Here is a 56,369-nt window from a genome sequence, read left to right on the forward strand (position 1 = left end):
ACATTCCGTCCGCGACCGTCGGCACGCTCCTCCTTGGCCCCGGTACCCGTATCACCCACCAGGCGATGAGCCTCCTCGGTGAGACGGGGGCGGCCGTCCTCTGGGTCGGTGAGCACGGTGTGCGCTACTACGCCGGCGGCCGTGCCCTGAGCCGCTCCGCCGCGCTCGCCGAGGCTCAGGCCGCCAAGTGGGCCAATCCCCGTACGCGACTTGCCGTCGCGCGCGCCATGTACCGGTTGCGCTTCCCTGATGAAGATCCGAGCGGACTCACCCGCCAGGAACTCCTCGGTCGCGAGGGCCGTCGGGTGAAGGACTGCTACCGCGAGCACGCCGCCCGCACCGGTGTCACCTGGCGTGGACGCCGTTACACCCCCGGCGACTTCACCGACGGGGATGCTGTCAACCAGGCGGTCACCGCGGCCGCACAGTGCATGTACGGCATCGCCCATGCTGTCGTGGCTTCGCTCGCCTGCATCCCGGCGTTGGGCTTCGTCCACTCCGGGCACGAGCTGTCCTTCGTTCTCGACATCGCCGACCTGTACAAGACCGAGATCGGCATTCCCATAGCCTTCGACGTCGCTGCCGAGGACGACCAGGACGTCGGCACTCGTACCCGCCGAGCTCTCCGGGACCGGATCAACCAGACGTCGTTGCTGGACCGTTGTGTCGGCGACATCAAGGCTTTGCTGCTCCCGGAATCCGCGGCTGCGAGTACGGTCGCGGATCCGGATACGGACCGGGTTGTTCTCCAGAGCGATGGTGGACGCCAGGTCCCGGCCGGCCGCAACTACGCCGAAGGTGACGCCCCGGACATCGACGAGGTGATCTGGTGACCGTCATCGTGCTGACCAACTGCCCGCCCGGTCTGCGAGGCTTCCTCACCCGCTGGCTCCTGGAGATCTCCGCCGGCGTCTTCATCGGCAACCCCTCGGCCCGTATCCGTGACGTCCTGTGGGACGAGGTGCGCCAGTACGCAGGCCAAGGTCGCTGCCTGCTCGCGCACACCACCAACAACGAGCAGGGCTTCACCTTCCGCACTCATGACCATGCCTGGCACCCCGTCGACCATGAGGGTCTGACCCTCATCCGACGTCCTCACCCCGAGTCACAGCCGGCCACCGCTGCTCCGAAGCCGGGCTGGAGCAAGGCGTCCAAGCGCCGCCGCTTCGGTAAGCGTGCCCAATAATGGGCGAGGTGGCGGAAATGTCGGATCCGGTGAAAGTTCGCGAAACGAGCTCCCCTCGAAGCTAAAGCCCCAGGTCGCACAGTCTGCTCCCCGCACCCGCGGGGATGGTCCCTGCCGCAGCCGGACCTCCAGCGCCACCGCGGCCTGCTCCCCGCACCCGCGGGGATGGTCCCGAGGCCCCACCACGCACCACAGGCAGGGCACTCTGCTCCCCGCACCCGCGGGGATGGTCCCATCGCGCCCGACTCGTTGAGTTGATCGCGCCCCTGCTCCCCGCACCCGCGGGGATGCTCCCCCATGGGATAGCCAAGAACCTTCCCAAGACAGCTACTCCCCGCACCCGCGGGGATGCTCCCAGCCGCCCCTGACTCCGGGCCGGAGGTGAGGCCTGCTCCCCGCACCCGCGGGGATGCTCCCAGGCCGCGTACGAGGCGGACATGGCGGCCGAGCTGCTCCCCGCACCCGCGGGGATGCTCCCTTGGGCCGGTGGGGCGAGAACGCCGCCGCCGACTGCTCCCCGCACCCGCGGGGATGCTCCCACCGATCACGCGGGCGATCCCGAGTAGTACGTCTGCTCCCCGCACCCGCGGGGATGCTCCCTGGCCGATGGGTGCGCCGCACGCCCGGCAGAACTGCTCCCCGCATCCGCGGGGATGCTCCCGTCAACTGGGAGGTCGCGTTCATCCCCATCGGCTGCTCCCCGCACCCGCGGGGATGCTCCCTCGTCGAGATCCTTCTCCGTACGGTCCGACCGCTGCTCCCCGCACCCGCGGGGATGGTCCCCCCTGCACGTCGTCCTCCACCAGCTCCTGGAGCTGCTCCCCGCACCCGCGGGGATGGTCCCACGGCTCGGGTGTCGCCGACCTTGCACGGGCCCTGCTCCCCGCACCCGCGGGGATGGTCCCGTCGGCCCGGACTTCGCGGTCTTCGCCGCGGTCTGCTCCCCGCACCCGCGGGGATGGTCCCCGGCTCGGCTGCACGCCGGTCGTGTACGCGAGCTGCTCCCCGCACCCGCGGGGATGGTCCGGTGGCCTGAGAACCTGTGGGGAATGGCGGGTGCTGCTCCCCCGCACCCGCGGGGATGGTCCCAGCGCCGTCCAGAAACTCCGCAGCGCCCAGTTCTGCTCCCCGCACCCGCGGGGATGGTCCCCGGTCGCTGAACAAGGAGTGGGTGGACGTCAGCTGCTCCCCGCACCCGCGGGGATGGTCCCTGCACCAGCGACCCCATCGAGCTCGATGCTGACTGCTCCCTGCACCCGCGGGGATAGTCCCGCCCACACCACGGCGCGCAGGGCGGTGGGTTCCCCCTCCCCGCACCAGCGGGGATGGTCCCGACATGGGGACGCTCCTGGTTACCGACCGGAAACTGCTCAATGCCTTGCGCTTGAAGGCCGCCTTAGTGACAAGGTGCCGTGACGTGTAACCGCCCCGATGCCTGGGAGGGAATGGAGCTTGGACGCAAGGGGTGGGGGCAGAATGAATCCGCCGGTGCTGGCTTTCAACTTCCTGCCGGTCCGCTTTTTGGCGGACGAGTTCAAGGGTGGGCTGATCAAATTCGAGTCTCCCGAGCAACTCGGTGCCCTCCGAGCCAAGCTTGGCGACAGCCACGTGGTCGCCAAGACACGAACAAGCATCGCCTGCATTCCCGTGCAGGCCGACACCAACGTCTACGGCACGCCTACAACGTTCCGGACACGCGATTACCGATCCCTCACCATGCGGCTCGTCCAGGAGGCGTTGCTCCGGTCGGTACTGGGATGGGGGTACAAGGTGCGTCGGCTTAGCCCACCGGTGTTCGTCTCTCGTTCTGGCGGGCAGGGATCTGCTTGAGCCATCGGTCCGCGGCCGACGTAAGGAGGCCCTCGGAAGGCTCCACGTCTATCCGGAATACCGGCTGGACAGCAGGACCATCGGTCCCGCGAACCACCCTGGTGTGATCGTCGGGGTGAAGGGCCCGCTACGAGATCGACATGACGGTGGACGAGTTGATCCGCCAGGGCCTCGACGTGCGCGGGCGCTACGTGCTGAGCGAGGACGCGGCGCGAGCACTCGACCCGCACATGGATAACATGCCGCCCGGCAGGCGGTCGGTGCTGTCGACCACGTCGACAGCACCGATCTGGTACTGCGTGATGCCCCGAGGTGACCCGAATCTCTGCCAGCGAGGCGTGACTAGAGAGCCGACGGGAGACCTTCGACGATGTGGTCCGTGTCCTTGCCAGAGCCGACAGTTCAGGATTCTCAAGGAACTGGACCAGACGACATTCGATCTGCTCGGGGCCTTTGGCCGCTACGAGGGTGCGGCCAGCATTGCCGGCCGCTTGGATCGACTCGGCCACCTGCAGTTGGCCGGCGACCTGTCCGTGGTCATCGGGACGCCAGTCGGTTCGAGCAGCGGTAGAAAAGTGAGCGGGACTTACTACCAGTCCCCGACATTCCAGTTCGGCCAGGCCGGAGACAAGACAAGCAGGCCCCCCGGGCGCGGCCTGGACGAATACGACCCGTTCGAGCACTGCTTCGCCCACTCTCACGGCCTGGCCGTCCTCGGCTACGGCCTCGCCGGATTCTCCTCAACAGCCGCCTCCCAGTCCGCCGCCGGAAACACCTGCCCGCCAGCCTGCCTGCCCTCATGCGGAAGAACCCGTTCCAGGACGACGGGATCACCTTCGTCAACGACCGCGGACAGATCATCGGACTCGCGCTCGCCGTCAACACAATGCAGGATGACATTCCGCAAGCCCGCACATGGCTGGCCGAGGCCCTCCAAGACCCGGAGCTGCGCCCTGCCAACATCCTCCTGAGCCTTTTCCAGGAACACGCCCGGCGCATCCTCGGCACCACAACCGTCGTTGCGGTGGACGCCCGCAGCATCCGCGATCCGGTAGGAGCCGCCTGTATTCACTGGCTGACCGTCTCAGCCAAAGACGTACCGCTCGCAGGCCAGGACGAGCTGCGGCGACTGCAGTCCCCGCTGATCAGCTACATCCTCCTGACCAATACAGGGCAGCCAACCGCGCCTCGGGCAGCGCCACTCCTTGAGGCCACCGCCCAGATAGTCACCGCCAGCATCGACGAGACTCTGCTAAGCCGCACCCATGCAGGCGTTCTCCTGAACCGTTTCGAGGCTGCGATGCGGCAATGGCGCTACGACGGTGACCACCTCGACAACCCCATCAAGTGGCCCATCACCTCGGAACGCGAGATCCAAAACATCCTCTGGCTCATGCTCCGGCCTGTATTCGACGACCTCGTCGAGGAAGAAACCCTCCAGAGGCTCGGCCACAGCATCTACCGCGCCGATTTCGGCATCCCTTCGCTCGCTCTGCTCATCGAGGTCAAATACGCGCGCAAGGCCACCGATTTCAAGACCTTCGAGAAAGAGATCTACGATGACTACATCGGCTACCTTTCCGGAAACTCGCTCTACCGGAGATGACCGTCTCCATATACGACGAGTCCTCCTCCGTCCAGGAATAAGAAACCACCCGCAACGCTCTCCTGAAACTTCCCAACATCACCGATGTGATCATCGTCTCCCGTCCCAGTCACATCCCGAAACCCAAACGAACGCCGCGACGGCGACGCAACAGCAATCAACAGGCCGACGACGCTCTCGATACCTGACCCAGGCGTACGAAAGGGCACGTCCAGCCTCGCCTTCGTACTACCCCATCGCCATACCTCCTGCCCTTCACACCGGGCCTGTTCCCGGGACTGGCCCCGACCGAGGATCTTGAGGGCGGGATCGCACTGTGCCGCGAAGAGCGATGACGGTCAGGACATGCCCCCGGCTGCCCGGCCGGACGAGGCAGGTCACAGCGACGCAGCTGTTGGCTACTTCAGGACCGACGGCTGATCGTATGAGCTCAACAGCCCTTCGACGCGCTGGTTGTTGATGGACTACCAGTCGTACAGGCACTTCGCGCACCGGCTCAGCAGGATCTCGACCGCCAGCATGTACCCACGCTCGGGCCGCCGCAGATGACGGCCAGTCGCGCCTGGGGGCGTTACGCGCCGAGGACTGGGGGTATTGGGGCCTGCACGGCCCCGCTCTCGATGCAGGCTGTCTCTCCGGTCGCCAGGGCCTGCAGGCTGATGAGGAGACGTGCCCTGCCGGTCGGCCACCGGTCGAGCAACTGGAGGGTTGGTATGACGCGTACGGTGGCCCGCGGGTCCCGGTACACCAGTCCTACCGCCGCGCCGTGGGTGATGGGCGTTGTGGCCATGACGTGGGTGATCACCTTGCGGCGCCGCGTCTGCACCCGGTCGATGGCGACGCGTCGCAGGATCCGCAGCCTGCCGGAGGGGTCGGTGAGTACCCGGTGGCCGGCTTCTTCCGATGTCTGCCCGTCGTGCATGCTGCCTACGGGCAGCATCAGCATGCCGTGGAGGTCGATGACGGTGATGTGGTCGGCTCCGACCGGGACGAGCAGCGAGACGCCGGTCACCGGTGGCCGCCAGTCCTCGTAGGGGGCGTGATGGCGCGGCGCGGGCGTGGTGGCTGTTGCGGTGGGCATCAGGTCGGGCCGTTCTGCACGGCGGACACGATCTCGTCGAGGTGCCGGGGCTGGCTGGTGCTGGGGATGGGGGCGATGTGAGGGCCCTGGGAGAGGAGCCAGTGCAGCGGGGTGGCGGGCCCGTGGGCGTGGGCCAGGACGCCGGCGTCCAGCGGCCGGTAGGCCACGTACGGGATGCCCAGGTCGCGGCACATCTCCACGGCCGGGTCGTCGCGGTCGGTGGTGTTCAGCACGTTCTGCACTGCGGCGACGGGCCGGTGCTTGAGCACGTACCGGATGTCCTCGGGCGTGACCTTCGACAGGCCGATGTGCCCGATTTTGCCCTCGTCCTGCAGGGTGTGCAGCACGGCGATCTGGTCGTCGCGCGAGACCTCGGGGTCGATGCGGTGCAGGTAGCACAGCTCCAGCCGCTCCACCTTCAGACGGCGCAGGCTCGCTTCGACGCAGGCCCGTAGGTAGAAGGGGTTGCCGAGCGGCGTCCACTGGCCGGGGGCGGGGCGGACCATGCCGACCTTCGTGGCGATCAGCACATGGTCGGGGTAGGGGTGGAGCGCTTCGCGGATGAGGTGTTCGACGGTGTGGGGGCCGTAGGCGTCGGCGGTGTCGAGGTGGCCGATGCCGTGGGTGTGCACGGCCTGGCGCAGCACACTGAGCGCGGTGTCGCGGTCGTCCGGGTCACCCCACGTGCCGGGGCCGGTCAGACGCATGGTGCCGAACCCGAGCCGGGAAACGGTCTTCCCCGCGATGGTGATGTGGCCGGCGGGCGGAGAGGGAATCATACGAGTTCCCCCCGCAGGCAGCGCTGGACGGCGACGTCTACGGCATGCGTGTGGCTGTCGGGGTCGCTGGTCACCCGCTGGTGGGGGACGACGTCGTTGGCCAGGAGACGGTGCACGCGCTCATCGACGAGGCGCCGGAAAGCGGCGTCGTAGTCGTGGCTGGTGTCGACGGGCACGCTCTCGTCGAGGACCGTCGCGAACAGCAGGTCGTACTTGGGGAGTTGCGTGGAGGCAAGGGCCAGCAGGCGTTCGCGTTCGAGCCGGGGCGGGGTCTCGGCGCGGAACGCCATCGCGGCCTCGAAGTAGGCGACGGCGTCGTGAGCGGCGCGGTCGATGAGGACGACTTCGGCGCCCTGAGCGGCGGCGTTGGTCTCGTCGAGGATGCCCTGCGCGATGATCCACTCGGTGGACTGGGCGGTGTGGTGCTGCATCTTGGGCAGGCCGGCCGCCGCGGCGCGCTTACCGAGCCGGCCGGTGCGCGCCACAGTGACGCCGTGGGCGCGCAGTTCCATCTCTATGCGCTTCAGGAGCGTCGTCTTACCCGTTGAGTGGGTGCCGAGGACGGCGACCCGGAGGGGCTGGGAGGAGGAAGTCACCACAGGGTGGGGTCCTTTTCTGGTTCGGGGGCGCCGGGCAGGCCGGGCGGCACGGCCGCGGCGACCAACTGGTCCCAGGTGTCGTAGCGGGAAGCCATGGCGATCAGGAGCTGCGCCGTGGCGAAAGCGTCGAAGGTGGCCCGGTGCCGACCGCCGGGCGCTCCGCGCAGGTCGGGTTGGACGTGCTTGATCAGGGCGTCGAGGCTGTAGCCGTCCAGGCCCGGGAAGGCGTCCTTGGCCAGCCGGAGCGTGTCCAGGACGCCGGCGGGTTCCCAGCCGGGCAGGTGCGCGCTGAGTACGCGGTAGTCGGTGTGCGCGTGGTGCGCGCAGATCCAGGTGTCGCCGAGGAAGGCGTGCACGTTGTCCGCGACTTCGGCCCATGCCGGCTTGTCGGCCAAGGCGTCGTTGGTCAGCCCGTGCACCCGGGTGGCGAAGGGGGTGACGGAGCGGTTCGGGCGGGTCAGCCACCAGCCCGCGGTGCTCTTGTCGGGGCGTCCGTCCCGGATGGGCAGCGCGGCGACTTCGACGAGGTCGGGCGGGTTGGTGCCGTTGCCTTCGACGTCGACGACGAGCAGCGCGGGCCAGGTGGCGAAGTTCATGGCGTGTCGGGTCCGTTCTCCGCCTCCCAGCCGATGGGGGCCCGGCCGTGCCGGCGGTAGTGGTGGGGCTTGCTCCGGTCGTGGCACTGGTAGCCGAAGCCGTGCTGCAGGTAGTAGCGGGGCGGCTCGTCCAGTCCCTCCACGACGATGGCACGGTCGTTGACCTCGACGTCGCCCACCGCTCCCAGGGCGTGGGCTTCGCGCACGACGGCGTCCATCGGCGGCCTGACCCAGGACTTCTTGCACAGCGCGATCTGTTCGGACGGGCAGATGTCGCACAGTTCCCGAACGCCGTAGTGGCCGTTGTAGTCGGCCTCGCCCCAGGCGTAGGCGACTGCGCAGCTCGTCTTGCGGAACAGCGTCCCCCACGCGGCGCCACCGGCCGTCGTGGGCAGGGCGAAGGCGTCCAGGATGCGCTGCTCCGCCTGCTCCGGCATGATCTTCCGCCGGGCCGTGTCCTCGTACGGCACTGGCATGCCGTGGTCCTCGTAGTACGCCTTGATCTCGTCGCGGAAGAACAGGCCCGTGAAGACGGTGGCGTGCGCGTGCAGGGACAGTTCGCGGGCCTGCTCGATGTGCTCGTCGGAGTCGTTGAGGCCGGGCACGATGGGCCGCCAGTACAGGACGGTGCGGTAGTTCTCGGCGTGCTCGTACAGCATGCGCAGGCTGTCGGCGGCGTACGTGGAGTTGACGGGTTCGATCTCCGGGTGGTCGATGCCGGAGTGGGTGACGAGGACCGTCAGGCGCAGGTTCTTGAAGGAGTTGAGGGTGGCGCAGTCCTTCGCGCTCACCCGCCACCGGGTGATGACGAGGACGTGGTTGGTCAGGCACTGCTCGTCGAGCAATCGCAGGACCTCGAACGTGTGGGGCTTGACCACCGGCAGCATCGGGTCGGTGGCTCGGTTGAAGATCTGGACGGGTGTCTTGTGCGGCCTGAAGTACGGGTGGCCGACCAGCAGGGCGACGGCGGCTTCGTCGCTCATCAGCGTCCGCGGCGTCTTCATTTCGAAGTTGCCGAACAGGTGCCGGACGCAGTAGCCGCAGTCCAGCGGGCAGCCGACGACGTGATTCAGCGACAGCCCCGACTTGCGGTACTCGATCACGTCGGCGAGGCCGGGACTGAGCGCGCTGATCTGCTCGGGGCTCAGGAGGGGCAGCATGCGGCGGCGCGGTATGGAAGGGGCAGTCACAGGGGGCCTCCGGACTGGGGACGGTCAGCGGGGGTGCGCGTGGTCTGGAGGGGCACGTCAACCGACGGGGCGGTGAGCAGCACGCGGTGGCGGGCGCCGTACCAGGTGCCGAAGTCGCGGCGGGCCGCGTCCGCGTCGTCGGAGGTGTGCACCAGGTTGTGTACGAGGCGCTTCTGTTCGAGAGCGGCGTCGAGGCTGTCGTTGCCGAGGTCGCCGCGGATGGTGCCGGCAGCGGCGCGGGTGGGGTCGAAGTGCCCGATGAGCTGACGCAGCCGGCCGTGGATGCCCGGCTCGCCGTACGCGAGGGCGACGGTGACCTGCTTGCCCGCGTACGTGTCGTCCAGGCACGCGGGGATGTCCCGGTCGGGGAAGTGGTCGGCGTCGACCAGGAGGTCCCAGTAGTGCACGTGAACTTGCCACGGCTGCACGGTGACGTCGATCCGGTTGGCGACCTGGACGCCGGCGGCGGCTATCCGGTCGAGCACGGCGCCGGCCAGGCCCCGCGCGACGGCGTCCGGCTTGCACAGGACGACCGAGCAGCGGTCGAAGTCGGTCACCGTCAGGCGGCGGCCCGGCCCGTACCACGTGCCGTACTCGCGGCGGGCCCCGGCGGGGTCGTCGGAGGTGTGCACCAGGTTGTGCACGAGGCGGTTCTCCGCCCGCGCGACAGTGAGGCTGTCGTCGCCCAGGTCGCCGCGGATCGTCCCGGCCACCGCGCGGGCCGGATCGGTGTGGCCGATGAGCTGCCGCAGCCGGGCGTGGATACCCGGCTCGCCGTGCGCCAGGGCCAGCGTGACGGGCTGCCCCACGTAGGCGGCGTCGATGGACGCGGGCAGGTCGCGCAGGTCGCGGCGGCCGGTGTCGGCGAGCATGTCCCGGTAGACGACGTGCGCCTGCCACGGCTGGACGATGGCGTCCATGCGGTCGGTGACGGTGAAGCCCGCGGACGCGACCATCTCCAGGATGCGCGAGGTCAGCCCGCGCGCCACGGCGTCGGGCTTGCACAGGATGACAGCCCACCGGTCAAAGTCGACGCCGTCCACCACGGCACCGCCCATCGGCTTGCCCGCGCTCACTGCACACCCCCGTCGACCGCCGCGGCGCAGGCCGGCCACTTGCGGACCATCAGCCAGCGCAGGCCCGCGTCAAGGGCGTGCAGGAGCGCCGGATCGACGACGGCAACCTGGTCGTGCTGGATCTGCCGGTACAGCTCGAACAGCATCACGACCTGCTGCCAGTACGGATGCAGGTCGAGACGACTCTGGATGTGCAGTGCGGTGTAGCGCAGCTCGTTGGTGCGCAGCGCCTCTTCGTGGACCAGCAGGCGCTCGATGGTCGCCGCGGCAGTGTCCTCGGGCATCGGTGGGAAAGCGAAGTGCACTGCCGGGCCGCCGGCTGCCTCGCCCAGCACACGACGGACCCGGTCGGCATTGTGGTCATTGACGTGCGCGGAGCCGATCGTGTGCGTGTACGTGCCCAGGCGCAGCCCGAGTTGGATGGCCGCGTACTCCTGGACCATCGTGAAGGAGAACACGTCGGACAGCAGGCCGCAGTCGAGATCGTTCGCCCGCATGGTGCACACCATGTGCAGGCATCCATCTCGGGGCAGCAGGTGCAGACCGGCCAGGCAGGCGACGTCCGGGTTGGAGCGGTCGGCGAGTTCGGCGGCCGAGAACACGGGCAGGTAGCCGCGCTTGCTGTCGGGCTCGTTCCGCAGCAGCTCCACGACCAGGTCGAAGGGGGATGGCCCACCGTCGGCCGGGTGGAAGAGGGCGTAACCGTACGCAGATCCACCGAGGTGGACGCCGTCCGCGCTGCTGGAACGCATGGACGGCGCGTAGTAGCCGATCATCTCCAGGTCGCGGCGGCCGGCGAGGTACCAGAGCGCTTCGGCGAACTGGAACACCGGATTGGCCCTGCGTTCGACCAGGTAGGGCAGCCGCTGACGCGGGTCAGGCAGACGGAAACTGACGCCGATCACCTCACGGGCCGCGTTGCCGCGAGCGTCGATCCGGTGCTCGGGTTCCTCCGTCGCGAGCTGCAACAAGGCCACGTATGCGTCTCTGATGCTGGGAAAAGTAGGTGCTGCGAGCAAGATACTCTCCTGAGAACGGGGGTTTACCTGGAAGGCACGAAGGCCCTTCGGGCCAATGGCTGTGAAATATCAGTAAATGAACTTACGTCGCTCGCTCTCCAAAACGTTCCTCCGCCATTTTCCGCATCAGCTCCGCCGAGTCCCTGATGGATAGTGCGGCGGCCCGGAGGTGGTCGTACCGGAGGGAACAGGTTTCAACTGTTTTCGCATCTGCCGCCGGGTACCCACCTGCGTACCCCTCGGCATAGACGACGGCGGGGTCGGCCGCGAATTGGAAGACGGTGAATGATCCTGTAAATCCCGGGTGTGCTCCGGCCGAGAACGGCAGGACTTGGACGTTGATCCTTGTATTGCGCTCGAAGGAGGCCAGGTGGGTGAGTTGTCCACGCATGGTCTCCCGGTCGCCGACCTCTTGGTACAGTGCGGCCTCGCTGAGAACCATCCATAAGATCGGCGGTTTCTCTTTTTCGAGAATGCGCTGCCGGGTCAGCCGCACAGCGGTCCAGTCCTCAGGTTTGGTTTCTTCGAACGCGCGGAGCACCGCATGGATGTAGGCCCGGGTCTGCAAGAGCTCATGGACCATGCCCATCTGGAAGATACAGATCTCGGTCGCCCGCGCTTCCAGTTGCGCGACCTCCCGAAACCAGCTCGGAAGCTGACTCCTCAGGACCAGTTCCAGGAGCCGGGACAGCGCCCCGCCCGTTTTCAGGGCAGCGTCGGCCCGTGCGCTGAAATCCGCCGTGGGGAGCTTCCTGGCGGTTTCGATTTGACCGATAAGTGACCCCGTGCAGTGGATTATTTCACCAAGCTGACTCTGTAACAGGCCCGCCTTCTCCCGGAACCGGCGAAGTTCGGAACCGTAGTAGTCGAGTGGCGAGGCCCCCGGGTCGAGCACGTTGATGTTGGCCACGGAATAGCTCTTCTTCACTGTCAGTGCGGCCGCGGGTTTCACGGCGTGGCCGGTGGCAGGGGGCAGGGCCTCGTTCCCGGACCGTTGTCCGGTCCGGGGCCAAGGCACCTGGTGGCAGGGAGTCTCAGCGCATTCCGCGGCGGCGTTCCAGGTCGGTGACATATCTGCGGTGCCAGGAGAGTTCGGCGTGGGCCGCAGCGGCGTAGTGCCGTACGACGTCCTTGCCGAGCAGGCTTTCGGCGAGGATGCCGTGCGCGAAGTGCTGGAGTGCTTCGTCCAGGTCGGAGTAGAAGGGCATCGCGTACCGGTCCTGGTAGGCGTCGCCGTCGCAGGCCGGCCGCACGGGCAGGTCGACCTCGATGCCATAGCCGATGGCGGCGAGGTAGGCGGTGAGCGCGAGGTAGGCGTTGGCGTCGGCGCCCGCGAGACGGGCTTCGAGTCTGGCGCTGTCGCCGTGGCCGGTGACCCGGACCGCACAGCCGCGGTGATCGATGCCCCAGTTGTAGCGAACAGGGGCGAACGAGCGCGGCTGGTAGCGCTTGTACGAGTTGACCACGGGTGCGTACAGCGGGGCCAGGTGTGGCAGGGCCGAGAGCAGTCCCGCGATGGCGCGTTCCATCAGCGGCGGGAGGGTCTGCCCCTGGTCGTGGGCGAATTCCGGGTCCTCGTTCTCGGACCACAGGGACAGGTGCAGGTGCAGGCCGCTGCCGACTCCGGTCTCCGGGGCCGCCATGAAAGCGGGGAGCATGCCGTGTCGTGCGGCGATGTCGTGGACGAGGTGCCGGAAGGTGGCGTAGTCGTCGCAGGCGCCAAGCGCGTCCCGGTAGGCGAACGTCACCTCGGCCTGCCCCGCCGCACCTTCCGTCTTGATCGCCTCGTGGACGATGCCGGCGTCGCTCAGCGCGTCGCTCAGATGGCGGAAGAAGTCAGTGACGAGGGGTGCGTGCTGGAGGCCGTAGTCGAGGTTTTCGCCCCACGCGGGGATGCGCCCGGACGGTGTGTCGGTGTAGAGCACGAACTCGGCTTCGACGCCGACCTTCACGAGGTGTCCCAGTTCGCGCAGGCGATCGAGTTGCGTCTGGAGCATGTGCCGGGGAGCCACGGGGACCGGTGTGCCGTCCTGGAGGGGAGTGCCGATCACGAGGGCGGTACCGGGCCGGTGCGGCAGCATGCGGGCGGTGTCCAGGTCGGGCCGGACGACGAAGTCGCCGTAGCCCTGCTTCCAGCTGGTGAGGTCGAAGCCGTCGAGGGGGGTCATGTCGATGTCGGTGGCCAGGACGTACGAGCACATTTCCGCGCCGTCCGTCATCCGGTCGAGGAAGACCCGGGCGTTGAAGATTTTGCCCTGGAGCCGTCCCTGCATGTCCGGCACGGCCAGCATGATCTCCGTGAGGGTCCCCTCCTTCAGGAGGCCGTTCAGCACCCCGCGCGAGACCGGTCCGGACGGCCAGGGGGCTTCGGTGCGGATCGGCGGTTGTGTGGTCATCAGAAGCCGCCTTCGCCGAGCAGGGCTTCACCGGGCTGCGCGGCGGTGAGCTGGTAGTCCCTCTTGCCGCGGGTCAGCCAGGTGCCCCAGGCCAGCAGTAGCGCCACGAGCAGTGTGATGCCGGCGTAGTTGAAGGAGTCGGCGGTGATCGGTGTGGACTGCGGCAGACAGAACACGGCGGTGATGACGACGACGTAGGCGACAGCGATCATCCCGATGGGCCGGCGCCAGCGGCCCAGGCTCCACGGACCGGGCCTGTAGTCCCGGCCCTTGCGCAGGGCGAGGTAGACGGGGATGCCGTAGGCGGGCGTCATCCCGACCGCGTTGATCGCGGTGATCGCACCGTAGGCGGCGGGCGACCACAGCGCCGGCAGGGCGAGGAGGAACGGAATGACGACGGCGACCCACACGGCGCGGGTCGGGGTCTTCGTCTGTGCGCTCACGCGTCGCCAGCTCTGGGAGCCGGGCAGGGCCTGGCTGCGGGAGAAGGCGTAGATCATGCGGGAGGCGGCGGCGACCTCGGCGTTGCCGCAGAACAGCATGGCGACGATGACGACCGCCAGCAACGCCTTCGCCCCGCCGGCTCCGAGGACGTCGAGGAAGATCTGAGCCGGCGGCACACCGGTGGCCGTGTTCTGCGTGGCCGTGTAGTCCTGGACGGCGAACAGCAGCCCGGCCAGCAGGACGAAGCCGGCTGCCCAGGACACCCAGATGGAGCGGACGATGCCCTTCGGCGCGGACACCTGGGCGTCGGTGGTCTCCTCGGCGACGTGGGCGGAGGCGTCGTAGCCGCAGAACGTGTAGCCCGCCAGCAGGGAGCCGACGAGAGCGACGTAGAAGGGGCTGGTGAACCCGGTGTCGTTGTGGAAGTGGGTGAAGACGAAGCTCACCGACTGGTGGTCGGCCGGCGCCAGGGTGAGCGTGCCGACGATGACGGCGACACCGCCGAGCTGCCACCACACCGAGATCTTGTTCAGGACGTCCACCAGGCGTATGCCGCGCGAGTTGATCAGCCCGTGCAGGAGCAGGATGCCGCCGAAGACCGCCATGGTCGTGGTGTCGGTGGGGGTGATGCCCCACTGGAGTTGGGCGAAGGCGCCGACGAATGCCGCGGCGCCGTAGTCGATGCCGGCTATGGCGCCGAGCAGGCCCAATAAGTTCAGCCAGCCGGTCACCCACCCCCAGCGCGCGCCGCCCAGCTTCTCGGCCATGAAGTAGGGGCCGCCGCTGGTGGGGTAGGCGGAGACGACGTCGGCGAGCGACAGCCCGACCAGTAACGTCATGAAACCGATCACGATCCAACTGCCGAGCATGACCACGGGCCCGCCATGGCCCATGCCGAACCCGAACAGGGACATGCCGCCGGCCAGGATGCAGATCACGCTGAACGAGATCGCAAAATTACCGAATGAGCCCATCTTGCGGGAGAGCTCGGATTTGATCCCGAGGGCGGCCAGGACGTCGTCGTCACTGTCCGGGGCTATGGTGCTGGAACGTCTTCTGGGAGACACCAGAGATCCACTTTCAGACGGGGAAGAGGTACGGGGACAGATCTGGGAGGGATGGCCAAGGGGGACGGAGGTGCCCGGCTGTTCATCACGACGGGACTCACCGCAGGGCGGACGTCCGGACGCGGAGGAATTCGGTCGTCCAGTCGTAGCTGCGGCCGAGACTGGTGTTGATGTCCTGCCATGGTTCCGGGGTGGCGTAGGGGCCCATCGCCAGGAACACGGCCCGCGCGTCCTCACCGCACGCCACGAGGGCGTGCGCCAGGTGGTTGAGGTCCGGCAGGGACAGCCACGCGTGCTGAACGGGCGGAATCTTGGCGAACCAGCCGTCCCGGGCCCGCCGTGCGTGGCTCGCAGGCCCGTCGTCCTGCCAGAACCGGAGCGCCGCACCATGACCGCCACCGTGCCTCTGCCGGTAGATGTCCATGAGCGCGTAGATCGGGAGCATCAGCAGTTCGGGGTTGGTCTGCGGGCCCGCAGCCTCCCAGCACGAGTAGTTCATGGCGGCGCCGGGTTTGCCCCGGTGCCACAGGGCCTCCCGCATCCGGTGATGCCCCTCCCGGTTACCGGGATGGCGCCAGTTGATCTCGGCCAGGAGCGGCCACGGCCCCTCATGGATCATCGTGGGATCGTCCAGCCGGTTCCACGGCTCACGGTGGGAGCGCACGTGCGGGTCGAAGTAGCGTGCATCGAAAGGCAGTTGGGTCAGATGAAGGAGACAGACCCACGGCACCGGACACTCCGGCAGCAGCGACGCAGCCTTCCAGCAGGCGTCCCGCGCCATCACCACGGCGCGCGCCACCAGACCCTCGCCCCTACCACCACGATGGGCAGTCAGCGCCGCCCGCGTGAGCACCCGCCCCCACATCATCCACGCGTCCGCGCTGGTCGGCTCCTCGTCCACCCAGGTCTTGAAGACGCCGCCCTCCCCCGCGCCGACGGCCAGGAGCCGGCTGCGGCTCGTACGCAGCGCCCAGTTCCCGCCCGTTCTGGACAACAGGTCACGGGTAGCGTGATAGCGCCCGATCCTCAGGTCCTCCAGCGCGGCCCGCAGATCGGTGTCGGCGCCGACCGGGCTGACGATCAGGGGCAGGTCGCTGGAGGACATGACTCGGTCTCCGCTACGGCTGGAGGTGACACCAGCCGCTGACGCGTAGGACATTGGAGGGCCTCGGATCAGATGGTTTGGGGGGATTCGCTAGCCATTACTGCACGGTCTCGGTGGAGGGATCTTGAGGACTCGTCGACGAGGAATCCGGGTCGGCGATGAAGACCCAGATGTCCTTTCCTGCGTCCCACATCGACACTGACGACTCGTCCACCAATGCGCGGACGAGCATGAGACCGCGGCCGCTCTCGTCAAGAGGAGCCGCGGTCTTTCGCACCAACGGCCGAACGTCATGGTCGGTGACGACTGCGGTGACACCGCCGGGAACGTACTGCACGAGGAGGCTCGCCATGCGGTGCCCGCCTGCGTCCGGCTCGGTGTGCTCCACCACGTTCGTCAACAACTCGTTGATGGCGAAGAGAAGGCGATCGGATACCTCCTCGCTGACGTCCCACCAACGAAGGTGTTCACGCACAATGCGCCGGACGCCGGCAAGGAGCCTGGCCTCTACGTCGAACGTCACGTCGTACTGACTGCGCCCACTTCTGGACGTTGCTCGCACAGAAGTGCCCGCTGCGTCAGCGTCGAGAAGCGCGCTCACAGATGCTCCGTCCGTTGTACCGAAACCCCCTTCGACAGGGGGCGGTTGCGGTGTGTACTGGAACCGAACCGATCAGCAACCATTCAGGCAGAGCGCGCCGAGCGTGTGCAGAACCTGATGCCGAGACACCAAGAGTTCGGCATCACAGTGACGGGGACGGGAGATGCCACAGCCAGAAAAGCAACTCGATCCAGGAGCATCGCCACAAGAGTGGTTCGGCTACGAGCTGCGCCAGCGCCGCAAGGCGGAAGCGCTATCGGCGAAGGCCCTGGGGCGGTTAACCCAGGTCAGCGACGACATGATCCTCATGGTCGAGAAGGGCAACTATCCCTCGCTCCAACGAGAAGTGGCCCAACGGCTTGACGACGCGCTCGACACCGGTGGCGTGTTCGGCCGAGCCTGGCCGATGGCCTTCGGCAAACGCCATGCCGAAAAAAGGCCCTCTGATGCCGATAAGCGTCGCCGCAACGCTGCGGAAGGGACAGTTCAGGTACACACAGGCCGCATCCTGGGCAGAGATGATGTATCCCCTCGCTCAGGAAGCCATGAGTCCGTGTACCGACGCTCGCTCCTCCAAGCCGGCGGTCTTGCCGCCCTCACCCCCATGAACATCGCCGAGGCGTTCACACCTCCCGCACTGGTGCTGCCGGAGACGATCAGTCCCGGCACCATTGACGAGGTTCGGGAAGTTGCCTCAGTCATCAGCCAGTTGGACAACAAACTCGGTGGCGGAGGCTTGGTCGGCGATGTCGCCGGCCCTGCCATGCACTGGGCCGCCGGCCTCCTCCATGTGCGCTGCGCCGATCACCTACGTGCCGATCTCTTGGCAGCCATCTCACATCTGGGCATCGTCGTCGGCGCTTCTGCATTCGACGCCTACCGGCATGCCTACGCCACCGGGGCCTTCATATTTGCTGCCGACTGCGCCGAGGAGGCAGGGAACTGGCACCTGCGAGCCAAGGCATTCAGCTTCCTCGCCCGGCAAGCCGTGTGGATCGGTAAACCAGATGACGGGCTCACCTACGCGGAGAAGGGCCTGGTGCGGTCGGATCGAATCACAGCGACCGAGCGCGCCATGCTTCACACCGCACGGGCTCGGGCGTTCGGGAAGATGGGCAACGTACGAGACTGCCTGGCTGCCGTGGGAGAGGCAGATGAAGCCTTCGGGCAGACACGCCCCAGTGAAGACCCGCCATGGATGGCGTACTACGACGAACCCCAGCACAACGGCGACACCGCGCACGCTTTGTTCGACCTGGTCGTCAGAGAAGGCCACGACCCCGGCCGGGCCGCGCGACGCCTCGCCGCCGCGGTGCATGGCCACGGCGACGACTTCAAGCGGTCCCGCGCGATCTCCCGCACCAAACTCGCGTCGCTGATCATGGCCACGAGCGACCCACGGCGAGCGGCGGCGATCGGCCACGATGCTTTGGATGAAGTCGACCGACTCACGTCTCGCCGAGCTGCCGACGACCTTCGCCAGCTAGCGGCCTTCGCCGCGAAGCATCCCCGTGTCGAGGAGGCGTTGGCATTGCGTGAGCGCATCACCACTGCGGTTTCTTCATGACAGCCTCGACAGCAGCGGCTGCCCGCCATGTCCTAGACCAGGCATGCGCGGAGGCAGGCATCGCAAGCGACGGCGCCGAGCCAGTGCGAATGGCCGAGAATCAGATCTGGCGCCTCCCCGAGCCGCATGTGATCGTGCGGATCGCCAGGGCCGGGCAGGGCGCTGCCGCCTCGCGCGAGGTCCGTGTCGCCCACTGGCTCGCTGAGAACAATGTGCCTGCCGTACGCCCGATCGACGTCCCCCAGCCCGTCGAGGCAGACGGCCGCCCGGTCACCTTTTGGGAAGAGCTCCCGCCGCAGGAGCACGGCACGGTGCTTGACGTCGCGCAGCTTCTGCACCAGCTCCATGCCCTGCCTACACCAGAGTTCGACCTTGGCCACGTCGATCCATTCGTACGGATCGACGAGCGGTTGAAGGCGGCTACGACCCTGGATAACGAAGACCTCTCGTGGTTGCGCGGCCTTCATCAAGATCTCGTTGCCGCGTGGGCCGCACGGCCCACGGGCCGACCAGAGTGTGCAGTCCACGGCGACGCCTGGCCCGGCAACCTGGTTCGGCTCGTCGGTGGCGGTCGGGTGATCATGGACTTGGAACGGTTCTCGATCGGCCCGCCCGAATGGGATCTCGTGTCCACCGCCGTACGGTCGAAGACGACCGGCGTCGTAACCCCGGCCGAGTACGACGAATTCTGTGCCGCATACGGATACGACGTCACCGAGTGGGCCGGGTACGAAATCCTGGCCGGCGCCCGGGAACTTCGCATGGTGACGTACGCCGCCCAGCACGCAGCCCGTAATCCGGAGTGGGTGGACCAGGCCCAGCTCCGTATCAACTGCCTGCGCGGCCGTCACGGGCCGCGGCCATGGCAGTGGAGGGGAATTATGTAGCGTGATCGCGTCCGTACGATCCTGAACAACTTCGCCACCCGACTCACCGGTCTTCGCAACAATGATGCGGAGCCCTCTGCACCACCAGAACCAGGGAAGCTGATCAAGTGGTATCCGGCGGGCTCCGGCCACGCGCCCGGATGCCCCTTCCCCTCTGCTATTTGATCGGGTGGGCATCGAACCAGTCGGACAGGTCGTCCGCCGAGCAGGACATCGTCGTAGGGGCTCGCGATCACTCATGCTCAGTGCTCCCGTTCACGACTAGGCGAAGCCGGATTCCGTCCCCGCACCGTCCGGCGAACCGCCCTCCCCGGGGAAGAGCCTGAGCGATACCAACGAGGTAGGCACCGCGCGCCTGCTCTTGCCGCACGCGCCAGCGAAGGCGAAGCCACAAAGCCAACGGGCCAGTGACAAGGCCCGTGATCAGGCCCAGAGTCGAGAAGTCCATAATAGGTAGAGGGCTTTGAGACCACGCTCACTGCCGAGCCCGATCGTCGTGACCCGCTGACCTCGGTCAAGGACGCCGGTCCCCATCTGGTCCCCAAGAATGTTCAAGGGCCGGTTTCGGATGACTCCGAAACCGGCCCTGACCTGCGACTCTCACGAGTCGGGACGACAGGATTTGAACCTGCGACCCCTTGACCCCCAGTCAAGTGCGCTACCAAGCTGCGCCACGTCCCGGTGCCGTTTGACCTGGGGTTTCCCCGGTCGAAACGCGCAGGGAAACAATACCGCACTCGGGTCGGTGGTCGCGCACCCCTTTCTGCCGCCGCCCGCGCGTCGGCGCTTGACCTCAAGTTTGGTCGAGGTTGCACGATCGGAGGCATGACGATCACCGAGGAACACGGGCGGACGTACACCTACGAGGACCTGCCCCGGCTGATGGGGCTGATGACCGGCGACGAGAAGCACGGCCCGGCGGCGACGTCCACCCTGGACGTGCTGTGGGTGCTGTACGACAGGGTGCTGCGCGTCGGGCCGCGGACGGGCGCCGCCCCGGACCGGGACCGGTTCCTGCTGAGCAAGGGGCACGGGCCGATGGCGTACTACGCGGTCCTGACCGCCAAGGGCTTCGTGCCCGAGGAGTGGCTGCCGGGGTTCGGCTCCTACGACTCCCCGCTCGGCCACCACCCCGACCGGACCCTGGTGCCGGGCGCGGAGATCGGCAGCGGGTCGCTGGGCCACGGGCTGCCGATCGCGGTGGGCCAGGCGCTCGGGCTGCGCGCCCAGGGGCTCGACGAGGCACGGGTGTGGGTGCTGATCGGGGACGCCGAGCTGGACGAGGGCAGCAACCACGAGGCGATCGCCTTCGCCGGGGCGACCGGTCTGGAGCGGCTGCACACGGTTGTCGTCGACAACGCGTCCGCGAGCCACGCCCGGCCCGGCGGGATCGCCGCGCGCTTCGCGGCCGCCGGCTGGTCGGCGGTGACCGTCGACGGGCGCGACCACGCCGCGCTGCACTCCGCGTTCACCGCCCCGCACCCGGGCCGGCCGCACGTGGTCGTGGCCCGTGTCGAGCCCAAGTACGCCTGATCCCCCACCACTTCACGCCTCCCGCGGAAGGACCCCGCTCCCATGGACACCATGCGTGACCGCTTCGCCCCCGTCGTGACCCGGCTGCTCGACGAGGATCCGCGTGTCGCGGTCGTCCTCGCCGAGGTCGGCGCGGACGGCTTCACCGACGCGATGCGCCGCCACCCGCACCGGGTGATCAACGTCGGCATCCGCGAGCAGCTGCTCGTCGGGGCCGCGGCCGGACTGGCGCTGACCGGGCTGCGGCCGGTCGTGCACACCTTCGCCAGCTTCCTGGTGGAGCGGCCCTTCGAGCAGGTCAAACTCGACCTGGGGCACCAGGACGCGGGCGCGGTGCTGGTCAGCGCCGCCGCCTCGTTCGACTGGCCGGCCGGCGGCTACACCCACATGGCGCCCGGGGACGTGGCGCTGCTCGACACCCTGGACGGCTGGACCGTGCACGTCCCCGGGCATCCGGACGAGGCCGCGACGCTGCTGCGGCACGCGGTCGCCGCGGGTGACGACAAGGTGTACGTACGGCTGTCCGTGCAGGCCAACCGGAGGCCGCGGCCGGTCGACGGCGAGCGGCTGCTGACCGTGCGCGAGGGCCGCTCGGGCGTGGTGCTGGCCGTCGGGCCGCTGCTGGACGCGGTGCTCGCCGCGACGGAGGGGCTCGACACGACCGTCCTGTACGCGACGACCGTACGGCCCCTGGACGCGGCCGCGCTGCGCCGGGCGACCCGGGCGGCGGGCACGGACGTCGTGCTCGTCGAGCCGTATCTCGCGGGGACGTCGGCCGGGGTGGTGAACGAGGCGCTGGCGGACGTGCCGCACCGGGTGCTCGGCCTCGGCGTGGGCCGCCGTGAGCTGCGCCGCTACGGCACGGTCGAGGAGCACCTCACCGCCCACGGCCTGGACCCGGCCGCACTGCGCACCCGGATCACGACGTTCACCGGCGCGCACGCCTGACCGGACCGCCTCGGCTCGGAGGCCGGAGCCCGACCGGCGCGGCCACCGGCCCGGGGGCGAGCGTGTCGAGGCGTCGAGCCCGGCGGTCCCTGGGCTGCCCCGGCGTACGCCCAAGCGCCTTCCCTGGCCACTCCAGGGCGCCGTCCACCGGGGAAACGAGTCAGTGGCCGTTCGTTGCCGGGGCCGGGGTCGCTCGGGGGAGGTTTCGGACGGCGGGGATCAGGAGGAGCGACGCGGCGACCACGACGCTCGTCACGGCCGCCACGAGCAGCACGTGGCCGGCGCCGAGGACACCGGCCGCGGGGCCGGCCAGGGCCTGGCCGACGGGCATCATCGCGAGGGACCCGGCGACGTCGTAGGCGTGAATGCGGTTGAGGACGTCGGCCGGGACCTGGGTCTGCACGCTGGTCGCCCACATCACGCCCCAGAAGGACATCCCGGCCCCGGCGAGGGCCGCCCCCGCGGCCATGGCCGGCACGCCGAGCCCCGCGCCGACGCTCGCGGGGAAGGCGACGAACGCGAACAGGGCGACGGCGCCGGCCCGCAGCATCCGGCGGGGCCGCAGCCGCAGGGCGAGCAGCCCGCCGACGACGGTGCCCGCGCCGAGGGCCGAGTTGATCAGGCCGTAGGCGCGCGCCCCGTGCTGCTGGACGACCTCGGTGGCGACCAGCGGGACGGTCGGCCCCCACACCGCGACCATGTACAGGCACCAGACGGCGATGACGCCCCACAGCCAGGTGCGCGCCCTGAACTCCCGCCAGCCCTCGACGAGATCGGCCGTGAAGGCGCGCATCCCGGCGCCCGCCGCACGCGCGCCCTCGGGCAGCGGGGGCAGCCGGAGCAGCAGCAGGCACAGCGCGCTGACCGCGTACGTGGCCGCGTGCCCGGCGAACACCCCGCCCGGCGAGGCGAATCCGACGAGCAGTCCGGCGAGCGCGGGCCCGGCGAGCTGCGCGGCGGACTCGGCGATGCGGACGGCGCCGTTCGCGCCCTGGATGTCGGAGGCGAGCCGGGGCACCGTGCTGGCCACGCCGGGCTGGAAGACCGCGCCGGCCACGCCGTTGACGAGGCCGATCGCACAGATCTGCCACAGCACCACGTGTCCGGTGAAGAACAGCGCGGCGGCGACGGACTGGGTGACGAGCCGCACCAGGTCGGCGCCGATCATCAGTCTGCGGGTGCTGAACCGGTCGGCGACGACCCCGCCGAAGACGACGAGCCCGGCGAACGCGGCGGCGGTCGAGGCCATGGCGAGGCCCACCGCGCCCGCGCCGTAGCCGTGTTCGAGGAGTCCGGCGGCGAGGGCCACGGGCAGCATGGTGTCGCCGAGTCGGGCGACGGCCCGCGCGACGAAGAACAGTGCGAAGTCCCGTGACCAGACGGCCGGGACGCCGTCCTTCGCGCCGGGTCCGGTCCCCGTCCCGCCGTGTCCGGTCCTGGTGACGCTGTCGTGCCGTGCCGACGTCCCGGTCATGCCCGCCCGCTCCCCTCCCCGCCGTTCCCGCCGTCGGGATCATGCCATGCCGCGCCGGGCGGTCTCACACTCCGCCGGGCAGGCCCAACTCGGGGTGTGCGTCGAGGAGTCGGGGCGGCGCGGCCTGCCGCCAGGAGTCGGCGAGGATGTCGCGCAGCTCGTCCTCGTCCTCCAGCACGGCGAGCCGGGCCCGGACCCAGGCGAACTGGGCCTCGTGCGAGGCGATCCAGAACTTGTCGGGCTCGGCAAGCACCAGTTCGTCGCGCTCCTCCTTGGGGCAGCGCACGGCGAGTGAGGTCTCCTCCTCGGGCAGTGTGGCGAACATCTTCCCCGCGACCCGGAAGGTGGGCATGCTCCAGGCGACCTTCTCGGTGGTCTCGGGCAGGGACAGGGCGATTCGACGTACGTCTTCGGCATCCGGCATGAGACGCACCGTAGCCGGTGCCACCGACAGTCACCCCGCGCCGCCGACGACCGCCCCCGGCCGTGGACCGGTCACGGAGTCCTCAGGTCCGCGCCGCCTCGCCGAGGGCGTCCAGCACCGGGCGGATCAGCGGGTGCTCCTCGGCCCCGCGGCGCACCGCGGCGAAGACCCGGCGGGTGGGGGCCACGCCGTCGACCGGGCGCACGACCACGCCCGACAGGTCCGTGCCGCGCAGCGCCGAGCGCGGCACGAGCGCCACGCCCGCGTCGGCGGAGGCCAGCGCGACGACCGCCCGGAAGTCGTCCGAGGAGTGTTCGAGGCGGGGCTGGAAACCGGCGCTCTCGCAGGCCAGGACGACCACGTCGTGGCACGGGTTGCCCGGGTACGGGCCGATCCAGACGTCCTTGGCCAGCTCGGCGAGGGGCACCTCGGCGGCGTCGGCGAGCCGGTGGTGCAGGGGCACGACCGCGTCGAACGGCTCGGCGTACAGCGGCACGTGGGTGAGCCGGGGGTCGTCGGCGGGCGGGGCGCCCCGGTACTCGACGGCGACCGCCACGTCCACCTGCCGGTCCAGGACCATCGGCAGGCTGGCGTCGCCCTCCGCGTCCTGGACCCGGATGCGGATGCCGGGCGCCGACGCGGCGAGCCGGGCCACGGCCGGGGCGACGACCTGGGCGATACCGGTGGCGAAGGCGGCGACGGTCACGGTGCCCGCCTCGCCCGAGCCGTAGGCCGCGAGCTCGGCCCCGGCGCGCTCCAGCTGGGCGAGGACCGCGTTGGTGTGGCGGAGCAGGATCTCGCCGGCCGGGGTGAGCCGTACGCCCTTCGCGCCGCGCTCGACCAGCCGGTGGCCGGTCTCCTGCTCCAGCGCCGTCAGCTGCTGGGAGACCGCGGAGGGAGTGAGGTAGAGCGCGGCGGCCGCCGCCGTGACCGTGCGGTGGTCGGCCACCGCACGGAGGATGTGGAGCCGCCGCGCTTCGATCATGCGACCGATTATCGCAAGATGTCCGGTGTGCTCGGCGTCTCAGCCCTCCAGCTCGGCGCGCGCCGCGACGAAGGCGTCCACCGCGCGGTCGACGTCCTCGGTGGAGTGGGCGGCCGACAGCTGGACGCGGATGCGGGCCCGGTCCTGCGGGACCACCGGGTAGGAGAAGCCGATCACGTACACCCCGCGCTCCAGCAGCAGCTCGGCCATGCGGGCGGCCCGCGCCGCGTCGCCGATCATGACGGGCGCGATGGCGTGGTCGCCGGGCAGGACGTCGAAGCCCTCCGCGGTCATCCGGCGGCGGAAGAGCGCGGTGTTCTCGGCGAGCCGCAGCCGCAGGTCGTCGGCGGACTCCAGCAGGTCGAGGACCTTGAGCGAGGCCGCGGCGATGACCGGGGCGAGGGTGTTGGAGAACAGGTACGGGCGCGAGCGCTGGCGCAGCAGGGCCACGATCTCGGCGCGGGCGGCGACGTAACCGCCGGAGGCGCCGCCGAGGGCCTTGCCGAGGGTGCCGGTGACGATGTCGACGCGGTCCATGACGCCGTGCAGTTCGGGCGTGCCGCGGCCGGAGGGGCCGACGAAGCCTACGGCGTGCGAGTCGTCGACCATCACCATCGCGCCGTAGCGGTCGGCGAGGTCGCAGATCTCGCGCAGCGGGGCGACGTAGCCGTCCATGGAGAACACGCCGTCGGTGACGATCAGCCGGCGGCGCGCGCCGGACGCCTCCTTGAGCTTGGCCTCCAGGTCGGCGAGGTCGCGGTTGGCGTAGCGGTAGCGGCGGGCCTTGGAGAGCCGGATGCCGTCGATGATCGACGCGTGGTTGAGGGCGTCGGAGATCACCGCGTCCTCGGCGTCGAGGAGGGTCTCGAAGACACCGCCGTTGGCGTCGAAGCAGGAGGAGTAGAGGATGGTGTCCTCCTGGCCGAGGAAGGCCGCGAGGCGTGCCTCCAGCTCCTTGTGCACCTCCTGCGTGCCGCAGATGAAGCGCACGGACGCCATGCCGTAGCCCCAGCGGTCCAGCGCCTCGTGGGCGGCGGCGATCACCTCGGGGTGGTCGGCGAGGCCGAGGTAGTTGTTGGCGCAGAAGTTGAGGACCTCGCCGGGGCGTCCGCCCGCGGTGACGTTCACGGTGGCGGACTGCGGGGTCCCGATGACGCGCTCGGGCTTGTGCAGCCCGGCGGCACGGATCTCGTCGAGGGTGGCGCGCAGGTCGTCGCGCACGGAGTCGAACATGGAGTGCTCCTGGAAGGGCTTGCGCTGCGGGCGGTCCGGTCGGAGGGTCAGACGGTCCAGTCGAGGATGACCTTGCCGCCACGGCCGGCGGCGGCGTCGGCGAAGGCCGACTCGAAGTCGCGGTAGTCGTAGCGGCCGGTGATCACCGGGGAGAGGTCGAGGCCGCCCTCCAGGAGGACCGACATGGCGTACCAGGTCTCGAACATCTCACGGCCGTAGATGCCCTTGAGCGTGATCATCGAGGTGACGATCCGGGCCCAGTCGACCGGGAACTCCTCGGCGGGCAGGCCGAGCATGGCGATGCGGCCGCCGTGCGTCATGTTGGCGATCATGTCGCGCAGCGCCTCGGGCCGGCCGGACATCTCCAGGCCGACGTCGAAGCCCTCGCGCAGGCCGAGCTCCCGCTGTCCGTCGGCGATGGACGCGCCGGAGACGTCGAGGGCGAGGCTCACCCCGATCTTGCGGGCGAGTTCCAGACGTTCCGCGCTGACGTCGGTGATCACGACGTTGCGCGCGCCGGCGTGCCGGGCCACGGCGGCGGCCATCAGACCGATCGGTCCGGCCCCGGTGACCAGCACGTCCTCGCCGACGAGCGGGAAGGACAGCGCGGTGTGCACGGCGTTGCCGAACGGGTCGAAGATCGCGGCGACGTCCAGGTCGACCGGCACCCGGTGCACCCACACGTTGCCGACGGGCAGCACGACGTACTCGGCGAACGCGCCGTCGCGGCCGACGCCGAGGCCGACCGTCGCCCGGCACAGATGGCGGCGCCCGGCGAGGCAGTTGCGGCACTTCCCGCAGACGAGGTGGCCCTCGCCGCTGACCCGGTCGCCGACGGCGACGTCGGTGACGTCTCGGCCGGTCCCCACGACCTCGCCGACGAACTCGTGCCCGACGACGAGCGGGGTGCGGATCGTCTGCCGCGCCCAGCCGTCCCAGGCCCGGATGTGCAGATCGGTGCCGCAGATGCCGGTGCGCTGCACCTTGATCAGCACGTCACCGGGTCCCACGGTCGGCTCGGGCACGTCCATGAGCCGCAGCCCCGGCTCCGCCTTCTCCTTGACCAGCGCCTTCAACGCTACGGCTCCTGTGGTGAGGTTCCGGTTCCGGGCACGCCGAAGGGGCCCTCACCGGGGGAAGAGTGTGGAATCTCCCTGCAATCTGCCGTACGCGCGGGGCCGGGTCCATCGAGGATTTCTTAACCGGCGCCTCAGCTTTCCTTCACGCCCCCGCCGTCCCGCCCGTGGTCACGGGGGAGCCCGTGGTCACAGCGGCAGCCCGTCGTGCTCGCGGCGTTCGAGCCGGGCGGTGAGGTCCGTGGCCGTCGCCTTGATGGTCTCCAGACCGCTCCTGCCCCACGGCCGCGGTCGCAGGTCGGCCACGCACACGGTGCCAAGCACCATCCCGGTGCTGTCGATGAGCGGGGCGCCGAGGTAGGCGTGGATGCCGTAGCCGTCGACGACGGGGTTGCCCGCGAAGCGCGGGTAGTCGCGCACGTCCTCCAGGGCCAGCGCCCTGCGGCGGGCCACCACATGGGTGCAGAACCCGTATTCGCGCGGGAGGGTCCGGCCGAGCCCCGGTCCGCCGCCGTGTCCCCCGTCGGCCGTCAGTGTCTCCGGGACGCGCAGGCCCGCGAAGAACTGCCGTTCCTCACCGATGAAGTTGACCATCGCGTACGGCGTGCCGGTGAGCCCGGCGAGGTGGTGGGCGACGGCGTCAAGTCCCGCGTCGGGGCGCTCGCCGAGGCCCAGGCCGCGCAACCGCCGTACCCGGGCGGGCGCTTCCCTGTCCTCCGGGGTGAGCAGCAGTCCTCTGACGGGTGGCCGCGGCGGCTCGTAGCTCATGGTGCGGCTCCGTCACCGGTGGGCGCGGTGGCTCGGCACGGGGGCCGGGGCGTGCGCGATGAGATGGCGTACGAGGGTCAGCAGCGTCTGGACCCCGGAGCTGGAGATACGGGCGTCGCAGCGGACCACGGGGACGGCGGGGTCGAGGTCCATCGCGGCCCGCACCTCGTCGGGTTCGTACCGGTGGGAACCGTCGAACTCGTTGACGGCGACGACGAATCCGAGCCCGCGTTCCTCGAAGAAGTCGACGGCGGCGAAGCACTCCTCCAGGCGGCGGGTGTCGGCGAGGACGACGGCGCCGAGCGCCCCCTCGGACAGCTCGTCCCACATGAACCAGAACCGCTCCTGACCGGGGGTGCCGAACAGGTACAGCACGTGCCGCGGGTCGAGGGTGATGCGGCCGAAGTCCATCGCCACGGTCGTCTCGACCTTGTTCTCGATCCCGTCGAGGCGGTCGGTGGCGGCGCTGACCGTGGTGAGCAGTTCCTCCGTGCTGAGCGGCGCGATCTCGCTGACGGCGCCCACGAAGGTCGTCTTGCCCACCCCGAACCCCCCGGCCACGAGGATCTTGAGGGCCGTGGGGAACAGGTCAGAGCTGTCGTCGTAGTCCATCGAGCACTGCCTCCAGTAGGGACCGGTCCGTCGGGTTGTGGAAGAAGGCGGGGGGCTTGGCGGTCAGCGCGCCGCCGTCGACCAGGTCCGAGAGGAGCACCTTGGTGACCACCGCCGGCAGCCGAAGGTGGGCGGAGATCTCGGCGACCGACACGGGGGCCCGGCACAGGGCCAGCGCCTCGGCGTGCTCCGGGCCGAGGTAGCCGAGGGGGGTGGCGCCGGTGGTCATCACCTGCGACAGGAGGTCGAGCGCGATGCTGGGCCGGGTACGGCCCTCGCTGACCGTGAAGGGGCGCACCAGTCGTCCGGCCGCGTCGTCGAGCCAGGGCCCGTCGCCGGCCGCCGTGACGCTCAAGACGTCATCGCCCGGGGTTCGGCGGAGTGCTGCCGGGGGGCGGTCACCAGGTAGGGGCGCACGCTCTTGATCAGCATCGCCATCTCGTAGCCGAGGACGGCGGCGTCGGCCTCGCGGCCGGCCAGCACGGCGAGGCAGGTGCCGGAGCCCGCGGTGGTGACGAACAGCAGGGTCGCGTCGAGTTCGACGACGACCTGCCGTACGTCCCCGCCGTCGCCGAATCTGACGCCGGCGCTGCGGCCGAGGGAGTACAGGCCGGAGGCGAGGGCCGCCAGATGGTCGGCGCTGTCGGGGTCGAGGCCGTGCACGGACTTCACGAGGCCGTCGGAGGACAGGAGCAGGGCGCTGGTGGTGTGCGGCACGCGCTGCACGAGGCCGGTCATCAGCCAGTCGAGGTCGGATACCTGGGCGGTCGGCACATCGCTCGCCATGGTCGATCGACTCCTTGGGGTACGAAGGTCTGCGGGAGCGCTGGGGGTGGGGGCGATCGGAACACCACTCATCCGGCCGGGTCGCTCCCACGGGGCCGGTGGGCGGGGGCACGGTCCGGGTCGCCGAGGCTCCCACTGGTGTCGCCGGCACCCGTGTGGGCGGACCCCATATGGGCCGAGCCCATGTAGGCCCCGCCCATGGTTGGGACACCCAGGTCGGCGGCACCCATGGCCGGGGGACCCATGTGGGTGGCGCCCATGTGGGTGGCGCCCATGTCGACGGCACCCATGTCGGTGGCACCCATGTGGGTCGGCTCCGCGGGGCCCTGGTTCGGGGTGGGGTGGTCCGGGGCGGTGCGTTCCAGGGCGGTGTGGTCCAGGAGGCCGTAGGCCGTGTCGCCGGAGGGGCGGGGGGCGGTTGGGCCGCCGGTGGTGGGGGTGTCCGGGTGCTGCTGGGACTCGGCCAGGACGATGCCTCGCTGGAACGCGGCCATCAGACCGGGGTCCGGCTCGGCGGCGGTGTCACCGCCCTGACGTGGCGCGGGGCCGCCCCTCAGTTGGGGCACGAGGTGTTCCTGGGCTCGGCGGCGCGGCAGCCGGGGCCGCTCCATCGTGCCGCGCACGACCCCGTCGAGCGGCACGGGCGCGAACCGCTCGTCGGGCCGGATCCCGGGCACGGCATCCGCCGGATTGGCTCGCGCCCCGTCGACCCCGCGCACGGGCAGCGGCGCGGGACCGCGTCCGCTGGGTCGGGCACCGGGACCGGAATCAGGGCCGACACCGGCACCGGGGCCGGGATGGTAACCCGGATCAGGGCCGGCACCGGCACCGAGGCCCGGACGGGAACCCGGATCAGGGCCGGCACCAGCACCGAGGCCCGGACGGGAACCCGGATCAGTACCGAATCCCGCTCCGGGTCGGAGACCGGGGCCAGGATGGGCACCGATTCCGGTAGCGGAAGCGGGATCGACACCTGCATCGCCACCGGCACCGAGTCCGGGTCGGGAACGAGGACCAGGTCCGGGATCGGCGACAAGTGCGGGGGCGGGACGGCGACCTGGCACTGCGGGTCCCGGACGGGAGCCAGGGCCGGGGGCGGCGGCAGGGCCTCGGCGGGAGCCGGATCCCGAGGCAGCGCCCGGGCCACGACGGGAACCAGGGCCCGAGGCAGCGTCGGGGCCAGGGCCGGTGCCGGGGCCGGCGGCATGGGCAGGGCACGGGCCGCTGCCGGGCGGGCGGGTGGGGTTCTGGCCCGGCACCAGTCGCCGCTGGCCGCCCGCCGTCTCCACGGACGACACCGGTACCACCGGCAGCGCGGACGCTGCCGCCACGGCAGGAGCCACCGGCACCGCGGGGACCGCCGGCACCGCAGGGTCCACTGGCGGCGCAGGCGGCATCGGCGGTGCGGCAGCCACCGGCATCGCCGGAGCGAGGGGAGCCACAGGGGGCGCCGACGGCACGGGGGCCACCGGCCCCACAGAGGGCACCGGCCCCACAGGGGGCATCGGCGATGCGGAAGTCGCCGGCATCGCGGAAGCGAAGGGAGGCACAGGGGACGTCGGCGGCACGGGAGCCACCGGCCCCGCAGGAGGCACCGGCCCCGCAGAGGGCATCGGCGGTGCGGCAGCCGCCGGCATCGCGGAAGCGAAGGGAGCCACAGGGGACGTCGGCGGCACAGGGAGCACCGGCCCCGCAGGAGGCACCGGCCCCGCGGAGGGCGTCGGCGGTGCGGCGGCCGCCGGCATCGCCGGAGCGAGGGGAGCTGCGGGGGCCACCGGCGGTGTCGGCGCTGCGGGTAGTTGGCCCGCGGGGTCTCTCGGGCGGCCCACGCCCTGCGTACCCGCCGCGCCGCACGCCGCGCCCAGCAACCCCCGCGGCACGATGAGCACCGCCTGGACGCCGCCGTAGATGTTCGACTGGAGCCGTACGTCGATGCCGTGCCGCCGGGCGAGCTGGGAGACCACGAACAGCCCGATGCGCCCGTCCGCCAGCAGGCTCGCGACATTGACCTGGTCGGGGTCGGACAGCAGCGCGTTCATCTTGTTCTGCTCCCCCACCGGCATGCCCAGCCCGCGGTCCTCGACCTCGACGGCGAGCCCGGCGGTCACCAGGTTGGCGCGCAGCAGCACTTGGGTGTGCGGGGCGGAGAACACCGTGGCGTTCTCGACGAGTTCCGCCAGCAGATGGATGACGTCGGCGACGGCGTGCCCGCGCAGCTCGCCGTCGATCGGCGGCACCAGCTTGACCCGGGAGTACTGCTCCACCTCGGCGATCGCCGAGCGCAGCACCTCGGTCATGGAGACGGGGTTGCTCCACTGCCGCCGCGAGACGGCCCCGCCGAGCACGGCGAGATTCTCCGCGTGCCGCCGGATGCGTGTGGCGAGGTGGTCGACGTGGAACAGACCCTTCAGCAGGTCCGGGTCCTCGATCTCGTTCTCCAACTCGTCGAGGATCGAGATCTCCCGGTGCACGAGGGACTGAAGCCGCCGGGCGAGGTTGACGAAGACCTCGAGCTTCTGTTCGCTGCCGGCCTGGCTGGAGAGTTGCGCGGCGTGCACGACGGCGGTGACGGCGCCCTCGTGCGCGCGGGCCAGGTCGGCGGCGAGCAGTTCGAAGTCGTCGGCGTCCCGCGGCGGCCCGCCGCGCTGCTTGCGCCGCGGCGGCGGCCCCTCGCCCCGGCGCAGCGCCTCGACGAGGGAGCGCAGGTCCGCCTCGCCGCGCGCGGTGCTGCGCCGCAGCGCGTCGACGCGGTCGCCCACCGAGCGCGCGGCGCGGTCCGCGGCCACGGCGGCGATCACGACGGCCGCGACCGCGACGGCGAACGCCCCGGCGAGCACGGCCCACAGGACGAGGTGCGTCCGGGCGCCTGTGGAGCGCACGGTGAACAGCACGGCGGCACTGGCGCTGAGCGCGACCGCGACGGGCGGCAGCACGGCCAGCCGCAGCAGTTGGGACCGTATGTCGGTCTCGGGCAGCGCGGGAACGGGGCGGGCGACCGGCCGTCCGTGCCGTCCGCCCTCACGGCGGTCGGGACGCGTGGCCGGTGCACGGAGCTGAGACATCGGTGTCCTCGTACGGGTCCGTCGGGCCTGATTCCTCGCGCGATGCGGGCATGCGTCATCGCGTGCCGGATGGGTGGGCCGATGTGTTCCGGCCACGCGTCACCCAGCGGCCACTCACAGTAGTCGCCTGTCCGTCCTGTGCGATGCGCAGTTGACAAAGTCTCCCGCGGACAGTCCCGCTCTGGTATGAGGCGTCGTACGACAGATCGATGGGCCGGCGGGCGGCGCGTACACGAACGCCGAACGAACGATCCGACCTGGTCAGAACCGATCAGAAAGAAAAGAGCTGCTGGGCGTCCGGCTCCACGGCCGTCGCGTGCCGCGTCCGTCGCCCTGCCCCGCACCCGGCTCCGGCCGACCCGTCACGGCCCCTCACCGGCCTTCCGACCACCCCCTGTCGGCCTTCCGTCTCAGGGGTGGACATCACTGTCCGTGTCCAACGTGGCGTCGGATCCGGTCAGTCGAGCCAGACCACGATCCCGGTCAGCCCGGTGAGCACCGCCGCGACACCGGCCCGTACGGCACGCGCCGCGCGCTCCGGGGTGAACGAGGCGGCGTCGTACCGCGAGGACATGCCGAGGCCCTCGCCGCGGAACGACGCGCCCGTCCAGTCGGCCGCGGTGACATTGGCCGTCGGCTCGGCCAACTCCGCGCCGACGACGAGGAACTGCTGGTCGAGATGGTTGGGGGTGACCATGGCGAGCGGGTCGACGAGGTCGTCGCCGGCGCTGATGATCAGGTCGGGCTTCATGGCGACGGCGTCGGCGATGTCCGGCACGAACCGGTCGGGCTTCGCGGGCCGTACGGTCCGCAGGCTGACGTGCTCCGCCCCGGCCCACTCGGTGACGGCGTCCACCAGGGTCGTGGTGCGGCGGTCCTCGCCCGTCGTCAGCAGTACGACCCGGTAGCCCTTCGAGGGCCGCACCCGGTCCCAGGAGCCGGGCCGCGGGGTGATGGTGGCCTCGGGCGCGGGCGGCGCGGACGGGTCGGAGAACCCCGCGCCGAGGGCGCCCACCGCGGAGGGCTCCGGGTGCGGCTCGGACCAGTCGTCGGACGAACCGCACCCGCCGAGCGCCAGGACGGTCAGCGCGGCCACGGCCGACATGCCGGCGGACAGAAGTCGGGAACGCATGGGGATCGTCCTTCGGGAAGCGGAAAGTGCGCCTACTTCCTACCTCATCGCACGCGGTTTGCCGAGCCCGAGTTGCCCTGGTCGGAAGGGGTTCGTCGCGGGTTCGTCGCCGGGGCGCCGTTCGTTCATCCGGGCCGAGGAGATTCCGTGCGCCAACCGCGAAGGAGTCTCATGTTCCCCGCCGTCCGACGCCGCGTCCACGCCGCCGTCGTCACCCTGGCCGCAGCCGCGGCCGTGCTGCTCACCGCCGCGCCGGCCCCCGCGCACGGGTTCTCCTCGACCGTGTACGCGGACCTCGACTCGCCGGGGTCCGGGCACGTCCGCGGCCGGCTCCGGCTGGAATACGACCTGTTGGTGGTCTCCGCCGCCGACTACGGCAAGGACGACCGGCTGTTCCGGGAGGGGACCGCGGCGTTCGAGGACGGCGACGCGGCCGCGCAGGCCGCCGCGCTGGACGCCCACGCCGACACGGTCGTCGCGTACGTGGCCCGCCGCTTCGCCGTCACCGCGGGGAAGCGCGCCTGCGCCCCGGCCCGGGTCGGCGGCTTCGCCGTGGAACGGCGCGAGGGGGTCCCGTACGCCTCGCTGGTGCTCGACTTCCGCTGTCCGGGGGCGGCCGAGGCGCACGAGGTGCGCAGCGGTCTGTTCCCCGACTCCGAGGGGTATGTCCGCGACACCAAGACGATCATCACGTACGACCTGGACCTGACGTCGGGGAGCACCGCGCTCGACGCGGAGCACCGGACGTTCTCCACGAAGCAGTCGGGCGCGCAGCGGTTCTGGACGTTCTTCCGGCTGGGCGCGGAGCACCTGCTGACCGGGCTCGACCACATCCTGTTCCTGCTGGCGCTGATCGTGGGGTCGCGCCGGCTGCGGGAGATAGTGCTGGCGGCGACGACGTTCACGCTCGCCCACTCGGTGACGTTCGTCCTCGCCGCCCTCGGCCTCGTGGAGGTGCCCGCGTCGTTCGTGGAGCCCGTGATCGCCCTGTCGATCGCGGTCGTCGCGGGCTGGCACCTGTGGCGGCTGGCGAGCCGCCGGTCGCACGCCACGGACCTGGAGACCGCCGGGCACGGCCATCTGAGCCTGGACCGCGCGGGCTGGACGCGGCTGGCCGTGGTCTTCTGCTTCGGCCTGGTGCACGGGCTCGGTTTCGCCTCGGCGCTGGGCATCGAGCACGCCTGGTCGTGGACGCTGCTGTGGTCGCTGCTGGTCTTCAACGTCGGTATCGAGGCGGTGCAGTTGGGGATCGTCGTGGCCGTGTTCCCGGTGCTCGCGCTGCTGCGGCACCGGCTGCCGGCCGTGGCGCTGTGGGTGACCGGGGCGATCGCGGCCGGAGTGTCCGTGATGGGCCTGTTGTGGTTCGTGCAGCGCGTTCTCGGCGGTTGAGGCCGCACTGTCCCCTTTCGGCAAGTGTCGGAGTCCGCTCGACCGCCGTTCATGTCGCCGACACCGTCTCACGCAACCTTTACGTCGCTCTTACCCCGCTCTTCGAACGAACGGAAGCTGATGAAGCTCGTCAAGGGGACAGACAGAACCGCGCGGCGTCGCACCGTCACCGGTGCCACCGCGGTGGTGCTGGGTGTCGTCGTCTCGCTCGGCAGTGGTCTGGCGACCACCGCCCAGGCCGAGAACTCCGCCACGCCCGCAGGCATCGTCCTCGGCGTGGGCGCCACCGAGTCGCAGCGCGTCGTGACGTGGTACACCGCCACGAACGCGCCGCAGGTGGTCCAGCTCGCGCCCACCTCGCAGGTCCACAAGGGCACGTTCCCGGCGCACGCGGTCACCTTCGGGGCCACGATCGCCGCGAACACCGTGAACGGCGGCTACAACGCCCACGCCACGCTCGACAGCCTGCGCAAGAACACCGCGTACACCTACCGCGTCGGTACGCCGGGCAACTGGTCGCCGACGTACTCGTTCAAGACCCAGGACTTCAAGGGCGACTTCGACTTCCTGTTCTTCGGGGACCCGCAGATCGGGTCCTCGGGCGACGTCGCCAAGGACGGTGCGGGCTGGGCCGACACGCTGAACGTCGCGCTCACCGCCAACCCGAAGTCCGAGCTGCTCGTCTCCGGCGGCGACCAGGTCGAGACCGCCAACACCGAGGCGCAGTGGAACGCGTTCCTCGGCTCCGACAAGCTGCGCCAGTACCCGTGGGCCGCCACCATCGGCAACCACGACGTCGGCGGCAAGGCGTACGACCAGCACTTCTGGACGCCGAACACCGACCGTTCCGCCGCGTTCTACAAGAGCAACCCGGCGACCGAGTCGGGCGGCGACTACTGGTACACGTACAAGGGCGTGCTGTTCATCGACATCAACAGCAACGCCTACGCCAACGGTGCCGACGAGGCGCACCTCGGCTACATCGAGGACGTCGTCAAGAAGCAGGGCGCCAAGGCGAAGTACACGGTGCTCGTGTACCACCACTCGATCTACTCGCCGGCCGACCACGCGAACGACTCCGACAACCAGAAGCGCCGTCAGGACTTCCCGACCGCGTTCTCGAAGCTCGGTGTCGACCTGGTCCTCCAGGGTCACGACCACAGCTACTCGCGCAGCTACGTGATCAAGAACGGCAAGAAGGCCAACCCGGCCGAGCGCCCGGGTGCCGCGCAGGTGGCCCAGGGCCCGGGCGGCGTCGTCTACGTGACGGCCAACTCGGCGTCGGGTTCGAAGTACTACGACCTGACGGCCCCGGACACCACGCAGGACCCGAACTACGGTCCCGACCCGCTGAACCCGAAGAACCACTGGGCGAACTCGGTCGAGAACCAGGAGCACGTCCGCACCTACGTGAAGGTCCAGGTGCGCGGCGACCGGCTCGTCGTCCAGGACCTGCGCAGCGGCACGTGCGCGGCGCCCAACGCGGCGGTGGAGCTGAACAAGGTGTCGTGGTGCGGCCCCGACAGCGGCGCCACCCCCGCCCGTCCGGTCGGTTCCACGGTCGACAAGGTGGTCGTCCACCCCTTCCGTGAGCACGGCCGGGACAAGTGGGACCACTGGCTCCCCGTGCCGGGCAAGCCCGGCTGGCTGAAGTAGGCCCATGGGCGCGGTGCCGGGCCGCCGTGCGGTCCGGCACCGCGCCCCGCGGGGGCGGGTGCCGTCGGGCGCCCGCCCCGTCCGCGGATGTCCGTCCCGACGTTCCCGAACCGCCCGAGGATCTCCAGATGCCATCGACCGGACCGCGTACGGCCCCCCTCCCCCGAGCCCTCGTCCATCACGCGTCCGTGCTGCTGCTCGCCCTGCTGGGCGTCCTCGCGGCGGGGCTCACCCCGGCCGCTGCGGCGGACGGCGACGCCGAGTGGACGGTCGACACGGCGTCGGGCGACCTCGGGACCGCGCGCGAGAACTACGTCTACACCCTGAACCCGGGCGGCCGGATCGAGGACGGCCTCGTGATCGCCAACCATGGCTCCGCGCCGGTGGAGTTGGCGGTGTACGCGGCCGACGGGTTCACCGCCCGCGACGGCGCGCTCGACCTGGTGGCGCAGGGGGCGAGGTCGACCCGGATCGGCGCCTGGGTCCGCCCGGAGCGCTCCGAGGTCACCGTGGCGCCCGGCCGGTCGGCGGAGGTGCCGTTCACCCTGGCCCTGCCGGCCGCCACGCCGCCCGGTGACTACATGGGCGGCGTCGTCACGTCGCTGCGGCAGCCCGACGGCACGGAGCAGCGGCTCGGCATCCGGGTCCGGCTGCGTGTGGCGGGGCAGTTGAGGTCCGCGCTCGCGGTCGAGGACCTGCGGGTGCGTCATGCGGGTACGGCGAACCCGTTCGGCAAGGGCGACGCCACCGTGACGTACACGGTCCGCAACACGGGCAACACGATCCTGACGGCCCGTCAGACGGTGTCCGTGTCCGGCCCGTTCGGGAAGCTGCGGGTGGCCGCGGGGAAGGTCGCCGACTCTCCCCCGCTCCTGCCGGGCGACACCTGGAAGGTGTCCGTCCCGGTACGCGGGGTGACCCCCGCGCTGCGGCTGACGGGCACGGTCGCGCTCGTCCCGCTGCTCACGGACTCCGCGGGCTCGATCGCCCCGCTGGCCGCCACCACGTCGACGGCCCACGCCTGGACCGTGCCCTGGGCGCTGCTCGTGCTCGTCGTCGTCCTGGTCGCGCTCGTCGTCGTGGCCGTGACGCTGCTGCGCCGCCGCCGGGCCGCGCCCCGCGCGGAGCGGGCCGGCCGGGAGAACGTCGACGCGGAACTGCCGCGCGAGCACGAGACCTCGGACCGGTAGGAGACCGGCGGCGGGCCCTGCCCGCCGCCGGGGGCGACGGCCGAAGTGGGGGCGGCGGTGATGACCCGAGCCCGGTCGACGTGTGTCGGCCGGGCTCGCGCGGGTGTTCGCCGCCGGGTCAGCGCTCGTCCGCGAGGTCGAGATCCCCGCGGGCTCCCTCCAGCGTGATGTCGGTGCCCACCGGGCCGAGCCAGTGCCGGCGGACGGGCGCGGACACCGTGCGCCACCAGGCTTCGCCCGGCACCTTGCCGCCCGGCTCGAAGGGCTCGCCCGGGGTCGGGAAGGCCACCGTCTGTCCGGCCGCCTCGGCCGCGTCCCTCGTCCACTCCCCCGGCTCCGCCCACGCGTGCGGGGCGAGGTTGAACGTGCCCCAGTGGATCGGCAGGAGCACACCGTGCGGCTGCCCGCCCTGGAGGTCGAGGTGGGCGCGCAGGGCCTCCGCCGGCGTCATGTGGATGTCGGGCCAGAACTCGCTGTACGCGCCGAGCTGGATCATCGTGGCGTCGAACGGGCCGAACGCGGCGCCGATGTCCTTGAAGCCCTCGAAGTAGCCGGTGTCGCCGCTGTGGTAGATGCGGTGCTCGGCGCCCGTGACCGCCCAGGACGCCCACAGGGTGTGCTGGGTGTTGCGCAGGCCGCGGCCGCAGAAGTGGCGGGCGGGGGTGGCGGTCAGGGTGAGGCCGCCGACCCGGGTCTCCTCGTGCCAGTCCAGTTCGCGCAGCCGGTCCGCGGACACGCCCCAGTGCTCCAGGTGGGCGCCGACGCCGAGCGGGACCGCGAACACGGTGTCCGTGCCGGCCAGCGCCTTGATCGTGGGCATGTCGAGGTGGTCGTAGTGGTCGTGCGAGATGACGACGACGTCGACCGGGCCGAGCGCGGCCAGCGGCAGCGGCACGGGGTGCAGCCGCTTCGGCCCGGCGAACGGGAACGGGGAGCAGCGCTCGCCCCAGACGGGGTCGAACAGCACCCGCTGCCCGTCGATCTCGGCGAGCACGCTGGAGTGGCCCATCCAGGTCAGCCGCAGTCCGGTGGCGGGGGGCTTGGCCAGGTCGGCGAGGGTGGTGGCGTGCACGGGCACGGGTCCGCGCGGGGCGCGGCGCGGGCGGGTGTCCTTGTCGAAGTAGGTCTTGGCGAGTTCGAGCGTCGAGCCGGTTGGCCCGCGGCGGGTGCTGCCGCCGGGGTTCTGGAAGACGCCGTCCTTGAAATGGGGGGATCTGCGGATGCGCGCCAGGCGGTCACCGCCCGGGTCGGCGCCGAAGGCCGCGGGCTGCAGCGCGCGGAGCCCGGAGCTCAGGGAACGCAAACCGGTCACGGTACCTCCTGGAGGAGTCGGTCAGGCCATCCATTATGGTCGGCGCGGCCGACCGGCCCGATCCGTTCGGGCCCACCGGCCCCCTCCACCGGGCCCCGGCGGGCCTCCGAGTGCGCGATGTCACATCCGCGGGGGGCGCGGACGGCGCGGACGGCGGGCGCCGAGAGGACGCCGGCGGGACGCCGACAGGGTGTTGGCACGACGTTCGCACGACATTGACAGGACTCGGAGCGGCTTCCGATACTGACCCACTGTTCAGTTGTCGTCGGCGCCCCGGAGACCCCATGACCGCCCCCCTGCTGTCGCTCACCTGGACCGATCACGTCACCGGCGTCCGGGGGTTCCTGGTCGTCGACCGGCTGGTGCGCGGCGTGGCCAGCGGCGGGCTGCGGATGCGGCCGGGCTGCACCCTGGAGGAGGTGACCGGGCTCGCCCGCGGCATGACGACGAAGGAGGCCCTGCACTACGACCCCGCGGCCCGCTACGTCCCCCTCGGCGGCGCCAAGGGCGGCATCGACTGCGACCCCCGGGACCCGCGGGCGTACGAGGTGCTGGTGCGCTACCTGCGCGCGGTCCGGCCGTACGTCGAGACCGTGTGGACCACCGGCGAGGACCTCGGCCTCACCCAGGACCTGGTGGACCGCGCCGCCGCGGAGGCGGGGCTGGTGTCGTCCGTGCAGGCCGTGTACCCGCTGCTGGACGACGAGGCGGCGGCCCGCGCACGGCTCGCCGAGGCGTTCACGGTGGAGGTGGACGGCATCGGCCTGGACGAACTGGTCGGCGGCTGCGGGGTGGCCGAGTCGGTGCTCGTGGCGCTCGACCGGGCCGGAACGCCGTACACCGGAACGCGCGTGGCCGTGCAGGGCTTCGGGACGATGGGCGGGGCGACGGCGCGCTTCCTCGCACGCGCGGGACTGACCGTCGTGGCCGTCGCCGACGTCAAGGGCACGATCGTGGACCCGGCGGGGCTCGACGTCGAGGCGCTGCTCGCGGCGCGGGACGCGTACGGCACCGTCGACCGGGCCGCGCTGCGACCCGGGAACCGTGAACTGCCGGGCGACGCCTGGCTGTCCGTGGACGCGGAGGTGCTGGTGCCGGCGGCGGTGTCGTACGCGGTCGACGGCGGCAACCAGGCTCTGGTCCGGGCCCGTTGGATCGTCGAGGCGGCCAACATGCCGGTGCTCGCGGAGGCGGAGCGGCTGCTGGCCGCGCGCGGGGTGACCGTGCTGCCCGACGTGGTGGTCAACTCCGGCACCAACGCCTGGTGGTGGTGGACGCTGTTCGGTGACGTCGGGCCCGAGGCCGACGCCGCGTTCGCCCGGGTGCGTGCGTCGATGCGCTCGCTGGTCGGCCTGGTGCTGGACCGCGCGGAGGCGGACGGCACGACCCCGCGCGCGGCGGCCCACGCCCTGGCGGCCGACCGGCTGCCCGTCATCGCGGAGCGCTTCGGCGTACACCGCTGATCCGCCCGGCGCCGCCGTTTCCCGTCCCGCGCGCGGCTCGCACTAGGGTGACCGCGTGGCGAGAGTGCGGTTGAGCGTGGCCGAGCGGCGGGAGGAGCTGCTGCGGGCCGCCGTCGGGCAGATCGAGGAGCGGGGGGTGGCGGCGGTCCGGATCGCCGACGTGGCCGCGACGCTCGGGGTGAGCAACGCGCTGGTGCTCTACCACTTCTCGACCAAGGAGCAGTTGGTCGCCGCCGCGTTCCGGTACGCGGCCGAGGGCGACCTCGCCCGGCTGCGCGGGCTGCTGGCCCGCCGGACCAGCGCACCGCGCCGGCTGCGGGCGGCCGTGCGCTGGTACGCGCCCACCGGCCAGGCCAAGGGCTGGCGGCTGTGGATCGAGGGCTGGGCGGCGGCGCTGCGCGAACCGGCGCTGCGGGAGGTCACCCGGGAGCTGGACCGGCAGTGGAAGGCGGCGCTCACCGGGGTGATCGCGGAGGGGGTGGCGGCCGGTGAGTTCCGGTGCCCGGACCCGGCCGGCGCGGCCCTGCGGCTGACGGCCCTGCTCGACGGGCTCGCGGTCCAGCTCACCTCGTACGGTGGGACGGTGGCGAGGTCACGGGCCCAGCAGTGGGTGGACGAGGCCCTGGCCAGGGAGCTGGGACTCACCCCCGGGGCGCTCCCGGCCGACTCCTGAACGTCCCGGGCGGCGCCCCCGTACTCGCCACCCTTCTTCCGCCGCTTCCTCCACTTCTGCCGCTTCTGCCGCTTCTACCGCTTTTTCCAGGGGTTGCGCTTGTTCCGCCGTCGTTCAGGCGACCGGTGCGATGCGTGTCTTGATGTCCTCCGGGGACAGCGCGCCCTTCGCGGTCGCGTGGTCGCCGGAGGACTCGCCGCGCAGGCGGCGGCCGATCCAGGGGACCAGGTACTGGCGGGCCCAGTGGACGTCGTCGCGGCGGACCTCCAGGGTGCCGCGCGGCGGCAGCGGCGGCCACGGCTGGTCGGGGTCGGCCGGCACGTCCACGCCGAGCACCTGGCCGGCGCGCAGCGCCACCCGTGTGTGGCCCTCGGGCGAGAGGTGGAGCCGGTCGTCGTCCCAGGCCCGCCGGTCCTGGACGGTCTTGAGGGACCACAGGTCGAGCACGGGGCAGCCGTAGCGGTCGGCGACGGCGCGGACGTGCCCGTTGTACGTGGCGATCTTGCCGCGCAGGTGCTTGAGGACGGGGACGCCGCGGGTGTCGAAGCCGGTCGTCACCAGGACCGTGCCGGCGACGGCCGTCAGCCGTGCCACGGCCCGCTCGAACCGCTCGGCGACCTCGTCGGGGTCGGTGCCGGGGCGGATGATGTCGTTGCCGCCCGCGCAGAAGGACACCAGGTCCGGGGCGAGTTCGACGACCTGCGGAACCTGGTCCGCCACGATCTGGTCGAGCAGTTTCCCGCGCACGGCCAGGTTGGTGTACCGGAAGTCGTCCTCGAGCCGCCGGTCCGCGAGCAGGACCGCGAACCGGTCCGCCCAGCCGACCGTCGCCCCGTCGGGACCGGGGTCGCCGACGCCCTCGGTGAAGCTGTCCCCCACCGCCACGTACGACCCGATCACTGATGTGTTGTCACTCTTCGAATCGTCTGCCACATCGGTCCATGATTCACCTTCGGATGTGACCTACGCGATCGTAGGAAAGGGTTGACGAACGGTGAGATAAGACACTGCTAAAGACTTTGTCAACGGAGGAATAGCGCGCCGGCCGGGCCTGTTGACGCGCCGAAGGCCGGATCCCGGGATCGGGGTCCGACCTTCGGCGGCTTCGCGGGGGGCGTCCGTCAGACGGTGACACCGTGCGCGCGCAGGTAGGCGAGCGGGTCGATGTCCGAGCCGTAGTTCGGCGTGGTGCGGATCTCGAAGTGCAGGTGCGGTCCGGTCACGTTGCCGGTCGCGCCGGAGAGGCCGACCTGCTGCCCGGCGGTCACGGCCTGGCCGGCCGAGACGGAGAGCTGGGACAGGTGGGCGTACTGGGCGTAGTGGCCGTCGGCGAGCCTGATGACGACCTGGTTGCCGTAGGCGCCGCCCCAGCCCGCGGAGACCACGGTGCCCGTGCCGACGGCCTTGAGCGAGGTGCCGGTCGGGACGACGAAGTCGACGCCGGTGTGGTAACCGCTGGACCACATGCTGCCCGCCACGTGGTAGCCGGTGCCGATGCGGGCGCCGGACACGGGGAGGGTGAAGCCGGAGGCGGTGGTGTTCTGCGCGGCCGGCTGCGGCGCGGCGCTCTCCGCTGCGGGCTCGGCCTGCCGCGCGGCGGGCGCGGGCCGGGACGGGACGGCCGGCTTCGCCGAGGACGGCGCGGGCCGGGAGGGCGCGGCGGTGGTCGTCACGGCCTTCTTGCCCAGGGTGAGTTCGAGGCCGGGGTGGATCAGCGACGGGTCGTCGCCGACGACCGCGCGGTTGTCGGCGTAGAGCCGCTGCCAGCCGCCGGTGACGTGCTGCCGCTCGGCGATCTTGGAGAGCCAGTCGCCGGGCCGCACGGTGTAGGTGCGCACCCCGGACTCGGCCGTCGCGGCCTTCTGCTGGACCACGGGGGCGGACTGGACGGTCTTCTCGGGAACGGACTGCGCCGGGGCGGCGTGGGCGCCCGTGGCCCCCAGCAGGGGCAGGGCCAGTGCGGCGCCACCGGTTCCGGCGACGGCGAACGAGCGGGTCAGGCGCAGGGACCTGGGACGGCGGTGCTTACCCTTCGCGGGCATGGCGAATTCCTCTCCGGCGCCTGCGAGGTGAGCTGTCGGGTTCGGGCTGGAGCTGCCCGGCCGCGTGGGGCACGCGACTTCACCCCTAGCCGTTCCGGAGACCGGAACAGGCAGTCTTACCTGGTGGGTCCCCCGCTCCTGCCGGGCACGGGTGAGTGTGTGGGGACACCGGGCGGTGGCAGGATTCGGCGGTCCGCCCGGATCGGGCTGAACGTAAGCGAGGGGAACGCGGGCGGACAAGCGGAAGATTCCCCCCGTCCGCGTTTCGCTTGATCCGTTACGGGAATTACCGGTCACCCTCCGTGAATTCACCGAATGCCGACCGCGTCGATTCCCAGGAAAGGAAGAAGAATTACGTGAACATGACGCGCAACGCACGGTCACGGTTATGACGCTCCTCACCCCCCGTCACGCCAGCCGCCTTTATTCCGGGACGAGTTGGAATGAAGCCGCCATTTGGGACAGACAGCCCAGATACTCCCAAGGGCGGGAAAAAGTCACCCGCAGGACCCCCTGTGGACAACTCGGTGCCCGGGGAAACCGATGTCGTATCGTCAGCAGCGTGCCCGCAGGCGAGCCGCGCCGACGGGCCCGACCGGGAGGAGCCCCCGTGACGCAGCAGGTCCCGTCGACCGAGCCCGAGATGGCCGGTGTGCGCAACTTCCGCGACGTGGGCGGCCTGCCGACCGCCGACGGCCGGCGCGTACGGCACGGAGTGCTGTTCCGCAGTGGTCACCTGGCGCACGCCACCGAGGCGGACGCCGCGTTCCTCTCCTCCCTGGGCCTGCACACCGTCTTCGACTTCCGCAACGCGGCGGACCAGAAGCTGGAGGGCCCGGACGTCGACCTGCCGGGCGTGCGCAACGTGAACCTGCCGCTGACGGACCCGGCGGACGGCGCCGAGTTCTGGAAGATGGTCCGCGACGGCGACCTCGACCAGCTGCGCGCGCTCCTGTCGGACGGCAGGGCCGCCGGCCGGATGGTCGAGTCGTACCGCACGATCGTCACGGAGCGCACGGCGGAGCACTCCCGGGTGCTGCACGCGCTGGCCGAGGACAGCGTCCCGGCGCTGATGCACTGCGCGGCGGGCAAGGACCGCGCGGGGCTGTCGATCGCGGTGACGCTCCTCGCCGTCGGGGTGGAGCGGGAGGCGATCCTCGCCGACTACCTGAAGTCCAACGCCGCGCACCGGCGCTACAAGGTGCACCGCAGCGCGACCTCGGCGGACGCGTACTCCCCCGAGGTCATGGATCTGCTCAGCCCCCTCTTCGACGCCCGCGCCGAGTATCTGACGGCGGCGCTGGACACGGTGGAGGAGACCTGGGGCGGCGTCGACGCCTATCTGGAGCGGGGCCTCGGTCTCAGCCCCGCGACCCGGGAGCGGCTGCGCGCCCGGCTGCTGGACTGACCCGGCTCACCCCTTGCCGCCGATCGCGAACAGCAGATAGAGGAAGGCGGCGAAGAGGTGACCGACGGCGATGTAGATGATCAGACGGATCCACAGGGACCGGGGGAACTTCTCCTCCAGGTTGCTCATGGCAGCTCTCCAGTGATGGGGCCCAGGCACAAGGTGGCCGTGGGACTCTGCAGCAGGGTGTGGACGAACAGGAGCTCGACCCCGTCGTGGTCCTCGGCGGCGAGGCGGTGCGGGGTCAGCGAATCGAAGTGCGCGCTGTCCCCGGGCGCGAGCAGGTGCACGGTGTCCCCGAGGCGCAGCCGCAGCCGCCCCCGCAGCACGTACAGCCACTCCTCGCCGGGGTGGACCCGCACGATGTCGCCCTGCGCGCCGTACGGCACCCGCACGCGCAGGGACTGCATCCCCCGGCCGGGCGCCCCCGCCTGCCAGTACGTCCAGCCGCCCGCCCGGGTCGGTTCCATGTCCGCGAAGCGCACGATGGCGTCCCGGTCGGCGACCGTCTCGCCCAGCAGCTCGGAGACCGTCGTACCGTAGATACGGGCCAGCGCGAGCAGCATCGGCAGCGAGGGCTGGCGCTGTCCGGTCTCCAGCCGGGAGAGGTGGGCGGGCGACAGACCGGCGGTCCCGGCCGCCGCCTCCAGGGTGAGGCCGGCGCGGCGGCGCAGCGATCGCAGCTGCGGCGCCACCACGGGCAGGTCGTCGCCGTGGCCGGGGAGGGGCCCGGCGGGGGAGGAGCTCATGCCTCCATTCAGCCGCATCTTTGCCCCTGGGGCAATTTTCTTGCCTCAGAGGCAAAGGGTGCGGCTCCCGGTCACCGGTTGGCGACCGCCTGCTTGATCAGGGTCCTGCCGAAGTCCCACATCAGCCCGCCGCCGCTGTGCGCGTCGTCCATCACGGCGGTGAAGGCGTCCACGAACCGGTCCACGTCGGCCTCGTCCACGACCAGCGGCGGGATCAGTTTGATGACCTCCAGGTGGTCGCCGGAGACCTGGGTGAGGATCCGGTGCCGCTGGAGCAGCGGGACGACCACCATCTGCGCGAAGAGGCCCTTGCGGGCGGCCTGGAGCATGGTCCAGCGGCTGCGCAGCTTCAGCGAGTCGGGCCTGCCGAACTCGATGCCGATCATCAGGCCCCGGCCCCGGACGTCGGCCAGCAGCTCGTACTTGTCGATCAGCGCCGCGAGCCGGGACCTCAGCAGCTCGCCCGTGGCGCGGGCGTGCGCGACGGTCCCCTCGTTCTCCATGACCGAGAGCACCGCCAGCCCCGCGGCCATGGCCTGGGCGTTGGCGCCGAAGCTCGCCGAGTGGACCAGGACGCGGTCCATGGACGAGTAGACCTTCTTGAAGATCCAGTCCCGGCCGAGGGTGGCGCCGACCGGCACGTACCCCCCGGACAGGGCCTTGGCGACACAGATCAGGTCCGGCTCCACGCCCTCCTCGTGCTGGTGGGCGTAGAAGTCGCCGGTGCGGCCGAGGCCGGTCTGCACCTCGTCGGCGATGAGCAGCGCCTTGTGCCGGTGCAGCAGCTCCTGCGCGGCGCGCAGATAGCCGGGCGGGGCCTCGTGCACCCCCTTGCCCTGGATCGGCTCGACGATCAGCCCGGCGACGTCGCCCTTCTTCAGCTCGCGGGCGAGGGCGTCCAGGTCCCCGAGCGGTACGGCGGTGTCGGGCAGCAGCGGGGCGAAGCCGTCCCGGAAGCCGCTCTCGCCGTTCACCGACAGGGAGCCGGTGGTCAGGCCGTGGAAGGCGTGGTCGCAGTAGAGAATGCGCGGCCTGCCGGTGGCGAAGCGGGCGAACTTCAGCGCGGTCTCCACGGCCTCCGTGCCGCTGTTGCCGAAGAACACCCGGTCCAGGTGCGGGCTGTGCGTGAGCAGCTTCTCGGCGAGCAGGCCGGGCAGCGGCTGGCAGTCGAAGCGGGTGAGGTCGGCGAGCCGGGCGTCCAGTACGTCGTGCAGCGCCTTGCGGACGACGGGGTGGTGGCGGCCCAGGCCCATCACCCCGAACCCGGCGAGCATGTCCAGGTAGTCGTTGCCGTCCGCGTCCCAGAAGTGGGCGCCCTCCGCCCGTTCGTAGACCTTGTCGAAGCCGATGGTGTGCAGCATGCGCGGGAGCTGGTGGTTCAGGTACTTCGTGTGCAGCTCGTAGCGCTCGCCCCCGCGTTCGGCGAGGAGGGCGCCGAGGTCGAACTCGGTGGTCATTCAGCTGTCTCCTTGACTGTGCCGCCCGCGTCCCGGGCGGCCAGGCTCGCTCCGATGCGCCCGGCGACCTCGACGGGGGTGAGGCCGATGTCGGCCAGGACCTCGCCGCGTTTGGCGTGGGCGAGGAACTGCTCCGGGATGCCGAAGCGCCGTACGGGCACGTCGACGTCGGCGTCGCCGAGCGCGAGGGCCACCGCGGCCCCGACCCCGGAGGCGCGGCTGTTGTCCTCCACGACGGCCACCAGGCGGTGCGCGGCGGCGAGGCCGGGCAGGGCGGGGTCGACGGGTTTGACCCAGCGGGGGTCGACGACCGTACAGCCGATGCCGCGCGCCGCCAGCAGCTCGGCGGCCTGGAGGCAGACCGGCGCCATGACGCCGACGGCGACCAGCAGCACCTCGGGGTTCTCGCCGCGGTGCAGGACGTCCATGCCGCCGACCCGGTCGAGCGCCGGTATCGCGGGGCCCACCGACTCCTTCGGGAAGCGGATCAGGGTGGGCGCGTCGTCGACGGCGACGGCCTCGCGCAGTTGGGCGCGCAGCTGGTCGGCGTCGCGCGGGGCCGCGATCCGCAGGCCGGGCACGACCTGGAGGATCGACATGTCCCACATGCCGTTGTGGGAGGCGCCGTCGACTCCCGTGACGCCCGCGCGGTCCAGGACGAAGGTGACGCCGCACTTGTGCAGGGCGACGTCCATCAGGAGCTGGTCGAAGGCGCGGTTGAGGAAGGTGGCGTAGACGGCGACGACCGGGTGCAGTCCGCCGGTGGCCAGGCCCGCCGCCGAGACCGTCGCGTGCTGCTCGGCGATGCCGACGTCCCACACGCGGTCCGGGAAGCGCTCCGCGAAGGCGCCGAGGCCGACCGGGTGCAGCATGGCCGCCGTGATGGCCACGACGTCCTCGCGCTCCTCGCCGATGCGGACGATCTCGTCGCCGAACACGGACGTCCAGGTCGGCGCCCCGGCCGGCGCGAGGGGCGCGCAGGTGAGGGGGTCCATCACGCCGACGGTGTGGAAGTGGTCCTCCTCGTGGGCGAGGGCGGGCTCGTAGCCGCGGCCCTTCTCCGTGAGGCAGTGGACGAGGACCGGCCCGTGGAAGCGTTTGGCGCGGCGCAGCGCGGACTCGACGGCCCCGATGTCGTGTCCGTCGATCGGGCCGACGTACTTGAGGCCCAGGTCCTCGAACATGCCCTGCGGGGCGAACGCGTCCTTGAAGCCCTTCTTCGCGCCGTGCAGCGACTCGTAGAGCGTGCCGCCGACCACCGGGGTGCGCTGGAGGACCTCCTTGCCCCAGGCGAGGACCTTCTCGTAGCCGTCGGTGGTGCGCAGGGTGGCCAGGTGGTTGGCGAGACCGCCGATGGTCGGGGCGTAGGAGCGCTCGTTGTCGTTGACGACGATGATCAGCGGGCGGTCCTTGGCGGCGGCGATGTTGTTCAGCGCCTCCCAGGCCATGCCGCCGGTGAGGGCGCCGTCACCGATCACGGCGACCACGTGGCCCTCGGCGCCGCGCACCTGGTTGGCCTTGGCGAGGCCGTCGGCCCAGCCGAGCGCGGTGGAGGCGTGGCTGTTCTCGATGACGTCGTGCTCGGACTCCTCGCGTGAGGGGTAGCCGGACAGGCCCCCCTTGCCGCGCAGCTTCGAGAAGTCCTGACGGCCCGTCAGCAGCTTGTGCACATAACTCTGGTGGCCGGTGTCCCACAGGATGCGGTCGACCGGCGAGTCGAAGACCCGGTGGAGGGCGACGGTCAGTTCCACGACGCCCAGATTGGGCCCGAGGTGACCACCCGTCCTGGACACCGCCTGCACCAGGAACTCACGTATGTCCTCGGCCAGTTCGCCGAGTTCCGCCTCGGACAGCGCCTTCAGGTCGCGTGGTCCCCGGATGTTCTCCAGCTCGGTCACGCTCGGGCCCCCTCTCGGTCCGTGCTCGTTTCAACTCACCTTCACCGCGGGCGTCCCCGTGCCGGCCGTGACGCCGTCGGCCTCCATCCCCTCGGCCAGCTTCATGGCCTCCTCGATGAGGGTCTCCACGATCTTCGACTCGGGGACGGTCTTGATGACCTCGCCCTTGACGAAGATCTGGCCCTTGCCGTTGCCGGAGGCGACACCGAGGTCGGCCTCGCGGGCCTCGCCTGGGCCGTTGACCACACAGCCCATGACCGCGACCCGCAGGGGCACCTCCATGCCCTCCAGACCGGCCGTGACCTCGTCCGCGAGCTTGTACACGTCGACCTGGGCGCGCCCACAGGACGGGCACGACACGATCTCCAGCCGGCGCTCCTTGAGGTTCAGGGACTCCAGGATCTGGAGGCCCACCTTGACCTCCTCGGCCGGCGGGGCCGACAGGGAGACGCGGATGGTGTCGCCGATGCCCTGCGAGAGCAACGCCCCGAAGGCCACGGCCGACTTGACCGTCCCCTGGAAGGCGGGACCGGCCTCCGTCACCCCCAGGTGCAGCGGGTAGTCGCACTGGGCGGCGAGCTGCCGGTACGCCTCGATCATCACGACCGGGTCGTTGTGCTTGACCGAGATCTTGATGTCGCGGAAGCCGTGCTCCTCGAAGAGGGACGCCTCCCACAGGGCGCTCTCGACCAGCGCCTCGGGCGTCGCCCTGCCGTACTTCTGGAGCAGACGGCGGTCCAGCGAACCGGCGTTGACGCCGATGCGGATGGGAGTGCCGTGGTCCTTGGCGGCCCGGGCGATCTCCCTGACCTTGTCGTCGAACTGCTTGATGTTGCCCGGGTTGACGCGGACGGCGGCGCAGCCGGCCTCGATGGCGGCGAACACGTACTTGGGCTGGAAGTGGATGTCCGCGATCACCGGGATCTGCGACTTCCGGGCGATCGTCGCGAGGGCGTCCGCGTCGTCCTGCGTGGGACAGGCCACGCGCACGATCTGGCAGCCGGACGCCGTGAGTTCGGCGATCTGCTGGAGCGTGGCGCCGACGTCCGAGGTGCGCGTCGTGGTCATCGACTGCACGGACACCGGCGCCCCGCCGCCGACCGCCACCGGCCCGACATGGATCTGCCGCGACGGACGCCGCTCGGCGATCGGCCGGGCCGGTACCTCGGGAACCCCCAGAGGAATGGCGGTCATGACCTCACTCCCGGTTTCCTGAGACGGTCTCGCGCATGGCCCGCAGGGACTCCTTGAGCGAGCCCATGGTGGCCAGGACGGCGGTCGGCTCGTAGCCGCAGTGCGCCATGCAGTTGGCGCAGCGCGGGTCCTTGCCGCGGCCGTACTTGTCCCAGTCGGTCTCGTCGACGAGTTCCCGGTACGTCGGCACGTACCCGTCGCTCATCAGGTAGCAGGGCCGCTGCCAGCCGAACAGCGAGTAGTTGGGGATCGCCCAGGCGGTGCACGGGAAGTCGACCTTGCCCTCCAGGAAGTCCAGGAAGAGCGGGGAGTGGTTGAGCCTCCAGCGCCGCCGGTTGCCGCCCGAGAACGCCTTCTTGAACAGCTCCCGGGTCTGCTCGACCCCGAGGAAGTGCTCCTGGTCGGGCGCCTTCTCGTAGGCGTAGGCGGGCGAGATCATCATCTCGTCCACCTGCAGGTCGTCGTTGAGGAAGTTGAGCACCTCGACGATGGTCTGCGGGGTGTCCGTGTTGAAGAAGGTCGAGTTGGTGGTCACCCGGAAGCCGCGCCGCTTGGCCTCCTTGATGGCGGCCACGGCCTCGTCGAACACGCCCTCCTTCGCCACGGACTCGTCGTGCCGCTCGCGCAGCCCGTCGATGTGCACCGCGAAGGCGAAGTACGGGGAGGGCGTGAACTTGTCCATCTTCTTGCGCAGCAGCATGGCGTTGGTGCACAGGAAGACGTACTTCCGCTTCGCCACCAACTGCCGCACGATCTCGTCGATCTGGGGATGCATCAAGGGCTCGCCACCGGCGATGGAGACCATCGGCGCACCCGATTCGAGCACCGCCCCCACGGCCTGGGCGACCGGCATGCGCTGCTTGAGCACCCCTGCCGGGTGCTGGATCTTGCCACAGCCCTCGCATTTGAGGTTGCAGGCGAACAACGGCTCCAGCTCGACGATGAGCGGGAACTTGTCGCGCCTGCGGATCTTCTGTTCAGCCAGGTATGTTGCGACCTTGATGGACTGACGCAGCGGCATGGCCATCTGGCTCACCTCCGGGGGAGCAGCAAAGAACGGTGCCATTCGATAAAAGCGGGAAGTACGGAACGAAGGACGCGGAAGGCGGATATCCCCCCGCGTACCGTGCCGATCCGGACGAGTTCGTGTTCGGGGGCGTCCACGACCACCCGTACGGCCGCGACCGGGCGCTCGCCCGCCCGGACGGCGCTCAGGAGCGTGGCCGCCGACTCCATGTCCACGGCGATCGCGCCGGTCGCGCACAGCTCGGCGCGCTCGGGGCCGCGGACGACGTGGTCGGAGCCGGTGAGGGGGCCGGTGTGGACGGTGCGCCCGGGAACGGTGCGCGCGAGCTCCTTCACGAGCAGCTCGGTGCCCACGCACGGGACGCTCCCGCGCGGGTCCCGGGTCTCCTCGGCGACGACCAGGTCGCCGGGGTGCATGCCCGGGGCGAGCCCCGCGCAGAAGCCGGTGGCCAGCACGGCGGCCCCGGCCAGGGCGGGATCGGCGAGCAGCCGGGAGACGGCGCTCTCCGCCGCCCTGGGCCCCATGCCGGTGCGCCGGACGACGACCGGCCCGCCGGCCTCCCGCCCGCCGGGTCCGGCGGCGGGGCGCCGACGGCCCGCGCCCGCGCCCGCGCCCCTGCCGCGGTCGCCCGCGCGCAGGGCGACGTGCTCGATGCCGAGCGCGCAGGCGATCAGCAGCGGTGCCGGAGCGGGCTGGGGGCTCATCAGCTCCCCTCGGCCTCGGCGAGCGGCTTCTTCGCGAAGGGTTCGCCGTGCACGTACCGGCCGAGCGCGGTCAGTGGGAAGACCTGCCGGTAGAGGTGGTAGTTGATGGAGAAGTCCCAGGGGAAGCCGGTCCCGGTGAAGTGGGGCTCGTCCCAGGAGCCGTCCTCCCGCTGGGTGGCGGCCAGCCACTCGACGCCGCGTTCGACGGCCTTGGACTCCCGCTCCCCCGCCGCGAGCAGCGCCATCAGCGCCCACGCGGTCTGGGAGGCGGTGGAGGCGCCGCGGCCGCTCCACTCCCGGGGGTTGTCGTAGGAGCGCAGGTCCTCGCCCCAGCCGCCGTCGTCGTTCTGCACGGACTCCAGCCAGGCCACCGCCCGGCGGATCGCGGGGTGCGAGCCGGGCAGGCCGGCGGCGGTCAGCGCGGGCACCACGGACCCGGTGCCGTAGACGTAGTTGACGCCCCAGCGTCCGAACCAGGAGCCGTCGGCCTCCTGTTCGGCCAGCAGCCGGTCGATCCCGCGCCGGGTGCGCGGGTCGTGGGACAGGCCCTCGACCGCGAGCATCTCGACGACGTGCGCGGTGACGTCGGCCGAGGGCGGGTCGATGACCTCGCCGAAGTCGCAGAACGGCAGCTTGTTGGGGAACGGGCTGGTGTTGTCGACGTCGAAGGCGCCCCAGCCCCCGTTCCTCGACTGCATCCCGAGGTTCCAGCGCACCCCGCGGCCGACGGCCCGGTCGATCCGCTCCGGGTCGTGGTGCCGGACGCGGCGCAGTGCGAGGACCACCTCGGCGGTGTCGTCGATGTCGGGGTAGTTGTCGTTGTGGAACTCGAACGCCCAGCCGCCCGGCGGCAGTTCGGGCCGCCGCACGGCCCAGTCGCCGGGCCGCACGATCTCCTCGCCGAGCATCCAGTCCGCCGCCTTGACGAGCTGCGGGTGGTCGGCGGGCACACCCGCGTCGGCGAGCGCGATGGTGGCGAGGCAGGTGTCCCAGACGGGCGACTGGCACGCCTCGATCATCCGCGCCCCGTCCTCGCGCCACACCGCGAAGCGGTCGAGCGAGGCGATCCCCTCGCGCAGCACCGGGTGTTCGAGGTCGTAACCGAGGAGATAAAGGGCGATGATCGAGTAAACGGCCGGCGGCTGGATGCCGCCCCAGCAGCCGTCGTTCTCCTGCCGTTCGATGATCCAGCGGGCGGCGGAGTTCATGGCGGCCCCGCGCAGCCTGCGCGGGATCACCTTGCGGGCCCGGTGCAGGACCTTGTCGAGGCGCTGGAAGGCGCCGTCCCAACTCGCCACGGGCGCGAGCGGCCTGGGCGGGTTGGGATCGTCCGGGTCGGTGTGCAGCTCGTCGAGCGGGAACGGCGCGGGACGCACCGGACGCTTCGCCGAGACGATGGTCAGCGGCACGATCGTCTGCCGCGCCCAGCACCCGAAGTCGTAGATGTTGAGCGGCATCCACGTCGGGAAGTAGATGAGCTCGGGCGGGAGTTCGGGCAGGTCCTCCCACTTCCACCAGCCGAAGAGCGCGAGCCAGATCCGGGTGAAGACCCGGGAGGCCGCGATGCCGCCCCGGTCGCGGATCCACGCGGACGCCCTCGCCATGTGCGGGGCGTCGGGCTCGTCCCCGGCCAGCCGGAGGGCGACGTACGCCTCGATGGTGGTGGACAGTTCGCCGGGGCCGCCGTGGAACGTGGCCCAGGTGCCGTCCTCCCGCTGCTCGCCGCGGATGAAGAGGGCGGAGGCGCGGACGGTGTCCTCGTCGAGGATGCCGAGGAACTGACGCAGGAGCAGGTCCTCGGCGTCCATCGTGACGTTGGTCTCGAGGTCGCCCTTCCACCAGCCCGCGGCGTCCTGCTGCGAGAGCAGGAAGTCGGTGGCGCGCCGTACGGCGCGCGTGGCGGCTTCTGGTACCCCGGCCGCCTCGGGGATCGTGCTGTCGGATCGGGTGGCCGAGGCAGCGCGGGGCGGGATTGTGGCCCCGGTGCTTCCGTCGGTCGTCGCTGTCATGGCTTCCCCTTCTCGCAGTCGTGCAAGTCGTGCTGCTGTGGGTCCGCCGTCGGCCGGTGTCCGTCATCCCTCGTCACCGGCCGGCGACTACGCGAGGGCTATACGACCGATAGTGATCATCTCTTTCGTACGACGACGAAGTCGGCGAGCGCCGTGAAACGGTCCCGAACGGCGTCGGGCATGTCCACGCGGCCGAGGGCTTCGATGGCGATGGTGTACTGACGACGCGCCTCTTCGGCGGTCCACTCGCGGCCGCCGGCCTCCTCGATGAGGGCGGCGCGTGCCGCGAACTCCTCCTCGGAGAAGTTCTCGAAGTCACTGCTCTTGGCGTCGGCGGCGAGCATCTCGCCGAGTCGTTCGGAGGCGGGGCCGCCCGCCGCGAGCGCGGCGACCACCGGCAGGGACTTCTTGCGCTGGCGCAGATCGCTCCACGTCTGCTTCCCGGTGGACTCCGGGTCGCCCCAGATCCCCAGGAGGTCGTCGACGGCCTGGAAGGCCAGGCCGAGGTGGTAGCCGTACGTCTCCAGCGTGTCGGCGGTGCGGTCGTCCGCGCCGCCGAGCACCGCGCCGATGGAGGAGGCGCAGGCGAGCAGGGCACCCGTCTTGTTGCCCTCCATCTCCAGGCACTCGGCGACGCTCACGCGCTCGCGGTGCTCGTAGGAGATGTCCTGCGCCTGACCGTCGATCAGGGCGCGGGTGGCGGTGGTCAGCCGGCGGGTGGCGCGGCCGGCGTCGGCGGTGCCGAGTTCGAGCAGGATCTCGTTGGCGAGGGCGAACAGGGCGTCGCCGACCAGGATCGCCTGGGCGGGGCCGTGCACCTTCCAGACGGTGTCGCGGTGCCGGCGCTGTTCGTCGCCGTCCATCAGGTCGTCGTGCAGGAGCGAGAAGTTGTGGACGAGCTCGACGGCGACGGCACCGGGGACGCCGGTCCCGGGGGCCGCGCCGGTGACCTCGGCGGAGAGCACGGCGAGCGCGGGGCGCACGGCCTTGCCGCCGTCCCCGTCGGCGGGGTTGCCCTCGGCGTCGATCCAGCCGAAGTGGTAGGCGGCGACGGTGTCCATGGGAGCGGCGAGCCGGTCGATCGCGGCCCGCAGTACCGGTGTGGCCAGGGTCCGGCCGCGCTCCAGGAGCGCGGTCACGTCCACCGCGCTCCTTCGAGCGGGCGTCGACGCCGGGGGCACAGTGGGCACAGTCTCTCCTCTTGTTGCGGTGCCGGGGGTGCGGGGACCGGCCGCCTGCTGTTCGAGCGTCACGCCGCCTCCTCGAACGCGAAGAGACGACGGGGGCGGGGCCGGCCCAGGGCGTGCAACGCGGCGTCGGCCGCGCTGACTCCACTGCGGACCGCACTCTCCATGGTCGCGGGCCACCCGGTGGCGGTCCACGCCCCGGCCAGGTACAGGCCGGGTGCCTTGGTGCGGGCGCCGGGCCGCAGCCGCCCGACGCCGGGGGTGGGGGCGAACGTCGCCGTGCGCTCCCGGGTCACGAAGAAGTCCCGCACCTCGGCACCGCGGGCGCGGGGCAACAGCCGTTCCAGTTCGGGCAGATAGCGCTCGCGCAGGGCGGCCACGGGGGCGTCGACGTCGTCCTGGGCGGCCGACTGGGACAGGGCGAGGTACTGGCCGGAGCGCAGCCCGGAGGCGTGCGTCCGGTCGAAGACCCACTGCACGGGGGTACCCAGGGCGGCGAAGAACGGCTTGGTCAGGACCGTGCGGTCGTAGACGACGTGCACGTTGAGGATGGGGGCGGTGCCGATCTCCAGCAGCCGCTCGGGGTGGTCGAGGGCGCCCGCGGGCAGGAGGTCGTGGGCCTCGCGCTGGGGTACGGCGAGGACGACCGTGTCGGCCTGGAGCGTCTCTCCGGGAACCTGCACGCTCCACCGCCCGTTCTCCATGACGGAGACGGAGGTGACGCGTGAACGGACCTCGGTACGCACGCCCGCGGAGTCGAGCGCCTTGCGGGCCAGCCGGTCGTGCAGTTCGCCCAGCGGGACGTGTGCCCAGCCGATGTCGGCCGCGCCCGGCTCGGACAGCAGACCGGTCTTGAACACCATCGCGGCGAGCCCCAGCGAGGCGTCGCCCGCGACCGCGTTGAGGGTGGCGACCCCGACCAGGTCCCACAGGGCTTCGACGGCACGCGCCGACTGGCCGTGCGCGGCCAGCCAGCTGCCGAAGTCCTGGGTGTCCAGGGTCGGATCGGCGAGGTCGAGCCCCTTGAGCGCGAGCGCGGCACGTCCGACGGAGGCACGCTCGGCGAGCGAGAGGTGCGGATAGGCGGCCAGGCTCCGGCCCAGGTGGAGGGGTACGGGCAGTGGGTCGCGCCGCAGTCTGCCGAGCCGCCGTCCCTCGGGTTTCGCGACGTCGAGGACGGGCACGTCGAGACGATCCTGCACCGGTGCCAGCGCCGTGCCCTCGATGCGGTCGAGGAACCAGCGATAGGCGGTGCAGCACCGCAGGTACACGTGCTGGCCGTTGTCGACGGTCAGGTCGCCGCGCTGGAAGGAGAAGGCCAGGCCCCCCAGTCTCGGCCTGCCTTCGAGCAGGGTGACCCGGACGCCCGCGTCGGCGAGCGCGAGCGCGGCCGTGATCCCGGCGAGTCCGCCGCCGATCACGACGGCGCTGCGTCCGGGGTGTTCCCGAGCATGCGGCTGCGGCTGCCCGGACCGCGTGCCGTCGGTCATCGTGCACCCTCCCCTGCGCGTCTGCCGCGCCGGTGGAACGGTGCGCGGCAGGCCGTCGCAGTCTGGGACGCCACCGCGCGGCGGAGGGTTGCGATCCGCTGTTCGCCGGTGGAGTCGCCCCGGCCCAGGGTGTCCATCAGGCACGCCTCCTGACGGCCCGCCGGGTCACGTGCCGGGTGTCGAGCCCGGACAGACCGCGCACGGCGACGTACGCCTTCTCGCGTCCGGGCAGGGAGACCCGGCCGCGCAGGACCGCCACCGGCTCGCGCTCGATGCGGTCGAGCAGCCGGCGGTAGATCCCGGCCATGGCGGCGACGCAGGCGCCGCTGCGGCGGTCGAGCATGGGCAGCAGCCGGTAGCCCTCGGCGAAAAGGGCGCGGGCCCGCCGCACTTCGAAGTGGACGAGGCCCGCGAAGTCGGAGCCCTCGGGTGGAGTCGGCCCGTCGAACCCGGCCGAGC

52 protein-coding genes, 1 tRNA gene, 1 CRISPR repeat array and 1 riboswitch (2 of these 55 cut by a window edge) are annotated in these 56,369 nt (G+C 71.1%); of the genes, 14 read left to right on the forward strand and 39 right to left on the reverse strand.

The genetic code is table 11. The features are described 5' to 3' along the window. The 4 genes from cas1e to AB0F77_RS01965 form a co-directional block, all read left to right on the forward strand. On the forward strand, positions 1 to 833 hold the 3' portion of the coding sequence (cas1e, locus tag AB0F77_RS01950) for a type I-E CRISPR-associated endonuclease Cas1e (protein WP_361939818.1). It extends 145 nt beyond the left edge of the window; only the last 833 of its 978 coding nucleotides appear in the window; the start codon falls outside the window, past its left edge; the stop codon is at positions 831 to 833. Then, positions 830 to 1,186: a type I-E CRISPR-associated endoribonuclease Cas2e gene (gene cas2e / locus AB0F77_RS01955; RefSeq protein ID WP_361939821.1), complete on the forward strand. Its 357-nt coding sequence runs from the start codon at positions 830 to 832 to the stop codon at positions 1,184 to 1,186. Before cas1e ends, cas2e begins: the two co-directional genes overlap by 4 nt. Before the next feature lie 83 nt (positions 1,187 to 1,269). After that, positions 1,270 to 2,519: a CRISPR direct-repeat array (repeat unit 29 nt; unit sequence CTGCTCCCCGCACCCGCGGGGATGGTCCC). Positions 2,520 to 2,662: 143 nt separating this feature from the next. Beyond that, positions 2,663 to 3,016 (forward strand): hypothetical protein, encoded by a 354-nt coding sequence (locus AB0F77_RS01960; protein ID WP_361939824.1) that lies wholly within the window; start codon positions 2,663 to 2,665, stop codon positions 3,014 to 3,016. Positions 3,017 to 3,815: 799 nt separating this feature from the next. Beyond that, on the forward strand, positions 3,816 to 4,622 hold the full coding sequence (locus AB0F77_RS01965; protein WP_361939827.1) for a hypothetical protein: 807 nt from the start codon (positions 3,816 to 3,818) through the stop codon (positions 4,620 to 4,622). Positions 4,623 to 5,193: 571 nt separating this feature from the next. Here the strand turns inward: AB0F77_RS01965 and AB0F77_RS01970 are convergent. The 12 genes from AB0F77_RS01970 to AB0F77_RS02025 all read right to left on the reverse strand — a co-directional run bounded on the left by AB0F77_RS01970 (position 5,194) and on the right by AB0F77_RS02025 (position 16,497). After that, positions 5,194 to 5,703, reverse strand: a complete 510-nt coding sequence (locus tag AB0F77_RS01970; protein ID WP_361939830.1) for a hypothetical protein — start codon at positions 5,701 to 5,703, stop codon at positions 5,194 to 5,196. Next, a complete protein-coding gene (locus AB0F77_RS01975) occupies positions 5,703 to 6,482 on the reverse strand; it encodes an aldo/keto reductase (protein ID WP_361939833.1) in 780 nt (259 codons plus the stop codon). The genes AB0F77_RS01970 and AB0F77_RS01975 overlap by 1 nt, the downstream gene beginning before the upstream one ends. Further along, on the reverse strand, positions 6,479 to 7,078 hold the full coding sequence (locus AB0F77_RS01980; protein ID WP_361939836.1) for an AAA family ATPase: 600 nt from the start codon (positions 7,076 to 7,078) through the stop codon (positions 6,479 to 6,481). The genes AB0F77_RS01975 and AB0F77_RS01980 overlap by 4 nt, the downstream gene beginning before the upstream one ends. Then, on the reverse strand, positions 7,075 to 7,677 hold the full coding sequence (locus tag AB0F77_RS01985) for a 3'-5' exonuclease (protein WP_361939839.1): 603 nt from the start codon (positions 7,675 to 7,677) through the stop codon (positions 7,075 to 7,077). Before AB0F77_RS01985 ends, AB0F77_RS01980 begins: the two co-directional genes overlap by 4 nt. After that, positions 7,674 to 8,837 carry a radical SAM protein gene (locus tag AB0F77_RS01990; protein ID WP_361939842.1) on the reverse strand — a complete coding sequence of 388 codons (1,164 nt, stop codon included), beginning with the start codon at positions 8,835 to 8,837 and terminating at the stop codon, positions 7,674 to 7,676. Before AB0F77_RS01990 ends, AB0F77_RS01985 begins: the two co-directional genes overlap by 4 nt. A 26-nt stretch (positions 8,838 to 8,863) precedes the next feature. Continuing rightward, entirely contained in the window at positions 8,864 to 9,943 is a 1,080-nt protein-coding gene (locus tag AB0F77_RS01995) for a nucleoside-diphosphate kinase (RefSeq protein WP_361939845.1), read from the reverse strand. Then, positions 9,940 to 10,920, reverse strand: a complete 981-nt coding sequence (locus AB0F77_RS02000) for a thymidylate synthase (protein ID WP_361939848.1) — start codon at positions 10,918 to 10,920, stop codon at positions 9,940 to 9,942. Before AB0F77_RS02000 ends, AB0F77_RS01995 begins: the two co-directional genes overlap by 4 nt. 124 nt (positions 10,921 to 11,044) lie before the next feature. Then, the gene (locus AB0F77_RS02005) at positions 11,045 to 11,872 is read right to left on the reverse strand and encodes a helix-turn-helix transcriptional regulator (protein WP_361939851.1); all 828 of its coding nucleotides are present in this window, start codon (positions 11,870 to 11,872) and stop codon (positions 11,045 to 11,047) included. Between the two features lie 124 nt (positions 11,873 to 11,996). Beyond that, entirely contained in the window at positions 11,997 to 13,358 is a 1,362-nt protein-coding gene (locus tag AB0F77_RS02010; RefSeq protein ID WP_361939854.1) for a glutamine synthetase family protein, read from the reverse strand. Continuing rightward, complete coding sequence (locus AB0F77_RS02015) at positions 13,358 to 14,842, reverse strand: amino acid permease (protein ID WP_361940550.1); 1,485 nt, start codon at positions 14,840 to 14,842, stop codon at positions 13,358 to 13,360. The genes AB0F77_RS02010 and AB0F77_RS02015 overlap by 1 nt, the downstream gene beginning before the upstream one ends. 124 nt (positions 14,843 to 14,966) lie before the next feature. Next, a complete protein-coding gene (locus tag AB0F77_RS02020) occupies positions 14,967 to 15,974 on the reverse strand; it encodes a hypothetical protein (RefSeq protein ID WP_361939857.1) in 1,008 nt (335 codons plus the stop codon). A gap of 97 nt (positions 15,975 to 16,071) precedes the next feature. Further along, on the reverse strand, positions 16,072 to 16,497 hold the full coding sequence (locus tag AB0F77_RS02025; protein WP_361939860.1) for an ATP-binding protein: 426 nt from the start codon (positions 16,495 to 16,497) through the stop codon (positions 16,072 to 16,074). 241 nt (positions 16,498 to 16,738) lie between these two features. Between AB0F77_RS02025 and AB0F77_RS02030 the strand changes: the two genes are divergently transcribed. Both AB0F77_RS02030 and AB0F77_RS02035 read left to right on the forward strand, forming a co-directional pair. After that, positions 16,739 to 18,142: a helix-turn-helix transcriptional regulator gene (locus AB0F77_RS02030; RefSeq protein WP_361939863.1), complete on the forward strand. Its 1,404-nt coding sequence runs from the start codon at positions 16,739 to 16,741 to the stop codon at positions 18,140 to 18,142. An 89-nt stretch (positions 18,143 to 18,231) separates the two neighbouring features. Then, positions 18,232 to 19,029, forward strand: coding sequence for an aminoglycoside phosphotransferase family protein (locus tag AB0F77_RS02035; RefSeq protein WP_361939866.1), 798 nt, complete (start codon positions 18,232 to 18,234; stop codon positions 19,027 to 19,029). Positions 19,030 to 19,636: 607 nt separating this feature from the next. On the opposite strand, the gene AB0F77_RS02040 is transcribed toward AB0F77_RS02035, so the two are convergent. Next, positions 19,637 to 19,710: transfer RNA gene (locus AB0F77_RS02040), tRNA-Pro, on the reverse strand. A gap of 144 nt (positions 19,711 to 19,854) precedes the next feature. Here AB0F77_RS02040 and AB0F77_RS02045 point away from each other — a divergent pair. Both AB0F77_RS02045 and AB0F77_RS02050 read left to right on the forward strand, forming a co-directional pair. Then, positions 19,855 to 20,562: a transketolase gene (locus tag AB0F77_RS02045; protein ID WP_361939869.1), complete on the forward strand. Its 708-nt coding sequence runs from the start codon at positions 19,855 to 19,857 to the stop codon at positions 20,560 to 20,562. A gap of 42 nt (positions 20,563 to 20,604) precedes the next feature. Beyond that, positions 20,605 to 21,510 carry a transketolase gene (locus tag AB0F77_RS02050; RefSeq protein ID WP_361939872.1) on the forward strand — a complete coding sequence of 302 codons (906 nt, stop codon included), beginning with the start codon at positions 20,605 to 20,607 and terminating at the stop codon, positions 21,508 to 21,510. Between the two features lie 160 nt (positions 21,511 to 21,670). Here the strand turns inward: AB0F77_RS02050 and AB0F77_RS02055 are convergent, their stop codons facing one another. From AB0F77_RS02055 to AB0F77_RS02105, 11 genes are all read right to left on the reverse strand, one after another. Continuing rightward, complete coding sequence (locus AB0F77_RS02055) at positions 21,671 to 22,984, reverse strand: MFS transporter (protein ID WP_361939875.1); 1,314 nt, start codon at positions 22,982 to 22,984, stop codon at positions 21,671 to 21,673. A 64-nt stretch (positions 22,985 to 23,048) separates the two neighbouring features. Beyond that, complete coding sequence (locus AB0F77_RS02060) at positions 23,049 to 23,408, reverse strand: MmcQ/YjbR family DNA-binding protein (protein WP_361939878.1); 360 nt, start codon at positions 23,406 to 23,408, stop codon at positions 23,049 to 23,051. An 82-nt stretch (positions 23,409 to 23,490) separates the two neighbouring features. Continuing rightward, positions 23,491 to 24,393: a LysR family transcriptional regulator gene (locus AB0F77_RS02065; RefSeq protein WP_361939881.1), complete on the reverse strand. Its 903-nt coding sequence runs from the start codon at positions 24,391 to 24,393 to the stop codon at positions 23,491 to 23,493. Between the two features lie 39 nt (positions 24,394 to 24,432). Beyond that, positions 24,433 to 25,626 (reverse strand): glycine C-acetyltransferase, encoded by a 1,194-nt coding sequence (locus AB0F77_RS02070; protein WP_361939884.1) that lies wholly within the window; start codon positions 25,624 to 25,626, stop codon positions 24,433 to 24,435. Between the two features lie 47 nt (positions 25,627 to 25,673). Continuing rightward, on the reverse strand, positions 25,674 to 26,702 hold the full coding sequence (tdh, locus tag AB0F77_RS02075; RefSeq protein WP_361939887.1) for an L-threonine 3-dehydrogenase: 1,029 nt from the start codon (positions 26,700 to 26,702) through the stop codon (positions 25,674 to 25,676). 189 nt (positions 26,703 to 26,891) lie between these two features. Continuing rightward, positions 26,892 to 27,470: a GAF domain-containing protein gene (locus AB0F77_RS02080; protein ID WP_361939889.1), complete on the reverse strand. Its 579-nt coding sequence runs from the start codon at positions 27,468 to 27,470 to the stop codon at positions 26,892 to 26,894. A 12-nt stretch (positions 27,471 to 27,482) separates the two neighbouring features. Beyond that, complete coding sequence (locus tag AB0F77_RS02085) at positions 27,483 to 28,082, reverse strand: ATP/GTP-binding protein (protein WP_361939891.1); 600 nt, start codon at positions 28,080 to 28,082, stop codon at positions 27,483 to 27,485. Beyond that, positions 28,060 to 28,437 carry a DUF742 domain-containing protein gene (locus AB0F77_RS02090; protein ID WP_361939894.1) on the reverse strand — a complete coding sequence of 126 codons (378 nt, stop codon included), beginning with the start codon at positions 28,435 to 28,437 and terminating at the stop codon, positions 28,060 to 28,062. The genes AB0F77_RS02085 and AB0F77_RS02090 overlap by 23 nt, the downstream gene beginning before the upstream one ends. Beyond that, positions 28,434 to 28,868 carry a roadblock/LC7 domain-containing protein gene (locus AB0F77_RS02095; protein WP_361939897.1) on the reverse strand — a complete coding sequence of 145 codons (435 nt, stop codon included), beginning with the start codon at positions 28,866 to 28,868 and terminating at the stop codon, positions 28,434 to 28,436. Before AB0F77_RS02095 ends, AB0F77_RS02090 begins: the two co-directional genes overlap by 4 nt. Positions 28,869 to 28,936: 68 nt before the next feature. Next, a complete protein-coding gene (locus tag AB0F77_RS02100; protein WP_361939900.1) occupies positions 28,937 to 31,930 on the reverse strand; it encodes an ATP-binding protein in 2,994 nt (997 codons plus the stop codon). Between the two features lie 457 nt (positions 31,931 to 32,387). After that, positions 32,388 to 33,062, reverse strand: a complete 675-nt coding sequence (locus tag AB0F77_RS02105) for a hypothetical protein (protein ID WP_361939903.1) — start codon at positions 33,060 to 33,062, stop codon at positions 32,388 to 32,390. Positions 33,063 to 33,233: 171 nt separating this feature from the next. Between AB0F77_RS02105 and AB0F77_RS02110 the strand changes: the two genes are divergently transcribed. From AB0F77_RS02110 to AB0F77_RS02120, 3 genes are all read left to right on the forward strand, one after another. Beyond that, positions 33,234 to 34,451, forward strand: coding sequence for a HupE/UreJ family protein (locus AB0F77_RS02110; RefSeq protein WP_361939906.1), 1,218 nt, complete (start codon positions 33,234 to 33,236; stop codon positions 34,449 to 34,451). Between the two features lie 120 nt (positions 34,452 to 34,571). Beyond that, positions 34,572 to 36,107, forward strand: coding sequence for a metallophosphoesterase family protein (locus AB0F77_RS02115; protein ID WP_361939909.1), 1,536 nt, complete (start codon positions 34,572 to 34,574; stop codon positions 36,105 to 36,107). Between the two features lie 128 nt (positions 36,108 to 36,235). Further along, positions 36,236 to 37,297: a DUF916 domain-containing protein gene (locus AB0F77_RS02120; RefSeq protein ID WP_361939912.1), complete on the forward strand. Its 1,062-nt coding sequence runs from the start codon at positions 36,236 to 36,238 to the stop codon at positions 37,295 to 37,297. Between the two features lie 118 nt (positions 37,298 to 37,415). Here the strand turns inward: AB0F77_RS02120 and AB0F77_RS02125 are convergent, their stop codons facing one another. Then, positions 37,416 to 38,609: an MBL fold metallo-hydrolase gene (locus tag AB0F77_RS02125; protein ID WP_361939915.1), complete on the reverse strand. Its 1,194-nt coding sequence runs from the start codon at positions 38,607 to 38,609 to the stop codon at positions 37,416 to 37,418. A gap of 284 nt (positions 38,610 to 38,893) precedes the next feature. On the opposite strand from AB0F77_RS02125, the gene AB0F77_RS02130 reads away from it, so the two are divergent. Together AB0F77_RS02130 and AB0F77_RS02135 are read left to right on the forward strand one after the other, a co-directional pair. Beyond that, the gene (locus AB0F77_RS02130) at positions 38,894 to 40,072 is read left to right on the forward strand and encodes a Glu/Leu/Phe/Val dehydrogenase dimerization domain-containing protein (RefSeq protein ID WP_361939918.1); all 1,179 of its coding nucleotides are present in this window, start codon (positions 38,894 to 38,896) and stop codon (positions 40,070 to 40,072) included. Positions 40,073 to 40,127: 55 nt separating this feature from the next. Further along, complete coding sequence (locus AB0F77_RS02135) at positions 40,128 to 40,745, forward strand: TetR/AcrR family transcriptional regulator (protein WP_361939921.1); 618 nt, start codon at positions 40,128 to 40,130, stop codon at positions 40,743 to 40,745. A gap of 114 nt (positions 40,746 to 40,859) precedes the next feature. Here the strand turns inward: AB0F77_RS02135 and AB0F77_RS02140 are convergent, their stop codons facing one another. Both AB0F77_RS02140 and AB0F77_RS02145 read right to left on the reverse strand, forming a co-directional pair. Next, the gene (locus tag AB0F77_RS02140; protein WP_361940552.1) at positions 40,860 to 41,645 is read right to left on the reverse strand and encodes an SGNH/GDSL hydrolase family protein; all 786 of its coding nucleotides are present in this window, start codon (positions 41,643 to 41,645) and stop codon (positions 40,860 to 40,862) included. A gap of 221 nt (positions 41,646 to 41,866) precedes the next feature. Continuing rightward, positions 41,867 to 42,787 carry a LysM peptidoglycan-binding domain-containing M23 family metallopeptidase gene (locus AB0F77_RS02145; protein ID WP_361939924.1) on the reverse strand — a complete coding sequence of 307 codons (921 nt, stop codon included), beginning with the start codon at positions 42,785 to 42,787 and terminating at the stop codon, positions 41,867 to 41,869. Between the two features lie 4 nt (positions 42,788 to 42,791). Next, positions 42,792 to 42,951, reverse strand: a riboswitch (cyclic di-AMP (ydaO/yuaA leader). Between the two features lie 446 nt (positions 42,952 to 43,397). Between AB0F77_RS02145 and AB0F77_RS02150 the strand changes: the two genes are divergently transcribed. Beyond that, positions 43,398 to 44,195, forward strand: coding sequence for a tyrosine-protein phosphatase (locus tag AB0F77_RS02150; protein ID WP_361939927.1), 798 nt, complete (start codon positions 43,398 to 43,400; stop codon positions 44,193 to 44,195). Positions 44,196 to 44,201: 6 nt separating this feature from the next. Here the strand turns inward: AB0F77_RS02150 and AB0F77_RS02155 are convergent, their stop codons facing one another. The 12 genes from AB0F77_RS02155 to hpnD all read right to left on the reverse strand — a co-directional run. After that, positions 44,202 to 44,324, reverse strand: a complete 123-nt coding sequence (locus AB0F77_RS02155) for a DUF6126 family protein (RefSeq protein WP_361939930.1) — start codon at positions 44,322 to 44,324, stop codon at positions 44,202 to 44,204. Next, positions 44,321 to 44,944 carry an XRE family transcriptional regulator gene (locus tag AB0F77_RS02160; protein WP_361939933.1) on the reverse strand — a complete coding sequence of 208 codons (624 nt, stop codon included), beginning with the start codon at positions 44,942 to 44,944 and terminating at the stop codon, positions 44,321 to 44,323. The genes AB0F77_RS02155 and AB0F77_RS02160 overlap by 4 nt, the downstream gene beginning before the upstream one ends. A 71-nt stretch (positions 44,945 to 45,015) precedes the next feature. Beyond that, positions 45,016 to 46,401, reverse strand: coding sequence for an aspartate aminotransferase family protein (locus tag AB0F77_RS02165; RefSeq protein WP_361939936.1), 1,386 nt, complete (start codon positions 46,399 to 46,401; stop codon positions 45,016 to 45,018). Further along, complete coding sequence (gene dxs, locus AB0F77_RS02170) at positions 46,398 to 48,299, reverse strand: 1-deoxy-D-xylulose-5-phosphate synthase (protein WP_361939939.1); 1,902 nt, start codon at positions 48,297 to 48,299, stop codon at positions 46,398 to 46,400. The genes AB0F77_RS02165 and dxs overlap by 4 nt, the downstream gene beginning before the upstream one ends. A 30-nt stretch (positions 48,300 to 48,329) precedes the next feature. Next, on the reverse strand, positions 48,330 to 49,493 hold the full coding sequence (gene ispG, locus AB0F77_RS02175; RefSeq protein WP_361939942.1) for a flavodoxin-dependent (E)-4-hydroxy-3-methylbut-2-enyl-diphosphate synthase: 1,164 nt from the start codon (positions 49,491 to 49,493) through the stop codon (positions 48,330 to 48,332). A 4-nt stretch (positions 49,494 to 49,497) separates the two neighbouring features. Further along, on the reverse strand, positions 49,498 to 50,520 hold the full coding sequence (gene hpnH, locus AB0F77_RS02180; RefSeq protein WP_361939945.1) for an adenosyl-hopene transferase HpnH: 1,023 nt from the start codon (positions 50,518 to 50,520) through the stop codon (positions 49,498 to 49,500). A 5-nt stretch (positions 50,521 to 50,525) separates the two neighbouring features. Then, positions 50,526 to 51,224 (reverse strand): 1-hydroxy-2-methyl-2-butenyl 4-diphosphate reductase, encoded by a 699-nt coding sequence (locus AB0F77_RS02185; protein WP_361939948.1) that lies wholly within the window; start codon positions 51,222 to 51,224, stop codon positions 50,526 to 50,528. Beyond that, a complete protein-coding gene (gene shc, locus AB0F77_RS02190; protein WP_361939951.1) occupies positions 51,224 to 53,233 on the reverse strand; it encodes a squalene--hopene cyclase in 2,010 nt (669 codons plus the stop codon). Before shc ends, AB0F77_RS02185 begins: the two co-directional genes overlap by 1 nt. A gap of 116 nt (positions 53,234 to 53,349) precedes the next feature. After that, complete coding sequence (locus AB0F77_RS02195; RefSeq protein ID WP_361940555.1) at positions 53,350 to 54,414, reverse strand: polyprenyl synthetase family protein; 1,065 nt, start codon at positions 54,412 to 54,414, stop codon at positions 53,350 to 53,352. A gap of 68 nt (positions 54,415 to 54,482) precedes the next feature. After that, entirely contained in the window at positions 54,483 to 55,910 is a 1,428-nt protein-coding gene (hpnE, locus tag AB0F77_RS02200; RefSeq protein WP_361939954.1) for a hydroxysqualene dehydroxylase HpnE, read from the reverse strand. Continuing rightward, entirely contained in the window at positions 55,907 to 56,047 is a 141-nt protein-coding gene (locus AB0F77_RS02205) for a DUF6380 family protein (protein WP_361939957.1), read from the reverse strand. Before AB0F77_RS02205 ends, hpnE begins: the two co-directional genes overlap by 4 nt. Then, positions 56,047 to 56,369, reverse strand: the 3' end of a protein-coding gene (gene hpnD, locus AB0F77_RS02210; RefSeq protein ID WP_361939960.1) for a presqualene diphosphate synthase HpnD. The gene runs 628 nt beyond the window's last position; 323 of the gene's 951 nt are visible here — the last part of the coding sequence; its start codon lies off the right edge, out of view; it ends in the stop codon at positions 56,047 to 56,049. Before hpnD ends, AB0F77_RS02205 begins: the two co-directional genes overlap by 1 nt.

Origin of the sequence: Streptomyces sp. NPDC026672 (genome assembly GCF_040638185.1) — a bacterium.
Lineage (GTDB): Bacteria > Actinomycetota > Actinomycetes > Streptomycetales > Streptomycetaceae > Streptomyces.

Bases quoted from the DNA above. Each gene is read 5' to 3' on its own strand.
- AB0F77_RS01965 (WP_361939827.1), top strand. From the start codon at position 3,816: ATGCGGAAGAACCCGTTCCAGGACGACGGGATCACCTTCGTCAACGAC.
- hpnH (WP_361939945.1), bottom strand. From the start codon at position 50,520: ATGGCCATGCCGCTGCGTCAGTCCATCAAGGTCGCAACATACCTGGCT.
- AB0F77_RS01960 (WP_361939824.1), top strand. From the start codon at position 2,663: ATGAATCCGCCGGTGCTGGCTTTCAACTTCCTGCCGGTCCGCTTTTTG.
- AB0F77_RS02020 (WP_361939857.1), bottom strand. From the start codon at position 15,974: ATGTCCTCCAGCGACCTGCCCCTGATCGTCAGCCCGGTCGGCGCCGAC.
- AB0F77_RS02185 (WP_361939948.1), bottom strand. From the start codon at position 51,224: ATGAGCCCCCAGCCCGCTCCGGCACCGCTGCTGATCGCCTGCGCGCTC.
- shc (WP_361939951.1), bottom strand. From the start codon at position 53,233: ATGACAGCGACGACCGACGGAAGCACCGGGGCCACAATCCCGCCCCGC.
- AB0F77_RS02095 (WP_361939897.1), bottom strand. From the start codon at position 28,868: ATGGCGAGCGATGTGCCGACCGCCCAGGTATCCGACCTCGACTGGCTG.
- AB0F77_RS02070 (WP_361939884.1), bottom strand. From the start codon at position 25,626: ATGTTCGACTCCGTGCGCGACGACCTGCGCGCCACCCTCGACGAGATC.
- AB0F77_RS01985 (WP_361939839.1), bottom strand. From the start codon at position 7,677: ATGAACTTCGCCACCTGGCCCGCGCTGCTCGTCGTCGACGTCGAAGGC.
- AB0F77_RS02205 (WP_361939957.1), bottom strand. From the start codon at position 56,047: ATGGACACCCTGGGCCGGGGCGACTCCACCGGCGAACAGCGGATCGCA.
- AB0F77_RS02010 (WP_361939854.1), bottom strand. From the start codon at position 13,358: ATGACCACACAACCGCCGATCCGCACCGAAGCCCCCTGGCCGTCCGGA.
- AB0F77_RS02110 (WP_361939906.1), top strand. From the start codon at position 33,234: ATGTTCCCCGCCGTCCGACGCCGCGTCCACGCCGCCGTCGTCACCCTG.
- ispG (WP_361939942.1), bottom strand. From the start codon at position 49,493: ATGACCGCCATTCCTCTGGGGGTTCCCGAGGTACCGGCCCGGCCGATC.
- AB0F77_RS02155 (WP_361939930.1), bottom strand. From the start codon at position 44,324: ATGAGCAACCTGGAGGAGAAGTTCCCCCGGTCCCTGTGGATCCGTCTG.
- AB0F77_RS02080 (WP_361939889.1), bottom strand. From the start codon at position 27,470: ATGAGCTACGAGCCGCCGCGGCCACCCGTCAGAGGACTGCTGCTCACC.
- AB0F77_RS02120 (WP_361939912.1), top strand. From the start codon at position 36,236: ATGCCATCGACCGGACCGCGTACGGCCCCCCTCCCCCGAGCCCTCGTC.
- AB0F77_RS02065 (WP_361939881.1), bottom strand. From the start codon at position 24,393: ATGATCGAAGCGCGGCGGCTCCACATCCTCCGTGCGGTGGCCGACCAC.
- AB0F77_RS01970 (WP_361939830.1), bottom strand. From the start codon at position 5,703: ATGCCCACCGCAACAGCCACCACGCCCGCGCCGCGCCATCACGCCCCC.
- hpnE (WP_361939954.1), bottom strand. From the start codon at position 55,910: ATGACCGACGGCACGCGGTCCGGGCAGCCGCAGCCGCATGCTCGGGAA.
- AB0F77_RS02055 (WP_361939875.1), bottom strand. From the start codon at position 22,984: ATGACCGGGACGTCGGCACGGCACGACAGCGTCACCAGGACCGGACAC.
- AB0F77_RS02085 (WP_361939891.1), bottom strand. From the start codon at position 28,082: ATGGACTACGACGACAGCTCTGACCTGTTCCCCACGGCCCTCAAGATC.
- AB0F77_RS02045 (WP_361939869.1), top strand. From the start codon at position 19,855: ATGACGATCACCGAGGAACACGGGCGGACGTACACCTACGAGGACCTG.
- AB0F77_RS02160 (WP_361939933.1), bottom strand. From the start codon at position 44,944: ATGAGCTCCTCCCCCGCCGGGCCCCTCCCCGGCCACGGCGACGACCTG.
- AB0F77_RS01990 (WP_361939842.1), bottom strand. From the start codon at position 8,837: ATGCTGCCCCTCCTGAGCCCCGAGCAGATCAGCGCGCTCAGTCCCGGC.
- AB0F77_RS01975 (WP_361939833.1), bottom strand. From the start codon at position 6,482: ATGATTCCCTCTCCGCCCGCCGGCCACATCACCATCGCGGGGAAGACC.
- AB0F77_RS02035 (WP_361939866.1), top strand. From the start codon at position 18,232: ATGGCCGAGAATCAGATCTGGCGCCTCCCCGAGCCGCATGTGATCGTG.
- AB0F77_RS02050 (WP_361939872.1), top strand. From the start codon at position 20,605: ATGGACACCATGCGTGACCGCTTCGCCCCCGTCGTGACCCGGCTGCTC.
- AB0F77_RS02100 (WP_361939900.1), bottom strand. From the start codon at position 31,930: ATGTCTCAGCTCCGTGCACCGGCCACGCGTCCCGACCGCCGTGAGGGC.
- AB0F77_RS02145 (WP_361939924.1), bottom strand. From the start codon at position 42,787: ATGCCCGCGAAGGGTAAGCACCGCCGTCCCAGGTCCCTGCGCCTGACC.
- AB0F77_RS02030 (WP_361939863.1), top strand. From the start codon at position 16,739: ATGCCACAGCCAGAAAAGCAACTCGATCCAGGAGCATCGCCACAAGAG.
- AB0F77_RS02115 (WP_361939909.1), top strand. From the start codon at position 34,572: ATGAAGCTCGTCAAGGGGACAGACAGAACCGCGCGGCGTCGCACCGTC.
- AB0F77_RS02165 (WP_361939936.1), bottom strand. From the start codon at position 46,401: ATGACCACCGAGTTCGACCTCGGCGCCCTCCTCGCCGAACGCGGGGGC.
- AB0F77_RS02105 (WP_361939903.1), bottom strand. From the start codon at position 33,062: ATGCGTTCCCGACTTCTGTCCGCCGGCATGTCGGCCGTGGCCGCGCTG.
- AB0F77_RS02060 (WP_361939878.1), bottom strand. From the start codon at position 23,408: ATGCCGGATGCCGAAGACGTACGTCGAATCGCCCTGTCCCTGCCCGAG.
- AB0F77_RS02130 (WP_361939918.1), top strand. From the start codon at position 38,894: ATGACCGCCCCCCTGCTGTCGCTCACCTGGACCGATCACGTCACCGGC.